Source organism: Serratia marcescens (assembly GCF_001902635.1).
GTDB classification, from domain to species: Bacteria; Pseudomonadota; Gammaproteobacteria; order Enterobacterales; family Enterobacteriaceae; genus Serratia; species Serratia marcescens_F.
The window spans coordinates 110882-167187 of record NZ_MJAO01000004.1; the positions used below are offsets into that span (position 1 = coordinate 110882).

General features: G+C 61.5%; 54 protein-coding genes (1 of these 54 cut by a window edge). 32 read left to right on the forward strand and 22 right to left on the reverse strand.

Features of this window, described 5'->3' with window-relative positions; all coding sequences use genetic code 11:
- Positions 1-2: 2 nt before the first annotated feature.
- Positions 3-797, reverse strand: a complete 795-nt coding sequence (map, locus tag BHU62_RS05040) for a type I methionyl aminopeptidase (protein ID WP_073529500.1) — start codon at positions 795-797, stop codon at positions 3-5.
- Entirely contained in the window at positions 794-997 is a 204-nt protein-coding gene (locus tag BHU62_RS05045) for a ParD-like family protein (RefSeq protein ID WP_006324220.1), read from the reverse strand. The genes map and BHU62_RS05045 overlap by 4 nt, the downstream gene beginning before the upstream one ends.
- A 168-nt stretch (positions 998-1165) precedes the next feature.
- Between BHU62_RS05045 and ddlA the strand changes: the two genes are divergently transcribed.
- Positions 1166-2269 (forward strand): D-alanine--D-alanine ligase, encoded by a 1104-nt coding sequence (gene ddlA / locus BHU62_RS05050; RefSeq protein WP_073529501.1) that lies wholly within the window; start codon positions 1166-1168, stop codon positions 2267-2269.
- 34 nt (positions 2270-2303) lie between these two features.
- Here the strand turns inward: ddlA and BHU62_RS05055 are convergent, their stop codons facing one another.
- Together BHU62_RS05055 and BHU62_RS05060 are read right to left on the reverse strand one after the other, a co-directional pair.
- A complete protein-coding gene (locus BHU62_RS05055) occupies positions 2304-3083 on the reverse strand; it encodes an ABC transporter substrate-binding protein (protein ID WP_073529502.1) in 780 nt (259 codons plus the stop codon).
- Positions 3084-3117: 34 nt separating this feature from the next.
- Entirely contained in the window at positions 3118-4272 is a 1155-nt protein-coding gene (locus tag BHU62_RS05060; RefSeq protein ID WP_073529503.1) for a methionine aminotransferase, read from the reverse strand.
- A 265-nt stretch (positions 4273-4537) separates the two neighbouring features.
- Here BHU62_RS05060 and BHU62_RS05065 point away from each other — a divergent pair, with 265 nt between their 5' ends.
- The 3 genes from BHU62_RS05065 (at position 4538) to BHU62_RS05075 (ending at position 8862) form a co-directional block, all read left to right on the forward strand.
- Positions 4538-5458 (forward strand): LysR substrate-binding domain-containing protein, encoded by a 921-nt coding sequence (locus BHU62_RS05065; protein WP_073529504.1) that lies wholly within the window; start codon positions 4538-4540, stop codon positions 5456-5458.
- A 112-nt stretch (positions 5459-5570) separates the two neighbouring features.
- Positions 5571-7868, forward strand: a complete 2298-nt coding sequence (bglX, locus tag BHU62_RS05070) for a beta-glucosidase BglX (RefSeq protein ID WP_073529505.1) — start codon at positions 5571-5573, stop codon at positions 7866-7868.
- Positions 7869-7938: 70 nt separating this feature from the next.
- A complete protein-coding gene (locus tag BHU62_RS05075) occupies positions 7939-8862 on the forward strand; it encodes a PEP phosphonomutase (RefSeq protein WP_073529506.1) in 924 nt (307 codons plus the stop codon).
- A gap of 17 nt (positions 8863-8879) precedes the next feature.
- On the opposite strand, the gene BHU62_RS05080 is transcribed toward BHU62_RS05075, so the two are convergent.
- A complete protein-coding gene (locus BHU62_RS05080; protein WP_073529507.1) occupies positions 8880-9905 on the reverse strand; it encodes a methyltransferase in 1026 nt (341 codons plus the stop codon).
- 324 nt (positions 9906-10229) lie between these two features.
- On the opposite strand from BHU62_RS05080, the gene BHU62_RS05085 reads away from it, so the two are divergent.
- The 5 genes from BHU62_RS05085 to BHU62_RS05105 all read left to right on the forward strand — a co-directional run bounded on the left by BHU62_RS05085 (position 10230) and on the right by BHU62_RS05105 (position 14336).
- Positions 10230-10622 carry a hypothetical protein gene (locus BHU62_RS05085; RefSeq protein ID WP_073529508.1) on the forward strand — a complete coding sequence of 131 codons (393 nt, stop codon included), beginning with the start codon at positions 10230-10232 and terminating at the stop codon, positions 10620-10622.
- A 176-nt stretch (positions 10623-10798) separates the two neighbouring features.
- Positions 10799-11848 (forward strand): ABC transporter substrate-binding protein, encoded by a 1050-nt coding sequence (locus BHU62_RS05090; protein WP_073529509.1) that lies wholly within the window; start codon positions 10799-10801, stop codon positions 11846-11848.
- A complete protein-coding gene (locus tag BHU62_RS05095; protein ID WP_073529510.1) occupies positions 11845-12846 on the forward strand; it encodes a FecCD family ABC transporter permease in 1002 nt (333 codons plus the stop codon). The genes BHU62_RS05090 and BHU62_RS05095 overlap by 4 nt, the downstream gene beginning before the upstream one ends.
- Positions 12839-13618, forward strand: a complete 780-nt coding sequence (locus BHU62_RS05100; protein ID WP_073529511.1) for an ABC transporter ATP-binding protein — start codon at positions 12839-12841, stop codon at positions 13616-13618. Before BHU62_RS05095 ends, BHU62_RS05100 begins: the two co-directional genes overlap by 8 nt.
- Entirely contained in the window at positions 13611-14336 is a 726-nt protein-coding gene (locus BHU62_RS05105) for a substrate-binding domain-containing protein (protein ID WP_078062019.1), read from the forward strand. Before BHU62_RS05100 ends, BHU62_RS05105 begins: the two co-directional genes overlap by 8 nt.
- A 29-nt stretch (positions 14337-14365) precedes the next feature.
- On the opposite strand, the gene BHU62_RS05110 is transcribed toward BHU62_RS05105, so the two are convergent.
- From BHU62_RS05110 to BHU62_RS05140, 7 genes are all read right to left on the reverse strand, one after another.
- Positions 14366-15166, reverse strand: coding sequence for an alpha/beta fold hydrolase (locus tag BHU62_RS05110; RefSeq protein ID WP_078062020.1), 801 nt, complete (start codon positions 15164-15166; stop codon positions 14366-14368).
- A gap of 351 nt (positions 15167-15517) precedes the next feature.
- On the reverse strand, positions 15518-15820 hold the full coding sequence (locus BHU62_RS05115; RefSeq protein WP_073529514.1) for a hypothetical protein: 303 nt from the start codon (positions 15818-15820) through the stop codon (positions 15518-15520).
- Positions 15817-16452, reverse strand: coding sequence for an AAA family ATPase (locus BHU62_RS05120; protein ID WP_033641002.1), 636 nt, complete (start codon positions 16450-16452; stop codon positions 15817-15819). The genes BHU62_RS05115 and BHU62_RS05120 overlap by 4 nt, the downstream gene beginning before the upstream one ends.
- 270 nt (positions 16453-16722) lie before the next feature.
- Positions 16723-17064, reverse strand: a complete 342-nt coding sequence (gene yajD / locus BHU62_RS05125) for an HNH nuclease YajD (RefSeq protein ID WP_004939576.1) — start codon at positions 17062-17064, stop codon at positions 16723-16725.
- A gap of 39 nt (positions 17065-17103) precedes the next feature.
- Positions 17104-17580: a GNAT family N-acetyltransferase gene (locus BHU62_RS05130; protein WP_073529515.1), complete on the reverse strand. Its 477-nt coding sequence runs from the start codon at positions 17578-17580 to the stop codon at positions 17104-17106.
- Positions 17581-17633: 53 nt separating this feature from the next.
- Positions 17634-18527 (reverse strand): LysR family transcriptional regulator, encoded by an 894-nt coding sequence (locus BHU62_RS05135; protein WP_073529516.1) that lies wholly within the window; start codon positions 18525-18527, stop codon positions 17634-17636.
- 59 nt (positions 18528-18586) lie between these two features.
- Complete coding sequence (locus tag BHU62_RS05140; protein WP_073529517.1) at positions 18587-19771, reverse strand: MFS transporter; 1185 nt, start codon at positions 19769-19771, stop codon at positions 18587-18589.
- 399 nt (positions 19772-20170) lie between these two features.
- Between BHU62_RS05140 and fabG the strand changes: the two genes are divergently transcribed.
- Entirely contained in the window at positions 20171-20923 is a 753-nt protein-coding gene (gene fabG / locus BHU62_RS05145; RefSeq protein WP_201788367.1) for a 3-oxoacyl-ACP reductase FabG, read from the forward strand.
- Positions 20924-20976: 53 nt separating this feature from the next.
- Here the strand turns inward: fabG and lsrK are convergent, their stop codons facing one another.
- Positions 20977-22542: an autoinducer-2 kinase gene (lsrK, locus tag BHU62_RS05150; protein ID WP_073529519.1), complete on the reverse strand. Its 1566-nt coding sequence runs from the start codon at positions 22540-22542 to the stop codon at positions 20977-20979.
- A 193-nt stretch (positions 22543-22735) separates the two neighbouring features.
- On the opposite strand from lsrK, the gene lsrG reads away from it, so the two are divergent.
- The 3 genes from lsrG to BHU62_RS05165 all read left to right on the forward strand — a co-directional run bounded on the left by lsrG (position 22736) and on the right by BHU62_RS05165 (position 24696).
- Entirely contained in the window at positions 22736-23029 is a 294-nt protein-coding gene (lsrG, locus tag BHU62_RS05155) for a (4S)-4-hydroxy-5-phosphonooxypentane-2,3-dione isomerase (RefSeq protein WP_073529520.1), read from the forward strand.
- A gap of 87 nt (positions 23030-23116) precedes the next feature.
- Positions 23117-24022 carry an EamA family transporter gene (locus BHU62_RS05160; RefSeq protein WP_073529521.1) on the forward strand — a complete coding sequence of 302 codons (906 nt, stop codon included), beginning with the start codon at positions 23117-23119 and terminating at the stop codon, positions 24020-24022.
- A gap of 83 nt (positions 24023-24105) precedes the next feature.
- Positions 24106-24696 carry a LysE family translocator gene (locus BHU62_RS05165; protein ID WP_073529522.1) on the forward strand — a complete coding sequence of 197 codons (591 nt, stop codon included), beginning with the start codon at positions 24106-24108 and terminating at the stop codon, positions 24694-24696.
- On the opposite strand, the gene BHU62_RS05170 is transcribed toward BHU62_RS05165, so the two are convergent.
- Complete coding sequence (locus BHU62_RS05170) at positions 24672-25499, reverse strand: AraC family transcriptional regulator (RefSeq protein WP_073529523.1); 828 nt, start codon at positions 25497-25499, stop codon at positions 24672-24674. The genes BHU62_RS05165 and BHU62_RS05170 overlap by 25 nt on opposite strands.
- A 69-nt stretch (positions 25500-25568) precedes the next feature.
- Here BHU62_RS05170 and BHU62_RS05175 point away from each other — a divergent pair, with 69 nt between their 5' ends.
- Positions 25569-25787, forward strand: coding sequence for a hypothetical protein (locus tag BHU62_RS05175; RefSeq protein WP_073529524.1), 219 nt, complete (start codon positions 25569-25571; stop codon positions 25785-25787).
- A 9-nt stretch (positions 25788-25796) separates the two neighbouring features.
- Here BHU62_RS05175 and BHU62_RS05180 read toward each other — a convergent pair whose 3' ends face one another.
- Together BHU62_RS05180 and amyA are read right to left on the reverse strand one after the other, a co-directional pair.
- Entirely contained in the window at positions 25797-26645 is an 849-nt protein-coding gene (locus tag BHU62_RS05180) for a PA4780 family RIO1-like protein kinase (RefSeq protein ID WP_073529525.1), read from the reverse strand.
- Positions 26646-26765: 120 nt separating this feature from the next.
- Complete coding sequence (gene amyA, locus BHU62_RS05185; protein ID WP_073529526.1) at positions 26766-28256, reverse strand: alpha-amylase; 1491 nt, start codon at positions 28254-28256, stop codon at positions 26766-26768.
- Positions 28257-28754: 498 nt separating this feature from the next.
- Here amyA and BHU62_RS05190 point away from each other — a divergent pair, with 498 nt between their 5' ends.
- Together BHU62_RS05190 and BHU62_RS05195 are read left to right on the forward strand one after the other, a co-directional pair.
- Positions 28755-29660 carry a GNAT family N-acetyltransferase gene (locus tag BHU62_RS05190; RefSeq protein WP_078062021.1) on the forward strand — a complete coding sequence of 302 codons (906 nt, stop codon included), beginning with the start codon at positions 28755-28757 and terminating at the stop codon, positions 29658-29660.
- 84 nt (positions 29661-29744) lie between these two features.
- Positions 29745-31043, forward strand: a complete 1299-nt coding sequence (locus BHU62_RS05195) for an SLC13 family permease (RefSeq protein WP_073529528.1) — start codon at positions 29745-29747, stop codon at positions 31041-31043.
- A gap of 77 nt (positions 31044-31120) precedes the next feature.
- Here the strand turns inward: BHU62_RS05195 and bhsA (BHU62_RS05200) are convergent, their stop codons facing one another.
- On the reverse strand, positions 31121-31378 hold the full coding sequence (bhsA, locus tag BHU62_RS05200; RefSeq protein ID WP_073529529.1) for a multiple stress resistance protein BhsA: 258 nt from the start codon (positions 31376-31378) through the stop codon (positions 31121-31123).
- Between the two features lie 192 nt (positions 31379-31570).
- Positions 31571-31828, reverse strand: a complete 258-nt coding sequence (bhsA, locus tag BHU62_RS05205) for a multiple stress resistance protein BhsA (protein ID WP_073529530.1) — start codon at positions 31826-31828, stop codon at positions 31571-31573.
- 175 nt (positions 31829-32003) lie between these two features.
- Here bhsA (BHU62_RS05205) and BHU62_RS05210 point away from each other — a divergent pair, with 175 nt between their 5' ends.
- Positions 32004-32648: a TetR/AcrR family transcriptional regulator gene (locus BHU62_RS05210; protein ID WP_073529531.1), complete on the forward strand. Its 645-nt coding sequence runs from the start codon at positions 32004-32006 to the stop codon at positions 32646-32648.
- Between the two features lie 282 nt (positions 32649-32930).
- On the opposite strand, the gene BHU62_RS05215 is transcribed toward BHU62_RS05210, so the two are convergent.
- From BHU62_RS05215 to BHU62_RS05230, 4 genes are all read right to left on the reverse strand, one after another.
- Positions 32931-33749: a MetQ/NlpA family ABC transporter substrate-binding protein gene (locus tag BHU62_RS05215; RefSeq protein ID WP_073529532.1), complete on the reverse strand. Its 819-nt coding sequence runs from the start codon at positions 33747-33749 to the stop codon at positions 32931-32933.
- 19 nt (positions 33750-33768) lie between these two features.
- Positions 33769-34437 carry a methionine ABC transporter permease gene (locus BHU62_RS05220; RefSeq protein WP_073529533.1) on the reverse strand — a complete coding sequence of 223 codons (669 nt, stop codon included), beginning with the start codon at positions 34435-34437 and terminating at the stop codon, positions 33769-33771.
- On the reverse strand, positions 34430-35455 hold the full coding sequence (locus tag BHU62_RS05225; protein ID WP_073529534.1) for a methionine ABC transporter ATP-binding protein: 1026 nt from the start codon (positions 35453-35455) through the stop codon (positions 34430-34432). Before BHU62_RS05225 ends, BHU62_RS05220 begins: the two co-directional genes overlap by 8 nt.
- 266 nt (positions 35456-35721) lie before the next feature.
- On the reverse strand, positions 35722-36165 hold the full coding sequence (locus BHU62_RS05230; RefSeq protein WP_073529535.1) for an acetyltransferase: 444 nt from the start codon (positions 36163-36165) through the stop codon (positions 35722-35724).
- 243 nt (positions 36166-36408) lie between these two features.
- Between BHU62_RS05230 and BHU62_RS05235 the strand changes: the two genes are divergently transcribed.
- The 15 genes from BHU62_RS05235 to urtB all read left to right on the forward strand — a co-directional run.
- Positions 36409-37281: an oxygenase MpaB family protein gene (locus tag BHU62_RS05235; protein WP_073529536.1), complete on the forward strand. Its 873-nt coding sequence runs from the start codon at positions 36409-36411 to the stop codon at positions 37279-37281.
- A 162-nt stretch (positions 37282-37443) separates the two neighbouring features.
- Positions 37444-38547: a suppressor of fused domain protein gene (locus tag BHU62_RS05240; protein WP_073529537.1), complete on the forward strand. Its 1104-nt coding sequence runs from the start codon at positions 37444-37446 to the stop codon at positions 38545-38547.
- Positions 38548-38576: 29 nt separating this feature from the next.
- Positions 38577-39104 (forward strand): cysteine hydrolase family protein, encoded by a 528-nt coding sequence (locus BHU62_RS05245; RefSeq protein ID WP_073529538.1) that lies wholly within the window; start codon positions 38577-38579, stop codon positions 39102-39104.
- A gap of 223 nt (positions 39105-39327) precedes the next feature.
- Positions 39328-40335, forward strand: coding sequence for a tryptophan--tRNA ligase (trpS, locus tag BHU62_RS05250; RefSeq protein WP_073529539.1), 1008 nt, complete (start codon positions 39328-39330; stop codon positions 40333-40335).
- A 117-nt stretch (positions 40336-40452) separates the two neighbouring features.
- Positions 40453-41286 (forward strand): phosphonate ABC transporter ATP-binding protein, encoded by an 834-nt coding sequence (gene phnC, locus BHU62_RS05255; protein ID WP_041034041.1) that lies wholly within the window; start codon positions 40453-40455, stop codon positions 41284-41286.
- A gap of 41 nt (positions 41287-41327) precedes the next feature.
- Complete coding sequence (gene phnD, locus BHU62_RS05260) at positions 41328-42260, forward strand: phosphonate ABC transporter substrate-binding protein (protein WP_019454696.1); 933 nt, start codon at positions 41328-41330, stop codon at positions 42258-42260.
- Positions 42261-42338: 78 nt separating this feature from the next.
- Positions 42339-43202 (forward strand): phosphonate ABC transporter, permease protein PhnE, encoded by an 864-nt coding sequence (phnE, locus tag BHU62_RS05265; RefSeq protein ID WP_047728296.1) that lies wholly within the window; start codon positions 42339-42341, stop codon positions 43200-43202.
- A complete protein-coding gene (gene phnE / locus BHU62_RS05270; RefSeq protein WP_073529540.1) occupies positions 43199-44098 on the forward strand; it encodes a phosphonate ABC transporter, permease protein PhnE in 900 nt (299 codons plus the stop codon). The genes phnE (BHU62_RS05265) and phnE (BHU62_RS05270) overlap by 4 nt, the downstream gene beginning before the upstream one ends.
- Positions 44099-44329: 231 nt before the next feature.
- On the forward strand, positions 44330-44794 hold the full coding sequence (locus tag BHU62_RS05280) for a DUF1456 family protein (protein ID WP_004939471.1): 465 nt from the start codon (positions 44330-44332) through the stop codon (positions 44792-44794).
- A gap of 176 nt (positions 44795-44970) precedes the next feature.
- Positions 44971-47538: a putative mucin/carbohydrate-binding domain-containing protein gene (locus BHU62_RS05285; RefSeq protein WP_073529542.1), complete on the forward strand. Its 2568-nt coding sequence runs from the start codon at positions 44971-44973 to the stop codon at positions 47536-47538.
- Positions 47539-47762: 224 nt separating this feature from the next.
- A complete protein-coding gene (gene atzF / locus BHU62_RS05290; RefSeq protein WP_073529543.1) occupies positions 47763-49592 on the forward strand; it encodes an allophanate hydrolase in 1830 nt (609 codons plus the stop codon).
- Between the two features lie 2 nt (positions 49593-49594).
- A complete protein-coding gene (gene uca / locus BHU62_RS05295) occupies positions 49595-53215 on the forward strand; it encodes an urea carboxylase (protein ID WP_073529656.1) in 3621 nt (1206 codons plus the stop codon).
- A gap of 14 nt (positions 53216-53229) precedes the next feature.
- Positions 53230-53949: a GntR family transcriptional regulator gene (locus BHU62_RS05300; protein WP_073529657.1), complete on the forward strand. Its 720-nt coding sequence runs from the start codon at positions 53230-53232 to the stop codon at positions 53947-53949.
- Between the two features lie 26 nt (positions 53950-53975).
- On the forward strand, positions 53976-55244 hold the full coding sequence (gene urtA / locus BHU62_RS05305) for an urea ABC transporter substrate-binding protein (protein ID WP_073529544.1): 1269 nt from the start codon (positions 53976-53978) through the stop codon (positions 55242-55244).
- A gap of 56 nt (positions 55245-55300) precedes the next feature.
- On the forward strand, positions 55301-56306 hold the 5' portion of the coding sequence (gene urtB / locus BHU62_RS05310) for an urea ABC transporter permease subunit UrtB (RefSeq protein ID WP_073529545.1). It continues 575 nt past the right edge of the window; the window shows 1006 of its 1581 coding nt (coding positions 1-1006); the start codon lies at positions 55301-55303; the stop codon falls past the right edge of the window.

The following is a 56306-nucleotide window of genomic DNA, read 5'->3' on the forward strand; positions in this document are numbered from 1 at the left end:
GTTTAGTAACGCTCTGCGTAACCGGCCCGGCGCTCTTCGTCGCGCAGCGTCAGGATCTCCACGCCGTCGGCGGTGACCGCCACGGTGTGCTCCCACTGCGCCGACAATTTTTTGTCGCGGGTCACCACCGTCCAGCCGTCTTTCTTCTGCTTGATGCGGCGGTCGCCCTGGTTAATCATCGGCTCGATGGTGAACACCATGCCTTCCTGCAACACCAGGCCGCTGCCAGGTTGGCCGTAGTGCAGCACCGCCGGTTCCTCGTGCATCTCGCGGCCGATGCCGTGGCCGCAATATTCCCGCACGATGCTGTAGCCGGCCTGCTCGGCGTGCCGCTGGACGGCGTAGCCGATATCCCCCAGGGTGGCGCCCGGTTTCACCGCGCGAATGCCTTGCCACATCGATTCATAGACGTTGTTCACCAGCCGTTTGGCCAGCGGCGTGACCTGGCCGACGCAGTACATCTTGCTGGAGTCGGCGATGTAGCCGCCGTTTTCCAGCGTGATGTCCACGTTGACGATCATGCTGGAACGCAGGATCTTGCTGGCCGACGGCACCCCGTGGCACACGACTTCGTCGATCGAGGTGTTGAGCACATAGGGGAAATCATACTGCCCCTTGCTGGCCGGGCGCGACTTCAATTCCTCGACGATAAACGCCTCGGCGCGGTCGTTGATCTCCATGGTGGAGATGCCTTCGACAATCACCTTATCGAGCATAGCAAACACCTTGGCCAGCAGGGCGCCGGAATGGCGCATTTTGGCAATCTCTTCCGGCGTTTTGATCACAATCTGTTTCACCCAACAATCTCCTTCAACGTCAGTGCGTTATCTTTCATCATTTTTTTTACCAGCTGGGGGTAGGTCAGTTCCGGATGGAATTCCGCCAGCATGCCGATCTTGATCCAGTACTCGGCCTGCGCGTTGATGGAACGCGTCATGGTCAGGCTGGCGAGGCGCAGATCGTCATGCAGCGCGTCTGAAATTTTTACGATGCCCATCGGCGTCTCCATAAATGAACAATATACGAAGTGTATACGTTGTGGATGGTGGCGATTTGGCATTCCGTGGCGTAAGAAGATTCTGGCGACAACGATTGCCGCCGCCAGGCAATGCGTTTATTGTGATGAACGACTTTTTTGCCATGATTTTTCAGAAGGATTTAAGGCGTGACTAAACTACGTGTTGGGGTGATTTTTGGCGGTAAATCGGCGGAGCATGAGGTGTCGCTGCAGTCGGCCAAAAACATTGTGGATGCAATCGACAAAGAGAAGTTTGACGTCACGCTGCTGGGGATCGACAAACAGGGGCAGTGGCACATCAACGACGCCTCCAACTACCTGCTCAACGCCGAGAACCCGGCGCTGATCGCGCTGAATCGCTCGAACAAGAACGTGGCGCTGATCCCGGGCCAGGAAAAACAGCAGCTGATCGAAGCGGGCAGCGCCGGCGCGCTGGGCCAGCTCGACGTCATCTTCCCGATCGTGCACGGCACGCTGGGGGAGGACGGCTCGCTGCAGGGGCTGCTGCGCATGGCCAATATGCCGTTCGTCGGCGCCGGCGTGCTCGGTTCGGCGGTCAGCATGGATAAAGACGTGACCAAACGCCTGCTGCGCGACGCCGGGCTGGCGGTGGCGCCGTTCGTCACCCTGACGCGCGCCAACCGCGCCGGATTCAGCTTTGAGCAACTGAGCGAGCGCCTCGGCCTGCCGCTGTTCGTCAAGCCGGCCAACCAGGGTTCCTCGGTCGGCGTCAGCAAGGTGGCAAACCACGCCGAGTTCGACGCGGCGGTGGCGTTGGCCTTCAGCTTCGATCACAAGGTGCTGGTGGAGTCGGCGATCGTCGGCCGCGAGATCGAGTGCGCGGTGTTGGGTAACGACGATCCGCAGGCCAGCGTGTGCGGCGAGATCGTGCTGAGTGACGCCTTCTATTCTTACGACACCAAATACATCAATGAGCAGGGCGCTCAGGTGGTGGTGCCGGCGGCGATCGCGCCGGAGGTGAGCGACCACATCCGCGACGTGGCGCTGAAGGCGTTCCGCGCGCTGGAGTGCTTCGGCCTGGCGCGGGTGGATGTGTTCCTGACGCCGGACAACCAGGTGGTGATCAACGAAATCAACACGCTGCCGGGCTTCACCAACATCAGCATGTATCCCAAGCTGTGGGCCGCCAGCGGCGTCAGCTATCAGGCGCTGATCACCCGCCTGATCGAATTGGCGCTGGAGCGCCATCAGCAGGATCGCGCGCTGAACAGCTCGGTGTTCGATCGCTAAACACGATAGGGGGCGGTAATGCCGCCCCCGTCCATCACTTCACCGTCACGTCGATATCGCCGAAATACTTCTTCGACAGCGCCGCCACTGTGCCTTGCTGTTTCACTTTGGCGATGGCGGCATCCAGTTTTTTCTTCAGCGCTTCATCCCCTTTACGCAGCCCGAAGGCGATGCCTTCACCGAGGATTTTGTCGTCGCGCACCGCCTCGCCGACGAAGGCGAAGCCTTTGCCGTCCGGCTGCGACAGGAAGCCGCTTTGCCCCGACGGCGCCATCACCAGCGTGGCGTCGAGCCGGCCGGCTGCCAGGTCAAGGTAAACCTGATTTTGATCCTGGTAAGACACCACGTCCACGCCTTCCGGCGCCCAATGGGTTTTGGCGTAGATCTCCTGAATCGAGCCTTGCAGCACGCCCACGTGTTTGCCCGCCAGCGATTTGGCGTCCGGCAGCAGGCCGCTGTCGGCTTTGGCGATCAGCCGGTTCGGCACCTGATAGATGGCGTCGGTAAAGGCGATCGCCTGGCGCCGCTGTTCGGTCACGTTCATCGCCGAGTTGATGGCGTCGAACTTGCGCGCCTGCAGCGCCGGGATCAGGCTGTCGAACGAGGTTTCGACCCAGCTGCATGTTAATTGCGCGGCGGCGCACACCGCGTCGCCCAGTTCAATGTCGAACCCTTCCAGTTTGCCACTGGCGGACTTGGACTCGAACGGCGGATACAGCGCTTCCAGGCCGAAGCGCAGGCTGTTTTCCGCCGCCGGCGAAGCGCCGGCGGCCAGCAGACATCCGGCGGCGAACAGCGTTTTCAGTGTTTTCATAGGCAGTGCCCCTTTCCCGTGGTCGGACAAAAAGTTACACCTGGCTCAGGCGGCGCGCGCCTTCCAGCAGGGTCTGGTTATCTTTGGAAAAACTCAGCCGGATAAGGCCGGTATCGCTGCCGTCGCTGTAGAACGCCGACAGCGGGATCGTCGCCACCTTAGCTTCGCGGATCAAGCGTACGGCGAAATCATTGTCGCTTTCGTGACTGAAGCCGCTAAAGCGGGCCAGCATGAAGAAGCTGCCGCGGCTGGGCAGCAGCTCAAAGCGCGAATCCTGCAAGGCGCTGGCCAGCAGATCGCGCTTTTGTTGGTAAAACGCCGCCAGCCCCAAGTAGCTCTGTGGGTTGGCGAGCGCGGCGACGAAGGCGTGCTGCATCGGCGTATCGGCGGAGAACACCATAAACTGGTGTACCTTGCGGATCTCGTCCATCAGCGCCGCCGGCGCCAGGCAATAGCCAACGCGCCAGCCGGTGACGTGGTAGGTTTTACCGAACGACGACACGATCACGCTGCGTTCCGCCAGTTGCGGGTAGCGCGCCATGCTGTGGTGAATATCGCCGTCGAATACCACGTGTTCGTAGACCTCGTCGGACAGGATCACGATGTCGGTGTCGCGGGTCAGGGCGGTCAGGCGTTCGATGTCGTGCTCGTCAAACACCGCGCCGGTCGGGTTGTGCGGCGTGTTGACGATGATCATGCGCGTTTTGCCGTTGATGGCGGCGGCCACTTCGTCCCAGTCGACGCGAAAGTCCTGCAGCGACAGTTTGATCGCCACCGGCGTGGCGCCCTGCAGGCGCACGATCGGCGCATAGCTGTCGAACGCCGGTTCGAAATAGATCACCTCGTCGCCGGGATGCACCAGCGCGCTGATCGCCGAGTACAGCCCTTCGCTGGCGCTGGCGATCACCGTGATTTCTTCGTCGGCGTCATAGCGTGCGCCATACAATCGTTCAGCTTTTTCCGCCAGAGCAGCACGTAACGCCGCCACGCCGCTCATCGGCGCGTATTGGTTATGACCTGCGCGCATGGCTTGCGCCGTTGCCTCGATCAGCTGCGGGTCGCCGGCGAAGTTGGGCGCGCCCTGCGACAGATTGAGGGCTTGATGTTCGGCGCTGAGTTGGCCAATGACGGTGAAAATGGTGGTGCCGACGTCCGGCAGCTTCGAGCGGGATGAGCAGGCGCTCTGCATGATGGGCTCCAGGCAAACAGGGAAGTGTTGAGCGATTAAGCATCAGGCGGCGTAGGCGGACAAGGGAAAGTTTGTCATACTTGCCATGCACTACGATCATACCTAATTCCCCTTCATCCTTGAAACGATCTCGGCGTTGGCTGCGTTCGCTTACCCGAATCACTGACTTATGTCAGCTCATCGGGGCGCGCTCGCTGGCCGCCTTGATATCGTTCCAATGATTTTGAGGAATTATTGCTATTTAAGGTATTTAGAGGAACACGCTATGCCGATATCCCTGCCGTCGCTCGACGTGTTGAAAACCTTTGTGGTGGTGGCGCAACGCCTCAACTTTACCCATGCTGCCCGCCAGCTGCACCTGACGCAGGGGGCGGTCAGCCGGCAAATTCTCGGGCTGGAACAGCGTCTGGGTTATCCGCTGTTCAGCCGCCAGGCGCGCGGCCTGGCGCTGACGCCGCAGGGTGCGCAGCTGCTGGCGCCGGTGCAGCAGGCGTTGGGGCAGTTGGACGAGGCGCTGACGCGGGCCGCCGCCCCGCCGGGGGCGCTGCGCATCAAATGCCCGACCTGCGCGATGCGCTGGGTGCTGCCGCGCGTGATTCGTCTGCAGAACGAACGGCCGGATATGCATATCGAACTGACCGCCTCGGTGTCGCACGGCCTGGATTTCAGTACCGAGCAGTTTGACGCCGCGGTGGTATTCGGCCGGCCGCCGGGAAAAAAACTGACCGCGCACCTGCTGTTTGATGAAATCCTTACGCCGGTCTGCACGCCGGCGTTTCTGCCGTCTGCGCCCCAACTGGCGGATCTGACGGACAAAACCCTGCTGCATCCGACGCGCGATCGGCGCGACTGGCTGCGCTGGCTGAAGGCAGCGGGGGCCGATGCGCTGCCGTCCGGCAAGGCTCAGCATTTCGATACCCTCGATCTGGCGATGAGCGCCGCGCTGCAGGGATTCGGCATCGCCATCGGCGATCTGTGCCTGCTGGAGGAGGATATTCAGGCGCGGCGCGTCGTCACGCCGTTCCCGCTCTGCGTCAGCAGCGGCGCGGCTTACTATTTGGTCTATCCTGAGCGCGGGGTGTTGCCGCCGGCGTTGGCGCAGCTTGTCGACTTCCTGACGGCGGAGGCCGCCGACAGCCGCACCCGACTAAAGAATTATCTGCCGATAACCTGTAATGCTTTGTAAACATTACCGATGCGAATTCCCTTGGCGATGAAACAGAGTGTGGCAAACTGTTTCTTCACTCCGATTCAACCCCGCGGCTTTGGCAGCGGAAACACGCCTGAGATAAAACAAGATGAAATGGCTTTGTGTGGTGAGTATGTTGTCCGGTCTGGCCCTCAGCCCGGCTTTTGCGCAGGAAACGCCGATAACGCAGGGCATTCACGCCCAGCAGCGCGACGCCTTCGTGTCCCATTTGATGAAGCAGATGACGCTGGAAGAGAAGATCGGCCAGCTGCGGCTGATCAGCGTCGGGCCGGATAACCCGAAAGAAGCGATCCGCGAGGGCATCCGCAAAGGGCAGATCGGCGCCATCTTCAATACCGTCACCCGCCCGGACATTCGGGTGATGCAGGATCAGGCGATGCAGCTCAGCCGCCTGAAAATCCCGTTGTTCTTCGCCTATGACGTGGTACACGGCCAGCGCACCGTGTTCCCGATCAGCCTGGGGCTGGCGGCCAGCTTCGATCTGGAAGCGATTGCGCTCAGCGCCCGGGTGGCGGCGCAGGAAGCCAGCGATGACGGCCTCAACATGACCTTCGCGCCGATGGTCGATATTACCCGCGATCCGCGCTGGGGCCGGGTCTCCGAAGGCTTCGGCGAAGACACCTGGCTGGTGTCGAAAATCGCCAAAGTGATGGTCGACGGTTATCAAAACGGCGACCCGGCTAAACCCGGTTCGGTAATGGCCAGCGTTAAGCACTTTGCGTTGTACGGCGCCGTCGAAGGCGGCCGCGATTACAACACCGTCGACATGAGCCCGCTGCGCATGTATCAGGACTATCTGCCGCCTTACAAAGCGGCGGTGGATGCCGGCAGCGGCGGGGTGATGGTGTCGCTCAACTCGGTGAACGGCGTGCCGGCCACCGCCAACCCGTGGCTGCTGAAAGATCTGCTGCGTGAGCAATGGGGCTTCAAGGGCATCACCATCAGCGATCACGGCGCAATTAAAGAACTGATTAAGCACGGCGTGGCGGCTGACGCGCGCGACGCGGTGCGGCTGGCGATCACCTCCGGCGTCGATATGAGCATGAGCGACGAGTTTTACGACAAGTACCTGCCGGGGCTGGTGAAAGACGGGCTGGTGCCGGAAAGCGATATCGACCGCGCCTGCCGCGACGTGTTGAACACCAAGTACGACATGGGCCTGTTCAAGGATCCGTATGTGCATCTGGGCCCGGCGGGTTCCGATCCGCAGGACACCAACGCCGAAAGCCGCCTGCACCGCGCCGAAGCGCGGGTGGTGGCGCGCAAAACGATGGTGCTGCTGAAAAACGATAAGCAGACGCTGCCGCTGAGCAAACAGGCGACCATCGCGCTGGTCGGGCCGATGGCCGACAGCCAGCGCGACGTGATGGGCAGCTGGTCCGCCGCCGGGGTGGTCAAGCAGTCGGTCACTCTGCGCGAAGGGCTGGAGCGGGCGGTAGGCGACAAGGCGCGCATTCTTTACGCCAAGGGCGCCAACGTCACGCAGGATAAAGGCATCATCGACTACCTGAACGAGTATGAGCCGGCGGTGGCGTTCGACACCCGTTCGCCGCAGCAGATGATCGACGAAGCGGTGCAGGCGGCGAACAAGGCCGACGTGGTCGTGGCGGTGGTGGGCGAATCGCAGGGCATGGCGCACGAGGCCTCCAGCCGCGCCGACATCACGATTCCGCAGAGCCAGCGCGATCTGATCGCCGCGCTGAAAGCCACCGGCAAGCCGCTGGTGCTGGTGTTGATGAATGGCCGGCCGCTGGCGCTGAGCTGGGAGAGCGAGCAGGCGGATGCGATGCTGGAAACCTGGTACAGCGGTACCGAGGGCGGCAACGCGGTGGCGGACGTGTTGTTCGGCGATTACAACCCGTCGGGTAAACTGCCGATGACCTTCCCGCGTTCGGTCGGCCAGATCCCGATGTACTACAACCACCTGAACACCGGCCGCCCGTTCGGCAAAGAGAACCCAGGCAAGTACACCTCGCGCTACTTCGACTCGCCGAACGGCCCGCTGTATCCATTTGGTTACGGCCTGAGCTACACCACTTTCAGCCTGTCGGATCTGAAACTGTCCAGCCCGACGATGGCGCGTAACGGCAAGCTAACCGCCAGCGTCACGCTGAAGAATACCGGCAAGTACGATGGCGCCACGGTGGTGCAGCTGTATCTGCAGGACGTGACCGCCTCGGTCAGCCGCCCGGTGAAAGAGCTGCGCAACTTCAAGAAAGTGGCCCTGCGGGCCGGCCAGTCGCAGCAGGTCGAACTGCCGATTAGCGAAGACGATCTGAAGTTCTACAACGCCAGCCTGAAATGGGGGGCGGAGCCGGGCAAATTCAACGTCTTCGTTGGCCTGGACTCCGACAACGTGCAGGCGCAAAGCTTTACGCTGAAGTAACCCTGTTCCCCCTCGTTCACGCGCTGAACGAGGGGGCATCCTTTCACGTTAACGTACCGGAGCTTGCTTTATGAAACGGTATCTGGACTGCAGCGCCAGCGATCTGGCCGATATCGGCAAAGCCGATTTGCTCTACGCCATCCGCGCCAGCGAAGGGCGTATTTTGGTCAGCGAAACCATCGCGGTCACTCAACCGCTGCTCAATAATGTCACCAACGCCGAACTGGCGGCCAGCCAGGGGGCCGACCTGCTGTTGCTGAACCTGTTCGACGTCAACCAACCGCATATCGCGGGCTTGCCCGCCGACGTGCCGCCGCAAGAGGCGCTGCGCACGCTGCAGCGGCTGACCGGGCGGGTAATCGGCGTGAACCTGGAGGCCGTCGATCCGGCTTTCGCCACCGAACATAACGATTTCTGGCAGATGACGGCCGGCCGTGCCGCCACCGCCGAGAATGCGCGCAAGCTGTATCAGCTCGGCGCGCGCATGGTGGTGCTGACCGGCAACCCGAACAACGGCGTCAGCAATCAGGCGATCGCCGCCGCGCTGAAAGCGATTCGCGATGAGGTGGGTGACGAGATGGTGCTGGTGACCGGCAAGATGCACGGTGCCGGTATCGTGCGCGAAAGCGGCAGCCAGCTGATCGGCGAACAGGACATCGCGCTGTTCGTGGAGAACGGCGCGGACATCGTGCTGTTGCCGGCACCGGGCACCATTCCCGGCATGTCGCAGGAGAAAGTGGCGGCGCTGATCGCCTTTGCCCAGCGGCAGGGCGCGCTGGCGATGACGGCGATCGGCACTTCGCAAGAGGGCGCCGACGTGCAGACCGTGCGGCAGATCGCGCTGATGAGCAAAATGGCCGGGGCGGACCTGCACCATATCGGTGATACCGGCTATCTGGGGCTGGCGCTGCCGGAAAACATTTTCGCTTACAGCGTGGCGATTCGCGGCGTGCGCCATACCTACAGCCGCATGGCGCGTTCTGTAAACCGCTAAACCGCCGGCGCTTTAGGTTAAACCTTTTGCGCCGTCACGATGCTGTAATAGCCGAGCGACGGTATCACCTGCGGCGTATCGAAGCCCGCATCGGTCAACATGTCGCTGATGTCCTTGCCGGAATATTGGCGCCCCTGCGTCGTCCAACCCAGCATCAGCAGATTGTAGCCGGCAAGAGCCGATGGGCCGGCTTTTTCGTCGGCGAACAACGCTTCGTGGATCACTATCCTGCCGCCGACGGGGAGTGCGTCATAGCTCTTTTGCGCCAGAAAGCGATTTTTGTCCGCTGTCCAGCCGTGAAAGACATTGGAGTACAGATGCAGATCCGCTGAAGGGTAGGGATCGCACCACATATCGCCGCCGTGCGTGCTGATGCGGTCGCTGAAACCGTAACGTTGCGCGTAGTCGGTGGCCAACGGACAAACTTCCGGCAGATCGAAGACGGTACACGTCAATCTGGGCCAGTGTGCCATCAGGCCGATGGCGTGAATGCCGGAGGCGCCGCCGATATCCAGCGCCACGCGATGCGACGACAAGGAGAGGCGCGTTGGCCACAGGCTGGCTGAACCGATGCTCAGGCTATGCATAGCGCGGGTAAATCGGTCGGCTTTGTCGGCATCGACCCCGTGCGTTTCGTACACTTCCTGTTCGCCATAGACCTGCGGTATATTTTTCCGGATAGCGCCTTCCAGATTTTTCAGCGAAAAGGTTTCGCTGTTGTCATACAGCAAATCCCAATAATAACCAAAATAGTGCGGACTGCTTTTTAACAGGAAAGCGTCTGTCTCCGGAGCGAGATAAAACTTTCCTTTTTCGGAGGTAATTAATTTCAACGCTTCCAATGCCGCCATTATGGCTTCAACCGGCCGCTTATCAATGTTTGTCGCAGCGCCAATGTCGACCATGTTGCAAGGGCGCTCGGCGATAAATTCAAATATCCCCAGGCGATGCGCAATAATCACCGCCGGATAAAGGTATAGGTTCATGGTGATATCGAATATGATCTTGTCATCATAGTGCGGTGGCCGTATGGAATGAATCATAGGGGTCCTCTCCTGTTAAGGTATGGTGCTCCTTGAGAGGCTATGTCACGCCCTTGATTTTGGCAAAGTGCTGCACGATGTATGCCTTTTACCCACCGTTCCCATACGAATAATCTCTTTGTGAGATTATTCTTGGCTTGAATCGAGAGGGGCGTCACGCCAGACGGAAAGTGATGGTTTTCGTTTTATTAAGGGGTGACGTAATTACAGTGATTAACGCGTTATGCTTGTGCTACTCTGTGGCCGCCGTTATAAGTATCGGCATTCATATTAATTATGTAAATAATTCAAAATCAAATAATTCATTATTAAAACGAGTCAACAATGAAAAAATGTATTCTGACCGGCGTCATTGCCGCGACTCTGGGTCTGTTCAACACCGCCAATGCTGAAGGGATGGATCCTGCCGCGTTGAAGAACGTGTATGACATCACGCGCAATACTTCCGGGCTGATGTCTTACTGCGTCGATAAAGGTTTCCTGAAAGCGGACAGCATCGACAACGCTAAGAAAATGGTGGCCTACGTGGAAGGCATTCCCGGCGGCGTAGACACGCGTGACGGCGACAAGCGTGAAGCGCTGGGCCGTGAAGGTAAGGTGTTGAACGACGATGGCAAAGCGGTTGCGTTGGAACAGGAAGCGCCGCAGGGGCTGAAAACCTGGTGCCAGCAAGCTGACGAAGGGATCCGCAAAGGGCTGGCCTCTGTAGGTCAGTAAGCGTTTTTCAGGCCGTATTGGGTCCGCCACCTGACTGGCGGATCCGTTCCCTTGGCCACCATTCAATTCTCCTCCTTCCTTCAGCGCATTCTGCATCCGGTTTGATCTCGACGATTGTTTCGCCATGCGCATCGCTATATCATTAAATATATAACGATAGTCAACCGGTCACTGCTATGTTCAACGCTCTCCCGCGCCTGCTGCTGGCGCTTACTCTGTTTTCCACCGCCGCCTTGGCGGATCGCCAGGTTACCGATCAGCTCAACCGCCAGGTCACGCTGCCCGACCACATCACCCGGGCCGTGGTGCTGCAACACCAGACGCTGAACCTATTGGTGCAGCTTGACGCCATGCCTCAGGTGGTTGGCGTGCTCAGCAGTTGGAAAAAGCAGCTGGGGCCGAACTACCTGCGGCTGGCGCCGGCGTTGGCGACCCTGCCGATGCCGGGCGATCTGACCACGATGAACATCGAGAGCCTGCTCGGCCTGCATCCGCAGGTGGTGTTCGTGGCCAACTATGCACCGCCGGAGATGATTGCGCAGATCGAACGGGCGGGTATTCCGGTGGTGGCGGTCTCGCTGCGCCGCGAAGCGGCCGATCAGGCGGGCAAAATGAATCCCCAGCTGAGTGATGAAGATCGGGCCTATACGCTGGGGCTGCAGGACGGCATTCGCCTGATCGGCGAGGTGATGGCGCGTCAGCCTCAGGCCGAAGCGTTGATTAAGGACGTCATCCAACAGCGCGCGTTGGTCGCCGAACGGCTGCGCGATCTGCCTGAAGATCAACGGGTGCGGGTGTATATGGCCAACCCCGATCTCACCACCTACGGCGCCGGCAAGTATACCGGGTTGATGATGCGGCACGCCGGTGCGCTCAACGTGGCGGCGAAGGAGATTCAGGGGTTTAAACAGGTTTCTATCGAGGATGTTCTGAAGTGGGATCCGGCGGTGATTTTCGTGCAGGAGCGCTACCCGGACGTGGTGAAACAGATCCTGACGTCACCGCAGTGGCAGCCGATCGACGCGGTGAAGAATAAGCGGGTCTACCTGATGCCGGAGTACGCCAAGGCCTGGGGGTATCCGATGCCGGAGGCGATGGCGTTGGGTGAGTTGTGGATGGCGAAAAAACTTTACCCGCAGCGTTTTGCCGATATCAATCTGCAGCAGCGGGTCGATGCTTACTATCAACGTTATTACCGCGCCACCTGCTGCCAGAGCGGGCAATGAGGCTGGGCTGGCTGGCATTGCTGACGCTGTGCTGCGCGCTGTTTTCGCTCGGCGTTGGCCGCTTTCAGGTGCCGATGACGCACAGCCTGATGATTTTGCTGGAGCCGTTCACCGGGCAGCATTATGCCGGCATCGATGCTATCCAACGCCAGGTGATCCTGGGCGTGCGCGTGCCGCGGGTGCTGTTGGCGATGGGTGCCGGCGCGGCGCTGGCCCTGTGCGGCGCAGCCTTGCAGGGCGTCTTTCGCAACCCGCTGGTCGATCCGCATATCATCGGCGTGTCTTCCGGCGCGGCCTTCGGCGGCACGCTGGCTATCCTGCTCAGCCTGCCGTTGGCGGTGCTGCTGCTGTCGGCTTTTGTTTTCGGCATGGCGGCACTGCTGCTGATTTTCACGCTCACCAGCGCCATTGTGCGGCGCAATATTCTCTCTTTGGTACTGGCGGGGGTGATCCTCAGCGGTTTCTTCTCCGCCTGCGTCAGCCTGATGCAATATCTGGCGGATACCGAAGAGAAACTGCCGAGCATCGTGTTTTGGCTGCTTGGCAGCTTTGCCACCGCCGATCGGCAAAAGCTGTTGATGCTGTTTGCACCTCTGCTAGTGGCCGGCGGCTTGCTGCTGGCGCTGCGTTGGCGCATCAATCTGCTGTCGTTAGGCGATGAGGATGCCGCTGCGTTGGGTATCAACGTTGAGCGCACCCGCTGGCTGATTTTGACGCTGTGCGCCGCCATCGTGGCCGCCCAGGTGGCGGTCAGCGGCAGCATAGGTTGGGTCGGTCTGGTGATCCCGCACGTGGCGAGGCGGCTGGTGGGGCCGGATCACCGGCACCTGCTGCCGGCTTCGCTTTGCCTGGGGGCTTTGTACATGCTGGTGATCGACGATTTGGCGCGCACGCTGAGCAGCAGCGAAATCCCGCTGGGCATTCTGACCGCGCTGATTGGCGCGCCGCTGTTCGCGCTGCTGTTGCGCCGCGCGCAAGTGAGAGGCTGGCATGACTGACACCTTATTGGCCGCCAGGGGGGTGAGTTTTGCCTGGCCGGGCGGGGCACCGCTGTTCCAACATCTGGACATTCAGCTGCGGCGCGGCGAAGTGCTGGCAGTATTAGGCCCGAATGGGCGCGGCAAAAGCACGCTGCTGCAGTTGTTGTTAGGCAGCCTGACGCCGCAATCCGGCGAGATTGAACGCCGTGGTGAGATTGGCTTTGTCCCGCAGCACTTTTCACCGCCGTTCGCCTATCGGGTGCTGGATATCGTATTGATGGGGCGGGCGCGCCATGTTGGCCTGTTCCGTTCACCGTCAACCAAGGATCATCGGCTGGCGAGAGAAGCGTTGCAAACGTTGGGTTTACAGGATCTGGCGGAGCGTGAATTCGGCAGCCTATCCGGCGGCCAGCGCCAGTTGGTGATGATCGCGCGCGCGTTGGCAATGCGCTGCAAGGTGTTAATCCTGGATGAACCGACTTCGGCGCTGGATCTGCATTACCAGGATCGGGTGTTGAGCCTGATGGCTCGCCTGGCGCGGGAGCAACAGTTGGCGGTGATCTTCTCCACGCACCAGCCGAACCATGCTCACGCGGTGGCCGATCGGGCTTTGCTGCTGGGCAAAGAAGGGCGCAGCCGGCTCGGGGCCTGCCGCGAGGTGCTAACGGCGCAATCCCTGTCGCCCCTGTTCGAGCTGGCGATCGAACGGGTGCCGCTCACGGTGGCGGGCCGCCGCTACGCGACGCTGGTGCCGCTGTATCGCAGCCAATTGGAGCGACATGATGAGTGATATCCTGCTGTTTGCCGCCGGCAGCCTGCGGCTGGCGTTTGCGCCACTGCTGTCGGCGTTCCAGCGGCACGCCGGGCAAAAAGTCACGGCGGAATTCGGCCCGGCGGGGTTATTGCGCCAACGGATAGAGAACGGCGAACGGCCACAGCTGTTCGCCTCGGCCAACGTGGCGCACCCGCAAAGGTTGGCGGATCTTGGAATGGCGGGCGCGGTGCAGATTTTTGCGCGCAATCGGCTATGCGTGACGGTACGCAACGTGCCGGCATTAACTGAACGTCCGCTGCCAGAGGTGCTGTTCGATCCGCACTGGTGCCTTGCCACCTCGACACCGGGGGCAGATCCTTCCGGTGATTATGCGCAGCGGCTTTTCGAACGCTGCGAGCAATACTGGCCGGGGCAAGGGGAAGCGCTGCGCCGCCGGGCGCTGCCGTTGGTTGGCGGCAGGGATTCCGCCCCAGTGCCGGCGGGCCGATTGGCGGCGGAATATCTGATAGCCGGCGGGCAGGCGGATATTTTTCTCGGCTACGCCAGCTATGCTCCGGCTTTAGCCGCCTACCCGACGTTGGCGGTGCGGCCGTTGGCGCCGCCGCTGGACATCGAGGCGGATTACGGTTTATGCCTGTTGGATGACGACGCGCAGCGGTTGGCCGCATTTATCTTGAGCGAACAGGGGCAGGAAATCCTGAGCCGACACGGGTTTATGCGGCGCGCGGAATGACTCGCCGGGCCTGACGGCCCGGGGAATCTTTACCAAAACAGCGGCGTGGTGTTTTCAGCCAGAAATGCCAACAGCGTTTCGTTGACCGCCGCCGGATTTTCCTTGTTGCTGATATGCCCGGCGTTGGGGATCAGCACATGCCGACAACCGAGCATCTCCGCCATGCGCTGCCCCTCCGCCGGTGGGCGTGGCTTATCTTGCGCACCGGTGATCACGATGCTGGCGGCGGTGATTTTTTCCAGCAGCGCCAGCTTGTCGGGGCGGCCGAAGATCATCCGGCCGAGCGGCACGATACTCTCGCGCAGGCGATCGGCGGGTAGGTCTCGCAGTTGAGACAACAGCGATTGCAACAACGCGTCGGGTACGTCATCGGAATAAAAGAGCGAAGCGACATGCTCCAGCAATGGAGAAGCGATGGCGCCGGCCTGTTCAACGGCGGCCAGCATGCCCATATAGCGTTGCCGCGCTTCCGGTGTTTCGTCGCCCAGGTAGCTGTCCATCAGCGCCAACACTTTTACCCGCTCCGGCGCCAGCGCCGCCAGTTCGGCGCCCCACATGCCGCCGACGGACAAGCCGACGATGCCGAACTCTTCGATATCCAGGCGATCCATTAGCGCCAGATGATCGGCGGCGATATCCGACAGGCTGGTTCGCCCGGCCGGCAGCGCCGGTGAGTCGCCATGGCCCCAAAGCTCCGGCACGATCAGGCGGTAGCGTTTAGCCAGCGCTTCAAACTGCGGCGCCCACATGTTCAGATCGAACAGATAGCTGTGGCCAAGCAGCAACGGAAAACCTGACCCCACGTCGAGGTAATGCAGGGATTTACCCATCGTTGGCATATTATCGGTTCCTTATATTATAAAGAGAGTTCTGGCTGCTTATATCACACTCATATTCAACCCACGGTATGAATTTACCTTAACTTACTCATATGATTGCTTATTTTAAATTCGACGTGATAGCGGGAAGTGAATGAAGGGGAATATTCAGATGTTTTTCTCGCCGTCATAACGTTGGTTTATGCGGATACTCATTTTCAGCATGGAATAGGGCGACAGGCGGCGCGATAAAAACTCCCAGGCTATTAATTATATTGCTGGTTATTTTTCTGCCGTGGCGGATCTTTCGGGCGCGGCAAGCGACGGCCTGTCGATATGTTCAACCGGCAGGCCGTCGCGCGTTCAGAGTTTCTTCAACAGTTCCAGCAGCTGTGCTTCGCTTTTCTCCGCCAGCCCGTCGATCGCCAGCTTGATGATGTCGGAACGGGTGATACGCACGATACCGTTGCGCGCCGCCTGCACGATCACCTCATCGATGGCGTCGATGTGGTTGTCCGTCAGGCTGACGGAAATCGCCTTGTAGGTGCGCTTGCGGCCGGCCGGTTTGGCTTCCGGCGCGGGCACTGCCACCGGCAGGGTGTGCGAGGTGGCGCTGTTGATGAATTCGTCTTCCGACATGCGGTGGGTGGGGGTGCGTTTCTTCACAGGATCACCTCTTTCACCAGGCATTCGATCTCGGCCTGCGCTTTTTCGTTGTTCGCCTCATGCACGGTGATGGCCTCGCCCCAGGCGTCGCGGTAAATCTTGCGGTCGCACAGGCGGTTGCTCACCAGGGTGAATTCCGGGTATTCGCTCAGCACCTGCGCCGCTTCGTTGGCTTCATTGATGAAGATGTTGGTCGGGCACATGTTCAGCACGATGTAGCCTTTGACCTTCTCGTTGTACTCCTGCGCGGTGGAGAACATCTCCGACAGATAGCCGATGGTGTCGAGATCCATCTGCGAAGGGCGCAGCGGCGAGAGGAACAGATCGGCGGCCAGCAGGCCGGAGCGCAGTTCGGCGCTGTCGCGGCCGGCGGTATCGACGATCACGTAGTCGTAATGGCGATCCAGTTCCAGCAGCGTTTCCTTGATTTTGCCCGACGCGGCCACCACCGGAATGTGCGGCAGCCCCTCAACGTTCTGACGGTCGTTATACCAGGTCATGATCGATTTCTGGTCGTCGGCGTCGACGATGATCGCCGTCTTGCCCTGCTTGAGAATCAGATATCCGGCGATATTCACCGCTTTCGTCGACTTGCCGACGCCGCCTTTTTGCGAGCCAATCAGAACAATCATGCTGCCATCTCTCAAGTTATTAAGCTGATAACTTATTAAGTTAATGTGCTTATTAGGTTGATAATTAAACAGGTTAACAAGAACAACTCGTGAACAATATGCACCAACAGCGGCAGCTTGCCAAGCCAGTATGTTGTTAACTGCGCAGCTTATTTTGCGGTGAATAGACCGGATGGGTAAGTAGGAATTCTCTGGGAAGTGGTGGAGTGGGCGAGAGGGTTAGTTATTTAACAGCTTAATAAGTTAGTGGCCTATTAAGCTGTTTCTGTATTACTTCTTCATCATCGCCTTCAGATTGGCGAACGGGTTGTGGGTGGCGACGCCGATATCCTTCTGGGCATCTTCACCGGCCACCACCGTCGATCCGTATTGATCGGCCTCGGTGTACTTCGAGTGCTCATGGTCGTGGCAATACAGGCACAGCATTTCCCAGTTGCTGCCGTCTTCCGGGTTGTTGCTGTGATCGTGATCGATATGGTGCACCGTCAACTCGCGCAGGTTGGAATAGACGAACTCGCGCGAGCAACGCCCGCACACCCAGGGGAACAGTTTCAGCGCTTTTTCGCGGTAGCCGGTTTCCAGCTTCGCATAGTTTTTGGGGATGTAGGCCATGGTGGTTGTCCGTCGGGAGTCAATGTGCGGCGAATAATATCACACTGCGTGTGGCGACAACGTGCGGCTCATCACCGTGACGGCTTCGCCGGCGATCTGGCGTTGCTCCAGCGAGCGCCAGCCGAGTTTCTGATACAGCGCCTGCTGATCGGGCGTGTACAAATAGAGTTCGTCTATGCCCTGGGCCCGGCCGTGTTCGACGCAGCGTGCAATCAAGCGACGGGCAATGCCTTGGCCGCGGTGTTGCGGGTGAGTGAAGACTTCGCTCAGCCAGTATTGGCGCTCCGGTTTATCCGCCAGTTCATACAATGTCAGGCTGGCGGTACCGAGAATCTGTTGTTGCGGCGACAGTGCCAACAGCACGACGCCCCGCTGCCCGGGCGCGCAGCGTTCGGCCAGACGCTGGCTGATGGTGTCGCGGCTGCTCCATTGCGCAAAGGCGCCCCATTCCTGATGCAGTAACTCGGCCAGTTCGTCAATACGCCGGCGATGTGCCGGCAGAGGTTCGATACGCATGGTGCGACCATTTCGTTGCCCGGAAGATAAGCCACTATAGCCGGCGAGAGCGGTTAATGAAACGTCTCAACCGCCCAGTCGATAAACGCCCGCAGCTTGCCGCTGAGGTGGCGGTTGGAGGGGTAGACCACGTACATCTGCTCCGGCGGCGGCTGCCAGTCGTGCAGCAGGCTGACCAGCTCGCCGTTATCGAGGTGCGGTTGCGCCATGAAACGGTAGGTCTGAATGATGCCCAACCCGGCCAGGCTCGCCGCCAGCAGCGCGTTGCCCTCATTGATGCTGACCGGGTAGCGTTGTTGAATGGCGATCTCTTTGCCGCGCTCGACATAGCGTTGCGGATGGATACGGTCGTTGATCGGGTGGCGATAATGCACCATCGGAAAACCCTGTTCCAGATCGCATGGGTGATGCGGGATACCGTGGCGCGCCAGATAGGCCGGGGTGGCGCAGCTCACCCAGTCCAGATCGAACAGACGGCGGGCGATCAGGCTGGAGTCGGCCAGCGGGCCGCTGCGGATCACGCAGTCGGCGCTGTCGCTGATCAGATCGATCACGCGGTCGCCGACGCTAAGATCGATCTGTATTTGCGGGTAGCGCGCCAGAAAATCGGGCAGCGCGGGCAACAGCAGCCGGCGCGCGGTGCCGCCGCCGGTGTCGATACGCAGCACGCCCTGCGGAGAACTTTGTGATTCGGTCAGGCAGCCTTCCATCTGCTCCAGATCCGCCAGCCACTTCACCGTGCGCTGATAATAGCATTCGCCCTCGCGGGTGACCGACACGCTGCGGGTGGTGCGTTGGAACAGCTTGGTTTGCAGGTGATCCTCCAGGCTCTGGATCAGTTTGGTGACCGTGGCTTTCGGCATGCCCAGCGAATCGGCGGCGCGGGTGAAGCCGCCGGTTTCCACCACGCGGTTGAAAACCCGGATGGCGAGTAAATGATGGTCCATAGTCTCTCAGCGCAACGCCCCGGCGGTGTGCGGGGCGTGTTTCTGCGGATAAATAATGATTAACATTGTTTAGCGCCAATCGCGCTGGAGCGCAAGCTGAGGCCGAACACCAGCGCGGCGGAGAGGATCAGCGCGCCGCCGAACAGCATGGCGCTGCTGACGCCCTGCCAGTCCACCACTTCGCCGCCCAGCAACGCGCCGGAGGCCAGCGCGATCTGGACGACGCACACCAGCAGCGCCTGGCCGGCTTCCGGCGCCTGCGGCACCGCAGCGAACATCCAGTTGGTGGCGCACACCGGCACGGCGCCAAAGGCCAGCCCCCAGACCATCACCATCAGCGTAGCGCCGCCGAGGCCGCTGAGCAGCGGCGAGACGATCAGGATGCCCGCCAACATGGCGGCGATCAGGATAAAAGTGGCGCGCAGGCTGTACTCGCCCAGACGTTCCCCGAGGAAGGTGCCCAGCAGGCCGATGGCGCCATAGGCCAACAGCTGCAGCGAGATCGCCGACGGGCTGAGTACGAACACCTGTTGCAGCAAGGGGCGCAGATAGGTGTAGGCGGCGAAGTGGCCGATGAACAGCAGCACGATGGCGATCAGGCCGATACGCGCCATCGGCAGGCGCAGCGGCAGCACCAGATCGCGCGTCGTGACCGGCCGGGAGGGGGGCACGGACGTCAGCAAACGCAACTGCGCCAGCAGCACGCCGACCGCCAGCGCCGCCCCACCGAAGAAGGCGGCGCGCCAGCCGAACAGATCGCCGATCAGCGCCCCGGCCGGTACGCCGCACACCGCGCCGACCGAGATGCCGCTGAGGATCAGCGCGGTGGCGCGGCCCTGGCTGGCTTCCGGTACCAGATGGCGGCCGTAGTTGGCGGCGAACGACCAGAAGCCGCCGACACAAATGCCCAGCAGCACACGGCCCAGCAGCATCATCGGGAAGCTGACGGCCAGCGCCGCCACCAGATTGGACACTATCAGCAGCAGCGACAGGCCCAGCATCAGCAGGCGCCTGTCCAGCCGGCCAGAGACCAGGCTCAGCACCGGTGCCGCCACCGCCGCCACGATGCCGGGCATGGTGACCATCAGCCCGGCGGTGCCGGTACTGACGCCGAGCGAAGGCGCGATGTTGGTCAGCAGGCCGATCGGCAGAAATTCGGTGGTGACCATGACAAAACAGGCGACCGTCAGCGAGAAGATCGCCGGCCACGGGGATGATGCAGGTTTATCTTTATTATTCAGCATAATGCCGCTCGTCTCAGGTGAATGCGCAGGCCACGCGCAGGGCGTGATCGAAATCACAATCTACGGCAGGCCGCAGCGGCGGATAAATCCATCTGCGGTGTTTACACTGTTTCTGAGGGGGAACAATTACGGTTGACGGCGAACCGAGCAAGAGGCACCACGAATTCATCGGCAACGCCGGGAAGAAGATAATGAATAAAGATGCCGCTATAAAAGCGGCATTGATATTTTTTATTCACGTACAATAATATTTATTAAAATAATTTATTTTGAATTTTTCACGAGGTATTTAATTGATATTAAATGCGGTGAATTTGACTTGCCGTCGCTTCAATCATACCGTTAATTGGTTTTATTTTTTTTCAGCTTTAACCGAGGTGGCGATTAATGGAGAACAACATGGAAAATAGAAAAGTACTGGTAACCGGCGGCAGCGGCGGTATTGGATTGGGTATTGCGCTTTATTTCGCCAAAAAAGGCGCGCGGGTGGGGATCGTGGGGCGCAGCGCAGAAAAAATCGCCGCCGCGCAGGAGAAAGCGCAGGGGATGGGATTGGCGCTGCAAGGCTATGCGTGCGACATCCGCGATGCCGAGAAACTTAACGCGACCGCAGAACGCTTTGCCTTGAAAAATAATGGATTGGATGTATTGTGCTGCAATGCGGGCGTTTTCCCTTCAGTGCCGCTGCATCAGATGACGGGGCAGCAGTGGGATGATGTGCATGCCATTAACAGCAAAGGCACCTTCCTCAGCGTGCAGGCGGCGTACCCTTGGTTGAAGCAATCAGCGTGCGGGCGAATTGTATTGACTTCATCGATTACCGGGCCGTTAACGGGCTATCCCGGCTGGGCGCATTATTCATCGAGCAAAGCGGCGCAACTGGGCTTTATGCGTTCGGCGGCGCTCGAATTTGCCGCCGACAATATTACCGTCAACGCCGTTTTGCCGGGCAATATTCTGACCGAGGGGCTTTGTGAAATGGGCACGGACTATATTGCTGAGATAGAAAAAAGCGTTCCTTTGAAACGTTTGGGCTCCGTGGACGATATTGCGGCGGCGGTGTTTTTCCTGGCCTCTCAGGAAGCCGGTTATATTACCGGGCAGACGATCGTCGTCGATGGCGGGTTGGTGTTGCCTGAGGCCCTGCCTTAAACAACCCTGTCGTGCGATAGTCATGCCGGGCGCCCTGCGGCGCCCGGTAATGTTCATAGCCCCGGCGCTTTCCACAGCGAGGTGGTCAGGCCGTTATCCACCAGCGTCAGCTGATCGGCGTAGACCTGCCGCCAGGTGGCTTTCTGTTCCTGATACAGCGCATGGTGGGTCATGTCCGGCTGATGCTCGCGCTCCCAGCGCACCAGGCGCTCGCCGGTTTCGGCCAGCGACTCGTACAGCCCGGCGCCGACGCCGGCGGCGATCGCACAGCCCAGCGCGGTGGCCTCTTTCACCACCGGCACCCGCACCGTCAGGCCGGTGACGTCGCTGAGGATCTGGCTCCATAGCTTGCCCTTGGCACCGCCGCCGGCGAACACCAACGAACGCGCCTGCACGCCGGAGAAAGCGGCGATCTGCTCCAGATTGCAGGCGGAGACGATGGCGGCGTTCTCCTCCAACGCGCGGAACAGCGTCTGTTTATTGCAGCGCTCCGGGTCGATCGACATATTGATGAACGACGGCGCCGCGTGATACCAGGTTTTGAAATGCATGGCGTCGGAAAAGATCGGCATCACGCCGTAGGCGCCCGGCGGCACCCTGGCCGCCATCTCTTCCAGCAGGCTGTAGGTGTCGACCCCTAACCGCTCCGCCAGCAGCTTCTCTTCCGCGCAGAAGGCGTCGCGGAACCAGCGCATGGTCAGGCCGGTAAAGAAGCTGATGGATTCCGCCTGCGCCATGCCGGGAATGACGTGGGGGTTAATGCGGATATTCATCTCCGGATCGATGGCCGGTTCCGGCAGATTGACGATCTGCTGCCAGAAGGTGCCGCCGAGCACCGCCGTCTGCCCGGCACGCACGATGCCGAGCCCCAGGCTGCCGAGCTGCACGTCGCCGCCGCCCATCACTACCGGGGTACCGCGCAACAGTCCGCATTCCTGCGCCGCCTGTTCGGTGACGCGCCCCAACACACTGCCGGTCTCTTTCACCGGCGACAGAATATCGGCGCGCAGCCCGGCCATGTCGAGCAGCGCCGGCCGCCAGTCGCGGCTGGCCAGATCCAGCATGCCGGTGGTGCCGGCGTTGGAAGGATCGACCGCCAGCTCGCCGCTCAGCATGTTGGCCAGCCAGTCGCTGATCATGGTCAGCGTCGCCGCCTGGCGATAGATGTCCGGCCGATGGTGCGCCAGCCACAGCAGGCGCGGCATGGCGCTCAGCGCCAGCGTCTGGCCGGAGTATTGGTATACCTCGCGTTCGAAACCGTGGTTGTGCAGCTCTTTCAGCTCGCTGACTTCGCGGCTGGCGCGCGCATCGACGTTGGCGCAGGCCCAGATCGGCACACCGTTGCGGTCGTACAGCACGATGCCTTCACGCATCGAGCAGCAGGCGACCGCGCGGATGGCCTGGGCGCTCAGCCCGGCGCGTTGCAAGGCCTGGCGGATGCACTGGCAGGCCAGTTGCCAGTTGCGGTTGAGGTCAAACTCCATCGAGCCGGGCACGCCCGGCACCGCCAGGTGTTGCCACTCCGCCTGGCCGTGCGCGATCTGGTTGCCCGCCAAATCGAAGATCACCGCGCGAATGCTGCCCGTTCCTGCGTCCAGCGCCATCAAGTAGTTATCCATAGTCTATGCTCTCAGGGGGAGGAATGTTAACTATAGATGCCGCCGTCTTACCCCGCCGGGGGAGAAGCGGGCGGCGTCGGCGCGATTTGTGAGCCAGGCGGCAAAATTGCCGCTGAGGCAAGGCAATCGACGGGAATAAACCTATGGTTGGAAAGAGTCATTTTACGGTGCGCCGCTCAAACAAGGAGTTGTCATGCATGTCACATTGGTAGAGATCAACGTTAAACAGGACAAGATCGACGAATTTATCGAAGTTTTCCGCGCCAATCATCTGGGGGCGATCGAAGAGCCGGGTAACCTGCGCTTCGATGTGCTGCAGGATGAGCATATTCCGACGCGGTTTTACATCTACGAAGCCTATCGCGACGAGCAGGCGGTGGCGGCGCACAAGCGCACCCCGCATTACCTGCAGTGCGTGGAGAAGCTGGAAGCGTTGATGACCGGCCCGCGTAAAAAGACCACCTTCATCGGCCTGATGCCCGAATAATCGCCGGCGCTTGCCGGTGTCCAGACGCCCGGTTTGGTTGTAACCTGCAAGGTAAAGTGAATTTTCAATGGGATAAGCGGGGCGAGGATGACATTGCGCGATCGGCTGTTGGCGCTGTTGGTGGTGGTGATTTGGGGCGTGAATTTCGTGGTAATCAAGTTCGGTTTGCAGGGCATGCCGCCGTTTTTGCTGGCCGGGATGCGTTTTTTGCTGGTGGCGTTACCGGCGATCTTCTTCATTCCGCGCCCGACGATCCCCTGGAAATGGTTGTTGCTGTATGGCATGACCATGAGCTTCGCGCAATTCGCCTTTCTGTTCGTCGCCATCAAGGTGGGCATGCCGGCAGGATTGGCCTCGTTGGTGTTGCAGGCGCAGGTGTTTTTCACCCTGCTGTTGGGCGTGCTGCTGATGGGCGACAAGCTGCGCGTCAACCATTTCGTCGGTATCGCTATCGCCAGCGGCGGCATGCTGGTGCTGGCGCAGGCCAGCCTGCATAAGCCGGGCAGCGGCGCGGTGCCGCTGGCGGGCCTGTTGCTGACGCTGGCGGCGGCGTTCTCCTGGGCGCTGGGCAATCTGACCAACAAGAAGATCCTGACCGATTTCCCGCAGCGTAATATTTTATCGCTGGTGGTATGGAGCGCACCGATCCCGGTAGTGCCGTTCCTGGCCTGCAGTTGGCTGTTCGATGGCCCGCAGGCGGTGCTGAGCAGCCTGAGCCATGTGCAGGTCGGCACCTGGTTGGCGGTCGCTTATCTGGCGTTCGCCGCCACGCTGTTCGGTTATTCTGTGTGGGGCAGCCTGCTGGGGCGCTACGAAACCTGGCGCGTTGCGCCGCTGACGCTGCTGGTGCCGCTGGTCGGGCTGTTCGCCGCCTGGCTGCTGCTCGACGAAGCGCTGTCGCCCGCGCAATTCGGCGGCGCGTTGCTGGTGCTGGCCGGCATGGCGGTCAACACCTTCGGGCTGCCGCGCCGCCGGGCGGCGATCGCGCGTTAAACCGAACAGGGCAATTCTGTTCAATACGGTGTCGGCGGCGGCCGGCATTCTGGCGCCTGTGAATATTTTTTCAGGTGCCTATCATGAGTATCTACCTTTCCATGGCCGCGTTTGCGCTGGCGGCCTCCATCACCCCCGGCCCGGTCAACATCGTCGCATTGAGCGCCGGGGCGCAATTCGGCTTTGGCGCGGCCCAGCGCCACGTGTTCGGTGCCACGCTGGGATTTACCCTGTTGCTGCTGCTGCTGGGATTAGGCATGCACCAGCTGCTGCTTCTGTGGCCAGGGCTGACCCGACTGATCCAGTGGGCCGGCGTGGCCTTCCTGCTGTTTATGGCCTACCGGCTGGCGTTTGACGACGGCCGCCTGGGCAACGGCGCGGCGCGGGCGCCTTCCTGGCGCTACGGCGCGCTGATGCAATGGCTGAACCCCAAGGCGTGGCTGGCGTCGGTGGCCAGCCTCGGCGCCTTTGTCGGCGATGGCGATATGCTGCTGCTGTGGCAGTTCGCCGGGCTCTACTTCGTGATTTGCTATGCCTCGGTGGCCTGCTGGGCCTATGTCGGCGCGATGTTGCGCGGCCTGCTGCGGCAGGCGCGCAACGTGCGGCGTTTCAACCGGGCGATGGCGCTGTTGTTGGCCACCAGCGCCTGCTATCTGCTGGCGGAAGGTTTTTGATACTGGCCGGGCGTGGCGGCCAGTAGCTGTTTGAAGGTGCGCTGAAAGTGCGCCTGATCGGCAAAGCCGCTTTCGCTGGCGGCCGCGGCGATCGGCAGGCCGCTTTTCAACAGCCGATGGCCGTGCTGCACGCGGCGGTTGACCAGATAGGCGTGCGGCGTCATGCCGTAGCGCTGGCGGAAGGCGCGGATCAGGTAAGAGGGGGACAGCGCGGCGGCGCGGCAAATGTCTTCCAGCGTCAGCGGCTGGGCGCAGTGCGCGTCGATAAACTCTGCCGCCGCAGCCAGCCGGGGATGCGGCGGCGTCTCCGGCTGGCGGATATCGCCCAGTGCGCGTTGCAGGGCACTGAAATACTCCACCATGGCGATCTGTTTTTCCAGCGCGCAGCACTGCGGATCCGTCAGCAGCGCGTAAAGCCGGTTCAGGCCGTGGAACAGCGCCGGATCGCGGCTGAGCGGCCGGCTGAACGGAACAAAACGGCTGCCGTCGCCGCCGAGCAGCTCCTGCTGCAGCGCGCCGATCCAGGCGAGATCGAGATAGAACATGATGTACGACCAGCGACGATCGGCGATGGGATTGCAGGCGTGCGCCTGTTGCGGGTTGATAATCACCAGATCGCCGGCGCCGACCTGCATGCGCCGCTCGCCGTTGACATAGGTGCTGACGCCGCCGGTGATGGCGCCGATGGAAAAGAATTCGTGGCTGTGCAGGCTGTAGCACACCTGGCGGCCATCCGCGATGGCGCGGGCTTCGACAAACGGCAACTGCGGATCGCGCCAGAACTGCGGCGTTTTTTCACTCATACGCTTTCCTTTTCACTGCGGCGGCATCACAGTGTTATAGCCTGAAAGCGACGAGAGGGGGAATGGCGGATGATGATTTTTAACGTGTTCGGCCGTCTGGTGGGCGTGAAGCGCATCGGGGACGAATGGCGGCTGTTCCGCGTGGCGCTGCCGGAGCGCAAGTATTCCCCCAGCTACGATATCGTGCTGCCGGCCGATCTGCGCGAAGAGGAGATCGCCGGCTATCTGGGGGATATCTATCACGAAGCGGCGACGCCGCAGCGGCCGGACGTGTTTCGCGTCGAGTAATGCGGCGCGTTACTCTTCGGCGTTGCGTGCCATCATGCGGCGCTGATGCTCCTCGCTGGCGGCCTGGATCTCGTCCAACACCGAGCCGACGTCGGCGCGCTTCTGGATTTCGCTGAACCGGCCGCTGAGGGCGCTGTCCGGCGTCAGATTGCCTTCCTGATACAATGCCCAGATCTCTTTGGCGTATTGGCTGTCGCGCAGCTCCGGCGCGAACTGGCCATAATACTCCGCCAGGTTGCCGATATCGCGCTCGAACATGTTTTTGGCGTGGTTGTTGGCGGCGGCGTCCACCACCTGCGGCAGATCGATGATCACCGGCCCGTCTTTATCCATCAGCACGTTGAATTCTGACAGGTCGCCGTGCACCAACCCGGCGCACAGCATGCGCACCGCGTAGTTCATCATCAGGGCGTGATCGGCGCGCGCTTGTTCCGGCGTCAGGGTGACATCACTCAGGCGCGGCGCCACCAGGCCTTCTTCGTCGGTGATCAGCTCCATCAGCAGCACGCCGTCCAGACAAATGTCCGGCTGAGGCACCCGCACCCCGGCCTTGGCCAGCAGATACAGCGCGTCCACTTCGGTATTTTGCCAGGCCTCTTCCTGCTGCTGGCGGCCGAATTTGGAGCCTTTGCTCATGGCGCGCGCATCGCGGCTATTGCGCACCTTGCGCCCCTCCTGATAGTGCACGGCCTGTTTGAAGTTGCGCTTCTCGGCTTCTTTGTACACTTTGGCGCAGCGGATCTCATCGCCGCAGCGCACGATAAACACGTCGGCTTCTTTGCCGCTTTTCAAACGGCGGATGACTTCGTCGATTAACCCGTCATCGACCAGCGGCTGGAGTCGTTTTGGAATTTTCATGCAGCCTTGTACCCTATTTAGGCTCCGGTGTGAATGGCTTGCGCAGTTGATAGCGTAAGTTAGACCCGAAAGGCAAACATTAGTTTTGCCGCCGCGTCATCATTACGCGGCGGCGGGCGCTTACAGGCTGGCGGCCGGTACCCAGACGCTGACGCTGCCGGCGTTGACCGGGAAGTGGGCGCAGCCCTGGCCGTCGGTGGTGATTTCCTCCTGACGGTTGCCGAGGAAATCGCGCCAGGCGGTGTGCGCCAAATCGGTGCCCAGTGCGACGGTCTTGCCGCTCTCGCCGCCGTTGGTCAGCACCACCATGCAGCCGGGGGCCTCGGCGGTGCCGGCGCGGCTGAAGGCCACGCAGTGGTTGTCGTCGAAGTAGTCGGTTTGCGGGCCGTTGGCGAAACGCTGGCGGGCGGCAATCAGCTTCTCCAGCTCTGGGATCGCCGGCATGTCAATCTGGTACTCGCCGCCGTCGCGCCCCTTGTCGCGGTAGCTGGCGCCATACAGGTCGGGGTAAAACACGCAGGGCACGCCCTGTTCGCGCAGCAGGATCAGCGCGTAGGCCAGCGGCTTGAACCAGGGTTCCACCGGCGCTTCCAGCGATTGCAACGGCTGGGTGTCGTGGTTGGCGACCAGCGTTACTGCGTGGGCCGGATCGGCGGCGGTCAGGGTATCGGTGAAGATCTGTGCCATGTCGAAGCCGTCGCCCTGTTTCGACGCCTGATGAAACTTCAGGTGCAGCGCCACGTCGAACAGCATCACCTTGCCGCCCACCAACTCGATGTATTGTTGCAGCGCGCTCAGATCGTGCGACCAGTATTCGGCGACGATAAACAGGTCGCGCTGTGCGCTGCCGCGCACATGATCCGCCCACTCTTTGAAGAACCAGGCGGGAATGTGTTTGGCGGCGTCCAGGCGGAAGCCGTCGCACGGCAGGCTTTCCAACAGCCAACGCGCCCAGTATTTGAGCTCCTCAGTCACGGCGGCATTGCGGAACTCCACGTCGGCCCCCATCAGATAGTCGTAGTTGCCTTTTTCGTCGTCGACCTGATCGTTCCAGCCGTCATCGCCATAGTCGTTGGCGATTTTGAACACCCCCTTGTCGTCCGGCTGTTCGACATAATCGACGCCGCTGAAGCAGGTGTAATCCCAGATGAATTCGGAATGCACGCCCTGGCGGCCGGGGAAGGTGAAGCGGGTATAGGCCAGCGCATCGAAGCCCTGGTCGTCGATGTCGTTGCGGTTGTTGGCGTCCACCTTGAACACGTGTACCCGTTCTTTCTCGTCCGCGCCGAGCTTGTGGTTGAACACCACGTCGTAGAGCACGCCCACGCCGTGTTCGCGCAGCGTATTGGCGGCATGTTCGAGTGCTGCCCTGTCGCCGTATTTGGTGGCCACGCTGCCTTTCTGGTCAAACTCGCCCAGATCGAACAGATCGTAGGTGTCGTAACCGACGGAGTAGCCGCCGGAAGCGCCCTTGTAGGCGGGGGGCAGCCACAGAGCGGTGATGCCCAGTTCAGCAAGGTGCGGGGCGCGTTCGGCGGCCTCCCGCCACAGTTTGCCGCCGTCGGGGTAGTACCAGTGGAAGAATTGCAGCAGGGTGGTTTTTTTCGTCATGAGCCAGCGTCCCGGTTAGCCAGAAGAAGAGGAGCCGTTAAAGCATGGGCTACTTTTGGCAAAAAGGTAAAGGGCGCAGGGGAGGCGGGAGCGCGGAAGGAAATGTGTAACCACAATTGACGTCATAGCGTTCAAGTTGTTGATATCAAACTTCACGTTAATTGTTTTTATTTATTATTTTTCAATGCATTGCGATTTGGTTTTTTGCTTTCTATTGTTTTGCGATATTTCTTTCCTGTTTTATCTGGTTTTTTGTTTCTTTATTTATTAATTAATCGATATTTAGTGTCTAACTAAATAAGTTAGTCAGAGTGATTATCTGTTGTTTGAAATGTTTTGACATATTCGTGAGCGCTGGTGGTTATTCATTCATGATTGTTTATGCGTTATCGTTATGTTCCAAATTAGGTAACACTATCAACCAAAAAATCGTTCGACGTAGATTAAACGTGACGGAACGGGGAGCATACCGCAGTGAATATCAGGGATTTCAGAGCATTGGCGCGCAGTTTGGTCAGAGAATTCGGCATGTTGAACAAGCAGAGCAACGGCTCGCGCTTTTCGCCGCTGCAGATCCATTTGATGATCGAAGTCAGCGAGCAGCCATTGGGCGTTACCGAGCTGGCGGCCCGGTTGTGCATCGACAAGGCCAGCGCCAGCCGGGCGCTGCGCAGCCTGGTCGCCGCCGGCGAGATCGAAACGGTGGATCACCCGGATGACAAGCGGCATAACCTGCATCGGCTGAGTAAAAAGGGCGGCAAAACGCTGGCCGGCATCGAGAGCGACGCCGACGGTTTCATGCAGGCGGCGCTGGCGCAGTTGGACGATGATGAACTGGCGAGCACCACCGCGGCGATGAAAAAAATGACTGCGGCGCTGCGCAGCGCCCGCAAACAGCGCGACGCCAGTCTGCGGGTGCGGCCGATCGCCGCGCGCGACGATGCGGCGATGGCAGCGATCATTCGCGACGTGTTTCGCGAGTACGGTATGGACAAGATGGAGGGGGTCAGCCTGCACGATCCGGATCTCGACCGGCTGACCGGTCTGTATCGCGACAACGGCGGCCACTACTGGGTGCTGGAGCGGGACGGGCAGGTGGTGGGGGGCGTCGGCATGGCGCCGCTGGCCGGTGAAGAGCCCGGCTATTGCGAGCTGCAGAAGCTGTTCTTCAAACCCGAGGCGCGCGGGCTGGGCATGGCGCGCTATATGGTGGTGCAGGCGCTGAAGGCGGCGCGGGCGGCAGGGTATCGTTACTGCTATCTGGAAACCACCGAGCAGTTGAAAGAGGCGATCGGACTGTACTACGCGCTGGGTTTCACGCTGCTGACGGCGCGGCGCGGCAATACCGGCCACCACGGTTGCAACGTTTGCATGCTGAAAAATCTGCAAAATGACGATATGTGAGCGGTTTCAAGGTTAGCGACCGCACCTTGTGCCACCCTGTTAACCGTTTGATAACAATCACAACGTTTTATCAGGGAGGGAATTATGTTGGGGGATCCCCAGACGCTGTCTGCGCTGGTCACCTTGGTGGTCATCGCACTCTGGGCCAGCGCCCGCTTACCGGAGTATTTGGTCGCGCTGCTGTTCTTCGCGGCGGTGATGGTGTTGCAGCTGGCGCCGGCCGCTGTGACGTTTTCCGGTTTCGCGTCTTCTGCATTCTGGCTGGTGCTCAGCGGTTTCGTGTTGGGCACCGCCATCCGCAACACCGGGCTGGCGGATCGCCTGGCTAACCGACTCTTGCCGCATTTGGCCGGCTCCTGGCCCCGCCTGGTGGGCGGCGTGGTGGCGATAAGTTATGCGCTGGCGTTTGTCATGCCCTCCAACATGGGGCGCATTACGCTGCTGATGCCGATCGTCATGGCGTTGGCCGATCGCGCCGGGCTGGCGGAAGGTTCGCGCGGCCGTATCGGTTTGGCGCTGGCGGTGGGATTCGGCACTTTCCAGCTCTCCGCCAGCATCCTGCCGGCCAACGTGCCCAATCTGGTGATGAGCGGCGCGGCGGAAAGCGCCTACGGCAGCCACTTCGCTTACCTCTCCTATCTGCTGTTGCATGCACCGGTGCTCGGGTTGGCCAAGGGCGCGCTGCTGACGCTGTGCATCTGCGGTTTGTTCCGCGCCCGGCCGCAGCCGGTGGCGGCCGAGGCAGCACAAACGCCGCTCAGCGCCGCCGAATGGCGGCTGACTGCGCTGCTGGGCGCCACGGTGCTGCTGTGGATGACCGACAGCTGGCACGGTATCGCTCCCGCCTGGGTGGGGCTGGCGGCGGCCTGTTTCTGCCTGCTGCCGCGCTGCGGTTTTCTCAACGGCGATCAGTTCGCCGCCGGGGTTAACGTGCGCACCTGCATCTATGTGGCGGGGATATTGGGATTGACCGCGCTGGTCGGCCATTCGGGGCTTGGCGATCGGCTGGGCGGCGCGCTGCTGGCAATGATGCCGGATCTGCATGGCAAACCGTTCACCGCGTTCGGCTCGCTGGTGGGGATCACCGCGTTGCTGAATTTCGTGGTGACTGCCAACGGCGTGCCGGCATTGTTTACCCCGCTGGCGCAGACGTTGTCTGCGGGCAGCGGTTTGCCGCTGCTGACGGTGCTGATGACCCAGGTGATTGGCTACGCCACGCCGCTGCTGCCGTACCAGGCTTCGCCGATCGTGGTGGCGATGGGCATGGGCAAAGTGCCGGCGCGCGAGGGGCTGAAACTGTGCCTGCTGTTGGCGTTGCTCAGCTTTGCGCTGCTGGTGCCGTTGGACTATCTGTGGTTCAGGCTGCTGGGGTGGATCCCGTAAACCGACCGGCGCGTTGGCGGGCAGATAAAACAAAAGGCGGCCTGAGCCGCCCTTTTGCACGATTGCCGGTCTGGCAATTAATTGTAGATGATCGCGGTGCCGTGCAGTTTGTTGTCGCCGGTGGTTGCGATGATCTGGAAGGATTTGGCGCCGGCTGCGTCGGCTTTGGCCGCCAGTTTGTTTTCCAGGCTGCTCAGGTCGGACGCGCCGCTGACGGTCACTACGCCGGCTTTTTGCAGGTTGGCTGGTTGAGCATTCACCAGTTCAGCGGCGAAGCTGCCGAAAGAGACGGTGGCCAGTGCGATGGCGGCGATGGTCATTTTCAGGTTTTTCATGGTCTTATTTCCTATCTTTGTTCTGTTCGATGTTTATCTTGTTAGGTCGTTAAATTAATTAACGATCGATAATTTAATGTTAGGCATCGCTTCTACGGATTGCAAGTATTTTTTTAATGTTCGTTAATTAATTTTGTTGACGCCCTGGCGCCGAGCGCAATAGGCTGCGCGTTACTCAGACTTAACAGATTGTTATTGATAGATTACTGCGGTGCCGTGCAGCTGATTGTTACCGCCTGCGCCGATGATACGGAAGGATTTGGCGCCCGCCTGATCGGCTTTGGCAGCCAGGCTGCTTTCCAGCGAGGTCAGATCGGAGGCTCCGCTGACGGTGACGACCCCCACTTTCTGTTGATTGGCCGGTTGGCTGTTGACCAAGTCGGCGGCGAAGCTGCCGAAGGAAACGCTGGCCAGAGTGAGCGCTGCTAAGGTTAATTTTAAGTTTTTCATAATGTTATTTCCTTTCCGATAACGGTTTATAACGAGTTTTAATCCAGGCCGTTAATTTTTATTAACGATCGATAAGTAAATGCTAATCGGTTCTCGACGAGGGCGCAATATTTTTTTATAATGATCGTTAAGTTATTTGTGCTAACCCGCTGTGGGGCGGGACAGGAGAGGAACGATGAGCATCAATGAAGAGGTCTGCGGCAAAAAAAGCCGCGGCAGACCGAAACAGTTTGATCGCGACCGGGCGCTGGAAAGCGCGCTCGATTTGTTCTGGCGGCACGGTTATGAAGCCACCTCGCTGGCCGATCTGGTGGAAGTGACCGGCGCCAAAGCGCCGACGCTGTATGCGGAGTTCGGCAACAAGGAAGGGATGTTCCGCGCGGCGGTGGAGCGCTATTTGCAGAAGTACACGGCCTGCGCCAACCAAATGCTGGAGCAGGAGCTGCCGGTCGCCGAGATCGTCGAAGCCTATGTGCGCTCTTCCGTCGACGTGTTTACCGATCCCGATACGCCCTCCGGCTGCTTTATGGTGTGCGCCTCCGCTGCGCTGTCGTCGTCTTCCGACGACGTTGCCCAGATGCTGCGCAGAAAGCATCATGCACAGGAAGCGGCGCTGAAAGCCTGCTTCGATCGCAAGGTGCAGCAGGGTGAGCTGCTGGCGAAAACCGACACCACGCTGTTGGCGAAATACGTGATTTGCACCATTGAAGGCATGTCGGTGCAGGCGCGCGAAGGGGCAAGCCGGGACGACCTGCTGCGGTTGTTGGCGGCGTTGATGCTGGTGTGGCCGCGGCTCAGCCAGATTGGCAATAGGGTGTAATAACCGGCCCGGCTTTTACCGCAATGCTGATCAGTTAGCGTTTTTCTGCAGGCGTTCGTGACATTTTCGGTCGATAAAAGTGAGATGCCCCATGTGGCTCACGCACCTCGACCGAGCCAGGGGCCGAAGGCGCGGCCCCTCCAATTGCCGTTCATATTGGCCACAGAGAAATGCGGACATTTACGGCAATTCCCCTGCACAGAACGCCCAGAGGCTGGATAAAAAAATGCCACTCAGGCTTAAGTGAGCGGCATTGCGGCTTTTACCGGGCCGTGTAACCCATTACTGATTGACCGGGATCACCGCGCCCTGGTATTTCTCGCGGATAAAGTCCTGAATCGGTTTGGAGTGCAGTACCTTGACCAGCGCCACGATCTCCGGTTTGTTCACGTCGGCCTTGTGCACGGTGATGATGTTGGCGTACGGGTTGTTTTCGCCGCTTTCGACCGCGATCGGATCTTTGGTCGGATTCAGCCCGGCGTCGATGGCGTAGTTGGCGTTGATCACCACCGCGTCGCCTTCGTCGTTGTTGTACATCTGCGGCAGCAGCGCGCCCTCAACATTGGCCTGGAACTTCAGGTGTTTCGGGTTTTCCACCACGTCGGCGATGCGCGCGTCCACCTTGCTCACCCCTGGTTTCAGCGTGATCACGCCTTCCCGTTCAAAAATAGACAGGATGCGGCCTTCTTCCGCCACCGCGTCGCGCATGATGATTTTGCCGTTTTCCGGCAGATCTTTCAGGCTCTTGTACTTCTTCGAGTAGATGCCGATCGGTTCAATATGGATCGCGCCGGCGCTGACGAAGTCGTAGCTCTTGTCGTCGGCGTGGTCTTTCAGCACCGAGTTCAGGTAAGGCACGTGCTGGAAGTAGTTGGCGTCGATGTCGCGGCTGGCCAATGCGGTGTTCGGCAGGATGTAGTCCTGAAAGCGTTTGATCTGCAGATCGATGCCTTCCTTCGCCAGTATCGGCTTGGCCTGTTCGAGGATCTCGGCGTGCGGCACGTTGGAGGCGCCAACCACCAATTTGGTCGCCGCGGCGGCGCCATAAGAGGCGAGGGTGGCGACGGAGGCGAAAGCCAACATCAGTAGGTGCTTTTTCATCATCGTTTTCCTTGGTTGATTAACGTTTATCGAGCGTTCGTGTCAGGGTGTCGCCAATGAACTGAATAACGAAAACGATCAGCAGAATCGTCAGCGTCGCCACCAGCGTCACGTCACTGTGGTTGCGTTGGAACCCTTCCAGATAGGCCAGGTTGCCCAGGCCGCCGGCGCCGATCACCCCAGCCATCGCGGTGTAGCTCACCAGCGCGATCAGGGTGACGGTAATGCCGGAAACCAGCGCCGGCGAGCTTTCCGGCAGCAACACGCGGAAGATCAGCGTGCGGTTTTTGGCGCCCATCGAGCGCGCCGCTTCGATCACTCCTTTGTCGACCTCGCGCAGCGCGATCTCCACCAGCCGGGCGTAGAACGGCGCCGCACCGACGATCAGCGCCGGCAGGGCCGCGTCCGCGCCGAGAATGGTGCCGATCAGCGACTTGGTGAACGGGATCAGCAGCACGATCAGAATGATGAACGGAATGGAGCGGAAGACGTTGACCAGCACGGAGATCAGCGAGTAGACCACCCGGTTCTGCAACAGCTGGCCCTTAGAGGTTAAAAACAGCAGCACGCCGAGCACGATGCCCAGCACCAGCGTGGCCAAACCGGCGATGCCGGTCATGTACAGCGTTTCCCAGGTGGCGTCCCACAGTTGATCCAGACGCAGGTGGGGGAACAGGGCTTCAATCATGTTGGATAACCTCGACGGCGATGTCTCTTTCGTTCAGCAGGCTGAGCATGTCGGCGACTTGTTGTTCGTTGCCTTCGGCGTGGATGTACAGTTCGCCGAACGAACCGTTGAGGGTGTGGCTGATCTTGCCGTGCAGAATGTTGACGGTCAGGGCGTAGCGCCGAATCACTTCGGAAATCACCGCCTGGTGGGTTTGCACGCCGACGAAGGTCAGCTTGAAGACCGCTCCCGGCAGGTGGGCGGTGAGCCGCGGGTTGAAGCTTTCCTCGGTGTCCGCATATTGCGAAACCTGTTTGACGAACTGCTGGGTGATCGGCTGCTGCGGCTTGGTGAACACGTCAAGCACCGGCCCCTCTTCGACGATACGGCCGTTTTCCATCACCGCCACGCGATGGCAGATTTTACGCACCACGTGCATCTCGTGGGTGATCAGCACGATGGTTAACTTCAGTTGGCGGTTAATGTTCAGCAGCAGATCGAGAATGGCGTCGGTGGTCTGCGGATCGAGCGCCGAGGTGGCCTCGTCGCACAGGAGCACGCTGGGATTGTTGGCCAGCGCGCGGGCGATGCCGACGCGCTGTTTCTGGCCGCCGCTGAGCTGCGACGGATAGGCGTCTTCGCGCCCCTGCAGGCCGACCAGCGCGATCAGCTCCGCCACGCGCGTGTTAATCTGCGCCTTGGGCACGCCGGCGATCTGCATGGAAAACGCGATGTTTTGGCTGACGGTGCGTGACCACAGCAGGTTGAAGTGCTGGAACACCATGCTGATTTTCAGCCGTGCCTGGCGCAGATGGCCGCCTTTAGCACGGGCGATATCGAAACCGCCCACGTCAATGCGGCCGCTGGTGGGCGTCTCCAGGCCGTTGAGCAGGCGGATCAGCGTGCTTTTACCGGCGCCGCTGTAGCCGATGATGCCGTAAATTTGCCCGGCCTCCACCGCCAGGCTGACGTTATCTACCGCCACGACGCGGCCCTGTGTGCTGTCAAAAGTTTTGCAAACGTTCGAAAGAACGATCATAGCGAAGCGGATCCTTATCGATACATCACGGCATTCCGTCCGGAGCGCGTTGCGCCGGACAGGGATCGTTCGGCTTTTCTGCGGGGCACAACCGGCGGGAAGTGGCGGACGGAACCTCTGTTGCGGGTGAATATCGGGCAATCCTACCGAGGGTTTATAGTGACAGGAAGAATGTAAAATCTATTACTTATTCTGATTTGATATATTAAGCGGCGGGCGAAACGTGGGGGAATAAAACCGGCCGCAGGGCGGCCGGCGGGGGCGGGCTAGCGTTTTTCCAGCTTCATATGCAGCAGCGGGAACGGGTTGCCCTGGCCGTCGAGCGGCGAGCGGCCGGTGATGACAAAACCGTAATGGCGGTAAAAGCCGCTGGCCTGCGGGTTTTGCTCATTCACGTCCAGTTGCAGCTCGTCGTGCAGCGCTTCCGCGTGGGTCAGCAGCGCTTTGCCCACCCCTTTGCCGCGCTGGTCGGCGTCGATAAACAGCATCTCCACCTTATTGCCGTTCAGGCCGATAAAACCGCAGGGATGCCCCGGCCGATCTTCGGCCACCCAGACGTTGACCGCGGGCAGGTAGTCGTTCAGCACCAGCGGGAACAGCTGAGCGATGTTGTCTTCGGTTAAAAAGTGGTGTGTGGCGCGTACCGAACGCAGCCAGATATCTGCCAATTGCGCGTTGTCTTCCGCCGCGCGTGCTCTGATGGTAATCATCGAACTCTCTGCTATCTAAGTTGAAGGGAACGAAACTAGATAGAGGTTTTGTGGGGTTAGTGCCGAATTAACGTGGGTTAACGCCCTGCAAAGCGCCTCTGCAGTGGATCGAATAGGCCCGCCTTTTTGCAAGCGGTATAACAACTGTAATTCAGTAAGTTAATGCTTTCAACCGCCGCAGGGCGTAATGGGCTGCCCGCCGCGTGGTATACTGGCCGCTGGATAAACGGCGGAGGCAGCAGGATGGAAGCGGTACGCGCAGCGATAGAGAAACAGGTGCTCAGCCTGACCGGGCTGGCGCTCGGCGGCGTCGATTTTGAGAATCCGCCGGGCGATCCGGGGCTGTTCGGCCCGCAGTCGGTCATCTGGCGGGTGCACCGCGATTTCACCCCGATGCTGTGCGGCGGCGTCAGCGCCTTGCTGCTGCAGATGCTGCACCCGCTGGCGCTGGCCGGGGTGTGGGATCATTCCAATTTCCGCGAAGATATGATTGGCCGCCTGCGCCGCACCAGCCAGTTCGTGTCGGTCACCACCTTTGGCCCGACCGCCGAGGCGGAGCGGCTGATCGCCAAAGTAAAAGCTATCCATCTGCGGGTGACCGGCGTCGGCAGCGACGGCACGCCCTATGCCGCCAGCGACCCGGCGTTGCTCACCTGGGTGCATGTGGCGGAAAGCAGCCGTTTCCTGGCCAGCCACCTGCGCTACCGCAATCCTCATCTCTCCCGCGAGCTGCAGGACCAATACTATCGCGAATCGGCGCGCGTGGCCGCCGCGCTGGGGGCGAACGCGATCCCTCAGTCCTGCGTGGAAGTCGAAGAGTATCTGCAGGCGATGCGGCCGCAGCTGGTCTGCGACGAGCGCACTCAGGAGGTGGCGCGTATTCTGCTGAATGCGCCGGCACCGAGCGCATTGGCGCGCCCGCTCGGCGGGTTGGTGATGCAGGCGGGTATCGATCTGCTGCCCGACTGGGCGCAGCGGCAGTTTGGTTTTCATCCGGGCGCGCTGCGGCGGCGGCTGGTGCGAACGGGCGCCGCCGGTTTGGGCAAGGTGCTGAGTGCGTCGATGCGCAACGGTTCCTATCAGCGCGCGGTGCGGCGCATCACGCTGCCGTCATAAGCCGCAACCACGATAATTACGCTTTGGTTATCTTCGCTTACGGCCGCTTTTGAGACTTTTACGGGTGATCCGGCCAGTAATGCGTTTTACACTTGGGGGCAAAGCCACATTCCATTTTAGCGCGCAGCCTATTCTGCCGCGCCCTGACCCTATTGAGGTGATATGAACGAGTCATACGTACTTGCTGAAGTTAGCAATGAGAACCAGACGCTGGTCGCGGTGGTTCAGCAAGGGAGCAGGGCAGCCTATTTTTACATCTATCCCGCCGAAGCCTACAGCGATCGCTATCAGGTGCGCGCCTGTTGGCTGCGCAATCTGGCCGCCGCGCCGCTGCAGGAGGATCGCGCCGCGCTGGATCAAGGGCAACCGCCGATGCTGGCGGCGGAGTTTTGTCGTAACCTGGAAGGGGAAGCGCCGCTGAATCCGGAAGGGCTAATGGTGGTGTGGAACGAAAGCGATGACGGCGCGGCCCTGTGGTATTACGGCCAGTTGCTGGCGGTGATCCCCGGTTGGAGCCTGTATATCGACCATTCGGTGTGCTATTCCGCCAGCTGCATCAAAGAGAACCCGCTGGCTTATCCGCTCGGTTCGGCCTCGACCAACACCCAGTATGCACAGGCGGAAAGCACCCGCCAATTCTGGCGCAGCTGGCAGCGTGAAGAAGGCAACCCGTGGCCGAAGATGCAGCACGATTTTCAGGCACGCTATGAGCCGCATTTCGGCCCTTCGGTGAAGTACTACGCCATCGATCAGGGCAAATGGCCGCCGATGGCCATCACCCAGCACGAGCGCGACGGCATCTATTACTTCCTCACCATGGGGGTCAGCATCCGGCCGATGCCGTGGGTGGAGATCCTGTTCAACGACGAGGCTTCGCGCTATCGCCGCATGGAGATGGCGATCGCTATCGACAGCCAATATATGACCGAAGACAACGCGGTGCAGATGGCCAGCGCGCTGGCCGGCTTCGCGCACGCGCCGTGGGCGCGGCTGACCTGGATTGGCGAAGGGCATACGCTGGAATCGGACGTGGCGCCGCTGGGCTACGAAGGCTATATTTTATCGTCGTCCTTCTACCCGCATAACGCGCATCTGGTTCTGCCGCAGCAATACGGTGACCCGGTGAATCTGTTCTGGGCCAGCCCGGTGTTTACCGCCGAGCGGCAGCTGGCGCACGCTACGCCGAACGGCGGGCACGATCTGGTGAATAGGCTGCGCGAGCAGGGCGTCGACCATATTTTCCGTCCGCGCCAGCCGGTGTGCTGACGCCACTTATCTTCTCTTCGGGAGCCGCCATGACTACCGCGTTGTTGATTATCGATGTGCAGGAAGGATTGTTTACGCCGCCGCCGGCGGATGCCGCAGGCACCGTCGCGCGCATTAATCAGCTGAGCGAGCGCGCCCGCCAGGCGGGCGTGCCGGTGATCGTGATTCAGCACCACACGCCGGACGACGAGCTGCGGCACGGCAGCGCCGCCTGGCAAGTGCTCGCGGCGCTGGAGGTGGCGCCGGGCGACCACCGGGTGGATAAAACCACCCCGGACTCGTTCCTGCGCACCTCGCTCGGTGCGCTACTGATCGCCAACGGCGTATCGCAGCTGATTATCTGCGGCTATTCCACGCCATTTTGCATCGATACCACGGTGCGCAGCGCGGCGGCGCACGGCTATCCGGTGACGCTGGCGGCGGATGCTCACACCTGCCACGACCAGCCCTATGCCGACGGTCTGCTGATCCGCACCCACCATAACGAGACGTTGTCGAATATCGAAAGCTTCGGCGTGCCGATCCGCGCCGTGCCGGCGGCGGACATCGTGTTCTGAATTGTCTCTCCAGAAACCGGCGGCGGCGGGCTATTGACGTGCTGCCGCTGCGGGTATACTTTGATGGCATGAATATATCGATGCACTCCACCCATAATCAGTCATGGTGGCGCCTCTTCTGAGGCGGCACGAGTATTCACATCTCTTTTTAATGCCGCCGGTTTGGCGGCATTATTTTTTGTGGCGTTGATCCGGCGGTCTACAGACCTTCAGGAGCACTGTCATGAGCTACACCATTCTTACCGGCGATCGCGCCACCGGCCCACTGCATTTAGGCCACTTCGTCGGCTCGCTGCGCCAGCGCGTCGAACTGCAGCACCAGCATAACCAAACGGTGATGGTGGCGGATCTGCAGGGCTTGACCGACAACGGCAACAACCCGCAAAAAATCAGCGCCAACGTGCTCAACGTGGTAGCCGACTATCTGGCGGTGGGTATCGATCCGCACAAGACCACGATCTGCCTGCAGTCGGCGCTGCCGGCGTTGGCCGAGCTGACGATGTACTACCTCAACCTGGTCAGCGTGGCGCGGCTGGAACGCAACCCGACGGTGAAAAACGAAATCGCCGAGAAGGATTTCGCCCGCAGCCTGCCGGCCGGTTTTTTGATCTACCCGGTCAGCCAGGCGGCGGACATCACCGCCTTTGGCGCTACCCACGTGCCGGTCGGCGAGGATCAGCTGCCGATGCTGGAGCAAACCAACGAGATCGTGCGGCGTCTCAACCACATCGTCGGCCAACCGATATTAACGGAGTGCCAGCCGCTGTTGAGCAACGTCGGGCGTTTGCCGGGGCTGGACGGGCAGGGCAAGATGTCGAAATCGCGCGGCAACGCCATCCAGCTTGGCGCCGGCGCCGACGAGGTGCATAAGGCGGTGATGAGCATGTTCACCGATCCCGGCCATCTCAACGTCAGCGATCCCGGCCGGGTGGAGGGCAACATGGTGTTCACCTATCTGGACGCCTTCTGCGAAGACGCCGCGCTGGTGGCGGATCTGAAGGCGCACTACCGGCGCGGCGGGTTGGGGGACGTGAAAATCAAACGGCTGCTGGAGGATTGCCTGCAGAGCCTGCTCGAGCCGATCCGCACCCGCCGCGCCGAGTTCATCGCCGATAAAGGCGAGCTGACGCGCATCCTGCAGCACGGCACCCGCCGCGCGCATCAGGTCAGTCAGCAGACGCTGCAGCAGGTCAAGGCGGCGCTGGGGCTGGATTTCTTTACTCTGGAATGACGTGATCGCCGGGGCGGCACGCGTCACGTCCCGGCCATAAAACCATCATCCCAGTGTCATAAACTTATCCGTTAATAGGTGCCCATAATGATTAGCCACTGAAACCAGAGAAATCATATGGCTCAGGCACTGTTAAAATTGGCGCAGCACGACTTTCCAGGGCAGCACGCCGCCGCATCCCGCAAAGTGTTATCGGTGAAGGGATTAGGCAAAGCTTATAAAGCGCAGCAGCGCGTGCTGGACGACATCAATTTCGATCTGCACGCCGGCGAATTCGTGGCGGTGATCGGCCGTTCCGGCGCCGGCAAGTCCACGCTGCTGCACACCCTGAACGGCACCATTCCTTCCAGCTGCGGCGAGATGCTGCACTTCGAAGACGATGGCGTGGCGCAGGATATCGCCCAGCTTGCCGGCCGCCAGATGCGCCAGTGGCGCGCGCGCTGCGGCATGATCTTCCAGGACTTCTGCCTGGTGCCGCGGCTGGACGTGATGACCAACGTGCTGTTGGGCCGCCTGAGCCACACCTCCACCCTGAAATCCTTCTTCAAACTGTTCGATGATGCCGACCGCGCTCGCGCCATCGAGCTGTTGCAGTGGCTCAACATGCTGCCGCATGCGCTGCAGCGTGCCGAGAACCTCTCCGGCGGCCAGATGCAGCGCGTCGCTATCTGCCGCGCGCTGATGCAAAACCCGCAAATCCTGCTGGCCGATGAGCCGGTCGCGTCGCTCGACCCGAAAAACACCCGCCGCATCATGGACGCGCTGCAGAAAATCAGCGAAGACGGCATTGCGGTGATGGTGAACCTGCACTCGGTCGAACTGGTGAAAGAGTATTGCTCGCGGGTGATCGGCATCGCCCACGGAAAGATCGTGTTTGACGGGCATCCTTCGCAACTGAACGAACGGATCCTGCACCAGCTGTATGGCGAGGAAGCCAATCAGATCCATTGAAGCACTTTTGACCTTTACCCTTTACACACAAGGCATACCTAATGAAAAAAGTATTGAGTCTGACCACCTTGATGGCCGGCGCGATGATGGTATTTAATGCTGCCGCAGCGGATGCGCCGAAAGAGCTGAACCTGGGCATTCTCGGCGGCCAGAACGCCACCCAGCAGATCGGTGACAACCAGTGCGTGAAGCAATTTCTGGACAAAGAGCTGAATGTCGACACCAAACTGCGCAATTCGTCCGACTATTCCGGCGTGATCCAGGGCCTGCTGGGCGGCAAGATCGACCTGGTGCTGAGCATGTCGCCGTCGTCGTTCGCCTCGGTCTATATCAAGGATCCGAAAGCGGTGGATATCGTCGGCATCGCGGTTGATGACGTCGACCAGTCACGCGGCTACCACTCGGTGGTGGTGGTGAAGGCCGGCAGCCCATACCAGAAGCTGGAAGATCTGAAGGGCAAGGCCATCGGCTTCGCCGATCCGGATTCCACCTCCGGCTTCCTGATCCCGAACCAGGCGTTTAAAAAGCTGTTCGGCGGCACGGTCGACAACAAATACAACAACACCTTCTCCAGCGTCACCTTCTCCGGCGGCCACGAGCAGGACATTCTCGGCGTGCTGAACGGCCAGTTTGAAGGCGCGGTGACCTGGGCGTCGATGATCGGCGACTACAACACCGGCTACACCAGCGGCGCGTTCACCCGCATGATCCGTATGGATCACCCGGACCTGATGAAACAGATCCGCATCATCTGGCAGTCGCCGCTGATCCCGAACGGCCCGATCCTGGTAAGCAACTCGCTGCCGGCTGACTTCAAGGCCAAAGTGGTCACCGCCATCAAGAAGCTGGATAAAGACGATCACCAGTGCTTTATCAAAGCGATGGGCGGCAAGCAGCACATCGGCGACACCACCCTGGCGGAATACCAGAACATCATCGATATGAAGCGCGAGCTGACTAAAGGCGACCGTTAATTCCCGGCTGCCTCGGCCGTCCGAATGAAGGGGTTCAGCGTGCTGAACCCCTTGTTCCATAAAGATGGAAGACCTCTTTTGAATACCGATTTCGCACACTATTACCAACGGATCCGCAGCAAGCAAAAGCGCGAAGCGCTGCTGTGGTCGCTCGGGCTGGTGGTGCTGTACCTGGGCGCCGGCAACCTCGCCGAGTTCAATCTGCACACCGTCTGGGTGTCTATTCCGCACTTCTTCGACTACCTGGCCGAAACCATTCCGACGCTGCACTGGCCTCTGCTGTTCGCCGACGGGCGCACCGAAGGCTCGCTGGCCTATTGGGGCTACCGCCTGAATATCCAGCTGCCGCTGATCTGGGAAACCCTGCAGCTGGCGCTGGCGGCGACCATTTTCTCGGTGCTGGTGGCGACCGTGCTGGCGTTTCTGGCGGCCGGCAACACCTATACCCCGGCCTCGGTGCGGCTGGCGATCCGCACGCTGGTGGCATTCTTGCGCACCATGCCGGAGCTGGCGTGGGCGGTGATGTTCGTGATGGCGTTCGGCATCGGCGCCATTCCCGGCTTCCTGGCGCTGGCGCTGCACACCATCGGCAGCCTGACCAAGCTGTTCTACGAATCGATCGAAACCGCTTCCAACAAACCGGTGCGCGGGCTGGCGGCCTGCGGCGCCACGCCGCTGCAGCGCATGCGTTTCGGCCTGTGGCCGCAGGTGAAGCCGGTGTTTCTTTCCTACAGCTTCATGCGACTGGAGATCAACTTCCGCCAGTCGACCATCTTGGGGCTGGTGGGGGCGGGCGGCATCGGCCAGGAGCTGATGACCAACATTAAACTCGACCGCTACGATCAGGTCAGCATGACGCTACTGCTGATCATCGTGGTGGTTTCCGTGCTCGACTATGTGTCGGGCGAGCTGCGCAAGCGCGTGGTGGAGGGGGCAAAATGATAGCGGGCACTCCGGCTTCGGCGGAAACGCTGCGCCAATTGAAACAGCAGCATCCGGCGATCTTCGCGCAGCAGGGGCGCTACCTGCGTACCGTCGGCCTGATCGCGCTGGCAATCGTGCTGTACTACGTGTTCTTCTTCCTGGTCTTCGGCATTACCTGGCCGCAGTTTATCAACGGCTGCCAGCAGCTGGGGCGCTATTTCCTGCGCATGTTCGTCTGGCATGACTTCGTCAACTGGCCGTTCATGTACTACTTCCAGCAGATCGGCATCACCATCGCCATCGTGTTCGCCGGCACTATTACCGCGTCGCTGATCGCGCTGCCACTGTCGTTCTTCGCCGCGCGCAACGTGATGTCGACGCCGTTGCTGCGGCCGATCTCGGTGGTGGTGCGCCGTTTGCTGGACGTGCTGCGCGGCATCGACATGGCGATCTGGGGGCTGATCTTCGTGCGCGCCGTCGGCATGGGGCCGCTGGCCGGGGTGCTGGCGATCGTGATGCAGGACGTCGGGCTGCTGGGCAAACTGTACGCCGAAGGGCATGAGGCGGTGGACAAGTCCCCCAGCCGCGGCCTGACGGCGGTGGGCGCCAACGGGTTGCAGAAGCACCGCTACGGCATCTTCACCCAGTCGTTCCCCACCTTCCTGGCGCTCAGCCTGTACCAGATCGAATCCAACACCCGCTCTGCGGCGGTGCTGGGCTTCGTCGGCGCCGGCGGCATCGGCCTGGTGTACGCGGAGAACATGCGGCTGTGGAACTGGGACGTGGTGATGTTCATCACCCTGATCCTGGTGGTGGTGGTGATGATCATGGATAAGATCTCGTCGTTGCTGCGCAACAAGTACATCATCGGCGAAGACATCCCGCTGTATCAGCAAAAAAGCCAAATCGATTGAGAAACCCCTTGCCGATCCCTATACTGCCGCACATTCAAGGTGTGCGGCCATACCCGTCATACTTGGCGCTGCCTCTTTGTTGGCTGCATTTGCGCGCCCCGGTCACATAGTTATCTATGCTCCGGGGGGCTTACAAATTTGCCGCCGCGATGCAACTCCAATTATTTTGGGTATGGGGCATTTTTTACAATGCGCACGTCCCCGTTAGAACAGATAAGGCAATGCAATCCCATGATGAACAACGACGTGCTGCGCAGCGTGCGCTATATGCTGAGCATTAACAACGCCAAAATGGTCGAGATTATCAAACTGGACGATTTCGAGGTGGCGGTGTCGGCGATGGACGCTTACGTGATCAAAGAAGGCGAGCCGGGCTACGAGAAGTGCCCGGACGAAGTGATGGCGCACTTCCTCAACGGCCTGGTGTTCTTCAAGCGCGGCAAGGACGACAAATTCCCGGCGCCGGCGGTTGAACTGCCGATCACCAACAACCTGGTGCTGAAAAAGCTGCGCGTGGCGTTCGAGCTGAAAGACACCGACATGCACCAGATCTTCACCGCGGTGGACTTCCGCATCTCCAAGCCGGAGCTGAGCGCGCTGTTCCGCAAAGAAGGCACCAAGAACTACCGCCCGTGCGGCGATCAGATGCTGCGCTACTTCCTCAAAGGGCTGGCGCAGCGCGTTCGCGGCGAGTAATTCCCCTCCTTGCGAGGCTAAAGGCGCAATCGCAAGGTTGCGCCTTTTTTATTGCCGCTCTTCCGCCCACCGTTGTTGTGCAGGCCCTCAGCCATCCGCCTTCGGTGGCGGGCGGGCCGGCCGTCCGGTTACTTTTTCATGGTCAATTCAATCCCCCCAACCATGAGGAAAGCAGGATGCCAACCATCACGAAAACCCAATCACTCTACACGTTGACCCGGCCGGTCTGGCTGGATGCCGCAGGCATGAGCAAGGGCATCGATCACGATCGCCAGCACCTGGGCATCATTCTCGCCGCCGGGCAGGTGTTGCGCGTGCGCCAGACCAATGCGGCATTTACCGGCAAGCTCACGCTGCGCTTGCTGAATGACGACAGCAAAACGGAGGCTGAATTCAGCGTCGGCGCGAGCTGGGTCGAGGCCCAGGCCAATGCCGTCTCGGTGCCGTTCATCGATACGCCGTACGGGCAGGGCGAACCGGCGCTGGAGTTCGAGTATCCGGACACGGCGAAAGCGCTGCCGGTTTATCGCCGTGGCGAAAACGAAGCCGCATTCTTCGCCCGCTGGGACGATCGCGACGCCGAGTTTGCGCTGGTCGATGCGGAATACGCGGTGTTGCTGGTGCCGAAAATCAGTAAACCGGCGCTGAAGTCGCTGGGCGAAGCGAAAAACATCGACGGGTTGATCGCCTACTATGACCGCATTTTCACCTTCTACAATGCGCTGACCGGCGTCTCGTTCGAGGCTGAACACGAATCCGATCGCAATGTTCGCAACCGCTACTTTATGAAGGCCGATAAGCACGGTGCCGGCGCCGCGTATTACGGCGGCCGCTGGACGGCGGAAACCAGCAGCTCGGTCAGCAGCTTCTGGCTGACGCCGAAAGACAGCAACTGGGGCAGCCTGCATGAGATCGCGCACGGCTATCAGGGGCACTTTATGGGCGACAAATATTTCTCCACCGGTGAGATGTGGAACAATATTTACGCCGCTTGCTATCAGGACGTGATGCTGGGAGAGCGCAAATACCAGGAAGGGTGGCTGTATAACTACGGCAACGCGGCCGGCGTCGAGAAGAAAATCGTCGATCTGATCGCTCAGGGCACGCCGCTCAACCAGTGGGATCTGCGCTCCAAGCTGTTCTTCGCGATGCTGATGGTCGACAAGGCAGGCAAGAACGCCTTCACGCACTTTAACCAGCAGTATCGCCAAAGCTGCAATACGCCGGGCTTCGTGCCGTCCGAACATGCCTTGTTGGACCTGCTGTCGGCAAGCTTCGCCGCGGCCGGCGAGCAAATCGACGTGACGCCGTTCGTCGAGCTGACCGGCGGCGTGATCACCCAAACGCAGCGCGATCGCAACGCGTTCAGCCACGCCAAGGCGGTGTACCCGCTGTATCAACTGGTGGATGCGCAGAGTTTGCCGGCGGTGCAGGCACAGCTGAAGCTGGATTCCTCCCTGCGCCTGGTCGATTCCTCTCAGCTCAAGGCGAGCGGCCTGAAAGGCGATGTCGCCCTGAGTCTGGATATCGATGACTTTGCGCAGATCTACGGTGAGGATCTTGTCCTGATGGAAGGGGCGCGCTATGCCCACAAGGTCCGTATCGATGCGCCGACCCTGGCCCTGAACGCGTTGCCGATCGGCGTGTACACCCTGCGGTTGCCGACCGGCAAAGACCGCAAATACCGGCCGACGGCGGGTTACCTGACGGTGAAACAGGGGAAAAACGCGGTGACGCTTCGCTTCGAGCGCAAAGCCGCTTCGCCGATCGTTTCGCAGGAGATCGCTCTGCTGGGTTTGGGCGATGCGGTCTTCGCCACCGTGGCCGCCGATCGCGCCAAAGGGGCGGTGGTGATCGACGTGACCAGTACCACGCCGCACGCCTACTTCCCCGGTGAGACCTATGCCCGGCTGACGCTGCGCGATCGGCAGGGTGCGGTGCGCTTCACTAAGGAGATTCAGGGCACTCAGGCTACGTTAAGTCACGACGAGCTGCCGTTTGCCGAGGGCGATGAAATCGAGATTTACCATGTGGAGCCGAGCCGGGTGCGTTTGAATCCGGCGGCGGCCGGTGTCATCGATAGCAAAAACAAAACCAACGTGCTGCGTATCGAAACCAGCGGGTTGAAAAACCCGGCGCTGTCTGGCGATCCCGAACAAGCGCTGCTGGCGCGCCTGGAACAGGCGGCGCAGCGTTTGCGCCGCTTGTTGCCGGCTTACTACGCGCCGTCGTCGTCGTTCAAGGACGATATTTATCTGGCGATCGGCGCCTTTGCCGAGCCGCAGCGCGAGCCATTGTTGGCAACCTATCGGGATTGCCTGCCGGCCGACAATACGCCGCCGGGCGCTAACGTCGGCAATGCGTTTACCGTGGCTGGCAAAGGGATCGGCGATCGCCAGTTTCTGACCTGCGCCGTCGATCTGGTGAAGAAAACCGTGACCGTGACGCTGGCGGCGGGGATTGCTCACCACTACTTTGCCGACAGCTACACCTTCCTCAGCGTGACGGATGCGGACGGCAACACCTTGCTCAGCTACGACGTCATCGGCAGCCAAAATCAACAGGCTAAAACCTGGGTGTTGCCGCTGTCGGGTTACGGCGGTGAGGTGATCCATCTGCGGCATGAGGAGCCGGATAACCGTCTGGCGATCGTCAACGAAATGCAGCACGTGCGGCTGGCGGAGAAGGGCAAGCAACAGACCTACTGCATTACGTCGATCGGTTTGAAACGCATCAACGATTGATCCGCATCGGCTTCCTGGGGCGGCGAGTGTCGTCGCCCCGATTTTTCCTCCTTGTCATCCCGCCATTGCACTCTTTTTGTTCTCCCGTTGCGCGCCGCTGGTGCAGCCCGTTCGCTGTCTCTGTCATAAGTTTTAATTATAATTCATTGAAATCATTAAATTAAAAATTGGCACGCCGGTTGCTCTGTTGAATCCCATCTTGTGTACCAGATGGAATTCAGCCGATGAGCGACCCTGTTGAAGCGTGCGGTTTTACCCTCAGTGAATGGCAGCACCATTATCAAACCCGTCCGGCGGGCGAGCGCCTCGCCTGCGTCAGCGCGACGATCGAAACGCTGATCGCCGGACTGAACCCGGACGATAACGCCTGGCTGTATCTCGCCACGCCGGCGCAGCGCGAGCAGCAGTATCGGCAGCTCGCGCAGTTGCTGGCGGCGGTCGCCGGCGATCTCAGCCGTCTGCCGCTGTTCGGCGTCCCCTTTGCTATCAAAGACAATATCGACGTCGGCGGCTGGCCGACCAGCGCCGCCTGCCCGGCGTTCACCTATCAGGCCGCGGCGGATGCCACCGTGGTCACCAACCTGCGCGCCGCCGGGGCAATCGCCCTCGGTAAAACCAACCTCGACCAGTTCGCTACCGGGTTGGTGGGTACCCGCTCACCTTATGGCGAGGTGGTCAACAGCTTCGACAGCCGCTACGTCAGCGGCGGTTCCAGTTCCGGCTCCGCTTCGGTGGTGGCGCGCGGCCTGGTGCCGTTCGCGCTGGGCACCGACACCGCCGGTTCGGGGCGCGTGCCCGCCGGGTTTAACAACATCGTGGGGCTGAAGCCGACCAAGGGGCGGTTGTCCAACCGCGGCGTGGTGCCGGCCTGCCGGTTGAACGATACGGTGTCGATCTTCGCGCTGACGGTGGCCGACGCCGCACAGGTGGCGGAACTGGCGAGCGGCTTTGACGAAGCAGATCCGTATTCCCGCCCCGATCCGCATACCGCGCCGGCGGATATTCCCGCCGCGCCGCGTTTCGCCATCCCCGCCCAGCTGGAGTTTTTCGGTGACGTTCAGGCCGAGCGGGCGTTTCACCGCGCGCTGGCGCAGCTGCAGGCGGGCGGCGCCACGCTGGAACCCCTCGATTTCGCGCCGTTTCGCACCCTGGCGGAGCAGCTGTATTACGGCCCTTGGGTGGCGGAGCGCACCGTGGCGATTGAGCCGATGCTGGAAGACAGTCCGCAGGCCATCGATCCGGTGGTGCGCGGCATCGTCGGCAACGGCCTGGGCTACAGCGCCTGCGACGCCTACAAGGCGGAATACCTGCGCGCCGAATTGGCGCGGCAAATCGCCCAGCGGCTGGCACCGTTCGACGCGCTGGTGGTGCCGACCGCACCCACTATCCGCACCCTGGCGGAGATGGCGCAGGAGCCGGTGCTGTTCAATTCGCAGTTCGGCACTTACACCAATTTCACCAACCTGGCCGATCTGAGCGCGCTGGCGCTGCCGGGGCCGCTGCGCGAAGACGGTCTGCCGGCGGGCATCACCCTGCTTGCCCCCGCCTGGCATGACCGGGCGCTGGCGGCGTTTGGTCTGCGCTGGCAACGGCAATGCGCCTTACCGCTCGGCGCCGTTGGCCGGGCCTTGCCGCCGCAGCCTGCGCCGGCACCGTCGGCGGGGCACGTGCGCCTGGCAGTAGTGGGCGCTCACCTCAGCGGCATGCCGCTCAACTCCCAGCTGACGCAGCGCGACGCGGTGCGGGTGGAGCAAACCGCTACCGCCCCCTGTTACCGCCTCTACGCGTTGGCCGATACCGAGCCGCCGAAGCCGGGGCTGGCGCGCGTGGCGCAGGGAGCGGCGATCCGTCTTGAGCTGTGGGACATCCCGCTGGCCCGTTTCGGCGAGTTTGTGGCGGAAATCCCGGCGCCCTTGGGTATTGGCACGCTGCTGCTGGCGGACGGCCGGCGGGTGAAGGGGTTTATCTGCGAAGCCTGGGCGCTGGAAGGCGCCACGGATATTACCGAGTTTGGCGGCTGGCGTGACTATCTCGCCAGCGTTAAGGGGGCATGAACATGTTTACTACCGTACTGATCGCTAACCGCGGCGAAATCGCCTGCCGCGCCATTCGCACCCTGAAACGCTTGGGCGTCACCAGCGTGGCGGTCTACTCCGACGCCGACCGCAATGCGCCGCACGTCACCGACGCCGACAGGGCGGTGGCGCTCGGCGGCGACAAGGCCGCCGACAGCTACCTGCGCATCGACAAGATCCTTGCGGCCGCCGCCGCCACCGGCGCGCAGGCGATCTACCCCGGCTACGGTTTTTTGTCCGAGAGCGCCGAGTTTGCCGAAGCCTGCGAGGCGGCGGGCATCGCCTTTATCGGCCCGACGGCGGCGCAGATCCGCGAGTTCGGCCTCAAGCACCGGGCGCGCGAGCTGGCGGCGTTGGCCGGGGTGCCGATGACGCCGGGCACCGGCTTGCTGGAGAGCGTTGAGCAGGCGGTTGCCGCCGCCGCGCGCATCGGCTACCCGGTGATGCTGAAAAGCACCGCCGGCGGTGGCGGCATCGGCCTGACGCGCTGTGACGACGAGGCGGCGCTGCGCGACGCCTACGACAGCGTCAAACGACTGGGAGAGCAGTTCTTCCGCGACGCCGGCGCCTTTATCGAACGCTTCGTCGATCGGGCGCGCCACGTCGAGGTGCAGATTTTCGGCGACGGCCAGGGGCGGGTGGTGGCGCTCGGTGAACGCGACTGCTCGCTGCAGCGCCGCAACCAAAAGGTGGTGGAAGAAACTCCGGCACCGCACCTGCCGGCGGCGACCCGCCAGGCGCTGCATCGGGCGGCGGTGGTGCTGGGCGAATCGGTGAATTACCGCAGCGCCGGCACCGTGGAATTCATTTACGACGCCGCGCGCGACGAGTTTTACTTCCTGGAAGTGAACACCCGCTTACAGGTCGAGCACCCGATCACCGAGATGGTCACCGGCCTGGATCTGATCGAAGGCATGTTGCAGGTGGCGGCGGGCGACGCGCTGGATTGGGCGGCGCTGCACCGCGCGCCGCAGGGCGTGGCGATCGAGGTGCGTCTCTACGCCGAAGATCCGCTGAAAAACTTCCAGCCCAGCCCCGGCGTGCTGACCGAGGTGCATTTCCCCGCCGACGTGCGCCTCGACGGTTGGGTGGCGACCGGTAGCGAAGTCTCGGCGTTTTACGACCCGATGATCGCCAAGCTGATCGTGCACGGCGCTGACCGGGCGCAGGCGTTGGAAAAGCTGCGCGTGGCGCTGGCGGCGACCCGTTTGCACGGCATCGCCACCAACCTCGATTATCTGCGGCAGGTGATCGCCACGCCGCAATTTCAGCACGGCGACGTCTGGACGCGCTTGCTGGACGAGTTGCGTTTCCAGCCGCACTGCCTCGAAGTGCTGCAACCCGGCACCTACAGCAGCGTGCAGGATTATCCCGGCCGCCTCGGCTATTGGGACATCGGCGTGCCGCCGTCCGGTCCGATGGACGACTTCGCGTTCCGGCTGGCCAACCGTATCGTCGGCAACCACCCGGCGGCCGCCGGGCTGGAGTTTACCCTGCAGGGGCCGACGCTGCGCTTTCACTGCGACGCCACCCTCGCACTGACTGGGGCGAACTGCCCGGCCGATCTGGACGGTGAAGCGGTCGCTTACTGGCAACCGATCGCGGTGCGGGCCGGGCAGGTGCTGACGCTGGGGCGCGCCACGCACGGCTGCCGCATCTATCTGGCGGTACGCAACGGCTTCGACGTGCCGGTGTATCTCGGCAGCCGTTCCACCTTCGCACTCGGGCAGTTCGGCGGCCACGCCGGGCGCACCTTGCGCGTGGCGGACATGCTGGCGATCGCTCAACCGGCGCTGGCCGCCAGCACCACGCCGTCGCCGATCGCCGCGCCGCAGGCGATGGACGACAGCCTGATCCCGCACTACGGCGATCAGTGGCACATCGGCGTGCTGTACGGGCCGCACGGCGCGCCGGACTTTTTCACCGCCGAGTCGATAGACGCCTTCTTCGCCACCGACTGGCAGGTGCATTACAACTCTAACCGCCTCGGCGTGCGCCTGTCGGGGCCGAAACCGGAGTGGGCGCGGGAGGACGGCGGCGAGGCCGGTTTGCATCCTTCCAACGTGCACGACTGCGAGTATGCCATCGGCGCGATCAACTTTACCGGCGACTTCCCGGTGATCCTGACCCGCGACGGGCCCAGCCTCGGCGGCTTTGTCTGCCCGGTGACCATCGCCAAGGCCGAGCTGTGGAAGGTCGGGCAGGTGAAACCGGGCGACCGCATCCGTTTCCATCCGATCGGCTTTCGCCAGGCGCAGTCGCTGGAACAGGCGCAGCTTGGCAGCATCGAAGCGCTGGCGGCGGTAAAGGCCATCACCCTGCCGCCGCCGGATCTGGCCCCGGCGGAGACCGTCTCTGCGGCGGTGCTGGCGGCGCTGCCGGCGGCGGAAGGGCGCCCGGCGGTGGCCTATCGCCAGGCGGGGGACGGTTACATTCTGATGGAGTACGGCGACAACGTGCTCGATCTGGCGCTGCGGCTGCGCATCCATCTGCTGATGCAGTCGCTGCGAGAGGAGGCGATAGCGGGCGTAGCGGAGCTGGCGCCGGGCGTGCGTTCGCTGCAAATCCGCTACGACAGCCGGGTGATAAGCCAGGCCGATCTGCTGCAGCGCCTGCTGGCGTGCGAACGGGCGCTGGGGGACGTCAGCCGCCTGAAGGTGCCGACGCGAACCGTCTGGCTGCCGATGGCGTTCGAAGATTCGGCCACCCTGGGCGCGGTGGATCGCTATCAGCAGACGGTGCGCGCCTCGGCGCCCTGGCTGCCGAACAATGTCGATTTCATCCAGCGCATCAACGGCCTGAGCCGACGCGAGCAGGTGCGCGACATTCTGTTCGACGCCAGCTATCTGATCCTCGGGCTGGGAGACGTCTACCTCGGCGCACCCTGCGCGGTGCCGCTCGATCCGCGCCATCGCCTGCTGAGTTCCAAATATAACCCGGCGCGCACCCACACCGCCGAAGGGACGGTCGGCATCGGCGGCATGTACATGTGCATCTACGGCATGGACTCGCCGGGCGGTTACCAGCTGGTGGGGCGCACGCTGCCGATCTGGAACAAATTCCTCAAAAACCCGCAGTTCACCGCCGATGAACCCTGGCTGCTGCGCTTCTTCGATCAGGTGCGCTTCTACCCGGTCAGCGAGCAAGAACTGGACGAGCAGCGCGAAGCGTTCCGTGAAGGGCGCATGCAGGTGCGCATCGAAGAGAGCGAATTCGACTTCGCTGCCTACACCGATTTCCTGGCCGACAACGCCGAGGCGATCGCCGACTTCCAGCATCGCCAGCAGCAGGCGTTCAGCGCCGAAGTGGCGCGCTGGCGCAGCGAGGACGACGAGGCCGAGGCGCAGCTGTTGCCGCCGGTTGAAGAAGACGCGATCGACGGCGATCTGGTCAGCGCCGATCTGAACGGCAGCGTGTGGAAGATCCTGGTGGAGCCGGGGCAGGCGGTGGCGGCCGGGCAGCCGCTGATCGTGGTCGAGGCGATGAAGATGGAATTGGCGGTCACTGCGCCGCGCGCCGGGATCGTCAAACGCATCAGCTGCCGGCAGGGGCGGCCGGTCGGGCCGGGCGACGCCTTGCTGTGGCTGGAAAAAGCGGTTTGAACGGAGGGGCGATGATGCAAATCACCAACGGGGAGCACAAAGCGCGGCCAGAGGGGCTAGCGGAGCGCATTTATCTGCAGCTCAAGGCCGACATCTTCGAGTTTCGCCTGCTGCCGGGCGATCGCTTCAGCGAAAGCGACGTGGCGCAGCGCATGGCGGCCAGCCGCACGCCGGTGCGCCAGGCGCTGTTTCGGCTCGAGCGCGAAGGCTATGTCGAGGTGCTGTTTCGCAGCGGCTGGCAGGTGCGGCCGTTCGATTTTGCCTACTTCGAAGAGCTGTACGACCTGCGCATCGTGCTGGAACAAGAGGCGGTGAAACGGCTGTGCGAATGGCCGGCCGGGGAAACGCCGGCCGCACTGGCGGCGCTGAACCGTTTTTGGACCGAAGCGCCGCGCCTGGCGGACGGCCAGGCAGTGTCGCAGCACGATGAGCAGTTTCATCAGGCGTTGGTGGCCGCGGCAGGCAACGGCGAAATGGCGCGCATTCACCGCGAACTGACCGAAAAGATCCGCATCATTCGCCGGCTGGATTTCACCCAGCAGGCGCGAGTGGACGCCACCTACCGCGAACACGCCGCCATTTTGCAGGCGATCCTGCAGCGGCAAAGCGGGGCGGCGCAAGCGCTGCTCGGCGAGCATATCGTCGTCAGCAAGGCAGAGGTACGAAAAATAACGCTGCACATGTTGCATCAGGCGCGGGCCCAGCAGCCCGCGCGGTCGGCGCAACGATTTTGATTTCACACACATCAGGAGTTTGAACTATGCAACGTCGTCGTTTTATCAAAGCTTTTGCGCTGTCCGCCGCCGCGATCGGCCTGGGCCTGGCCTGGAGCGCGCAGGCTGCCGACACCATCAAGGTCGGCATCCTGAGTTCGCTCTCCGGCACCATGGCGATTTCCGAGACGCCGCTGAAGGATGTGGCGCTGATGACCATCGACGAGATCAACGCCAAAGGCGGGGTGCTTGGCAAAAAGCTGGAGCCGGTGGTGGTGGATCCGGCCTCCAACTGGCCGCTGTTCGCCGAAAAGGCGCGCCAGCTGTTGAGCCAGGATAAGGTGGCGGCGGTGTTCGGCTGCTGGACCTCGGTGTCGCGCAAGTCGGTGCTGCCGGTGTTTGAGGAGCTGAACGGGCTGCTGTTCTACCCGGTGCAATACGAAGGGGAAGAGATGTCGCCGAACGTGTTCTATACCGGCGCGGCGCCGAACCAGCAGGCGATCCCGGCGGTGGAATACCTGCTGAGCGAGGACGGCGGCGGCGCCAAGCGCTTCTTCCTGCTGGGCACCGATTACGTCTATCCGCGCACCACCAACAAGATCCTGCGCGCCTTCCTGCACAGCAAAGGCGTGCAGGACAAGGATATCGAAGAAGTCTACACGCCGTTCGGCTACAGCGATTACCAGACCATCGTCGCCAACATCAAGAAGTTTGCCGCCGGCGGCAACACGGCGGTGATCTCCACCATCAACGGCGACTCCAACGTGCCGTTCTACAAAGAGCTGGCCAACCAGGGCGTCAAGGCCACCGACGTGCCGGTGATCGCCTTCTCGGTCGGCGAGGAAGAGCTGCGCGGCATCGACACCCAACCGCTGGTGGGCAACCTGGCGGCCTGGAACTACTTCGAATCGCTGGATAACCCGACCAACAAGCAGTTTGTCAGCCAGTGGAAAGCCTACGCCAAGGCGCACAACCTGCCGAATTACGCCACCGCGGTGACCAACGATCCGATGGAGGCCACTTACGTCGGTATCCACATGTGGGCGCAGGCGGTGGAAAAGGCCGGCACCACCGACGTCGATAAGGTGCGCGCGGCGATGGCCGGGCAAACCTTCGCCGCGCCGTCGGGCTTCACGCTGACCATGGATCCGACCAACCACCACCTGCACAAGCCGGTGATGATCGGCGAGATCGAGGGCAACGGCCAGTTCAACGTGGTGTGGCAGACCGAAGCGCCGGTGCGCGCACAGCCGTGGAGCCCGTATATCGCCGGCAACGACAAGAAGCCGGATTACCCGGTGAAGGGCGGCAAGTAACGTCACTCAGCGCCGGCGCGGCTCAACGCCCGCCGGCCCAACAGAAGAGGCAGCTGATGCAATCTCCGTTTTTATCCTCTCTGCGCGTCGGGCTGTGGCTGCTGTGCGCCTGGCCCCTGCTGGCGCAGGCCGGGCCGGCCGCTGAGTTTGCGGCGGCCAACCGTGCGCAGCAGGCCAAACTGCTGCAGGCATGGGCGGCCGAGCCGGACGCCGCGCGCCTGCCGCTGCTGCAGGGGCTGCAGCAAGAAACCGTGGCGATCGACGGGGCGAGGCGCGCCTTTATCCGCCAGGGCGATCGCTATCTGCCGCTTGAAGGTGAGGCGGCCCCGGTCGGCGAACCGAAGAAGGTGTGGCTGAACAACCGGCTGCGGATTCTGATCGCCAACGCCTTGTCGGCGCAGCGGCTGGTCAGCGCGGACGCGGCGGTGCGGCTGCAGGCGGCGAGCGCGCTGCAGCGCGAAGCGAACGGCGAGCAGCTACCGCTGTTGGCCCGGCAGCTGGCGCGGGAAACAGACCCGCAGGTCCATCAGGCGCTGAACCTGGCGCTGGCTAACCTGCAGCTGGCCGACGGCAATCCGCAGGTGCGTTTCAATGCGGTGCGGCTGTTGGGCGAATCGGGCGAACCGGAAACCCGCGCGCGGCTGCAAGCGTTGACCGACGCCGCCCATGAGCCGGACGCCGCGGTGCGCGCCGAGGCGCAACGCAGCCTGCAGCGGGTGCAGCATCGCCTGATGATCGGCGATCTGCTCGGCCAGGCGTTCAGCGGCCTGTCGCTCGGTTCGATCCTGCTGCTGGCGGCGCTCGGGCTGGCGATCACCTACGGCCTGCTCGGCGTCATCAATATGGCGCACGGCGAAATGCTGATGCTCGGTGCCTATTCCGCCTACCTGGTGCAGGGGCTGTTTCAGCAGTTTGCGCCGCAGTGGCTGGCACTCTACCCGCTGGCGGCGCTGCCGGTGGCGTTCGCCATCACCGCCGGGATCGGCATGCTGCTTGAGCGCACGGTGATCCGCCATCTGTACGGCCGGCCGCTGGAAACCCTGCTGGCCACCTGGGGCATCA

What these genes read in the sequence shown, in the direction of transcription:
- BHU62_RS05045 (WP_006324220.1), bottom strand. Translation starts at nt 997, where the DNA reads ATGGGCATCGTAAAAATTTCAGACGCGCTGCATGACGATCTGCGCCTC.
- BHU62_RS05055 (WP_073529502.1), bottom strand. Translation starts at nt 3,083, where the DNA reads ATGAAAACACTGAAAACGCTGTTCGCCGCCGGATGTCTGCTGGCCGCC.
- BHU62_RS05060 (WP_073529503.1), bottom strand. Translation starts at nt 4,272, where the DNA reads ATGCAGAGCGCCTGCTCATCCCGCTCGAAGCTGCCGGACGTCGGCACC.
- BHU62_RS05065 (WP_073529504.1), top strand. Translation starts at nt 4,538, where the DNA reads ATGCCGATATCCCTGCCGTCGCTCGACGTGTTGAAAACCTTTGTGGTG.
- bglX (WP_073529505.1), top strand. Translation starts at nt 5,571, where the DNA reads ATGAAATGGCTTTGTGTGGTGAGTATGTTGTCCGGTCTGGCCCTCAGC.
- BHU62_RS05075 (WP_073529506.1), top strand. Translation starts at nt 7,939, where the DNA reads ATGAAACGGTATCTGGACTGCAGCGCCAGCGATCTGGCCGATATCGGC.
- BHU62_RS05080 (WP_073529507.1), bottom strand. Translation starts at nt 9,905, where the DNA reads ATGATTCATTCCATACGGCCACCGCACTATGATGACAAGATCATATTC.
- BHU62_RS05085 (WP_073529508.1), top strand. Translation starts at nt 10,230, where the DNA reads ATGAAAAAATGTATTCTGACCGGCGTCATTGCCGCGACTCTGGGTCTG.
- BHU62_RS05090 (WP_073529509.1), top strand. Translation starts at nt 10,799, where the DNA reads ATGTTCAACGCTCTCCCGCGCCTGCTGCTGGCGCTTACTCTGTTTTCC.
- BHU62_RS05095 (WP_073529510.1), top strand. Translation starts at nt 11,845, where the DNA reads ATGAGGCTGGGCTGGCTGGCATTGCTGACGCTGTGCTGCGCGCTGTTT.
- BHU62_RS05100 (WP_073529511.1), top strand. Translation starts at nt 12,839, where the DNA reads ATGACTGACACCTTATTGGCCGCCAGGGGGGTGAGTTTTGCCTGGCCG.
- BHU62_RS05105 (WP_078062019.1), top strand. Translation starts at nt 13,611, where the DNA reads ATGAGTGATATCCTGCTGTTTGCCGCCGGCAGCCTGCGGCTGGCGTTT.
- BHU62_RS05110 (WP_078062020.1), bottom strand. Translation starts at nt 15,166, where the DNA reads ATGGGTAAATCCCTGCATTACCTCGACGTGGGGTCAGGTTTTCCGTTG.
- BHU62_RS05120 (WP_033641002.1), bottom strand. Translation starts at nt 16,452, where the DNA reads ATGATTGTTCTGATTGGCTCGCAAAAAGGCGGCGTCGGCAAGTCGACG.
- yajD (WP_004939576.1), bottom strand. Translation starts at nt 17,064, where the DNA reads ATGGCCTACATCCCCAAAAACTATGCGAAGCTGGAAACCGGCTACCGC.
- BHU62_RS05130 (WP_073529515.1), bottom strand. Translation starts at nt 17,580, where the DNA reads ATGCGTATCGAACCTCTGCCGGCACATCGCCGGCGTATTGACGAACTG.
- BHU62_RS05135 (WP_073529516.1), bottom strand. Translation starts at nt 18,527, where the DNA reads ATGGACCATCATTTACTCGCCATCCGGGTTTTCAACCGCGTGGTGGAA.
- BHU62_RS05140 (WP_073529517.1), bottom strand. Translation starts at nt 19,771, where the DNA reads ATGCTGAATAATAAAGATAAACCTGCATCATCCCCGTGGCCGGCGATC.
- fabG (WP_201788367.1), top strand. Translation starts at nt 20,171, where the DNA reads ATGGAAAATAGAAAAGTACTGGTAACCGGCGGCAGCGGCGGTATTGGA.
- lsrK (WP_073529519.1), bottom strand. Translation starts at nt 22,542, where the DNA reads ATGGATAACTACTTGATGGCGCTGGACGCAGGAACGGGCAGCATTCGC.
- lsrG (WP_073529520.1), top strand. Translation starts at nt 22,736, where the DNA reads ATGCATGTCACATTGGTAGAGATCAACGTTAAACAGGACAAGATCGAC.
- BHU62_RS05160 (WP_073529521.1), top strand. Translation starts at nt 23,117, where the DNA reads ATGACATTGCGCGATCGGCTGTTGGCGCTGTTGGTGGTGGTGATTTGG.
- BHU62_RS05165 (WP_073529522.1), top strand. Translation starts at nt 24,106, where the DNA reads ATGAGTATCTACCTTTCCATGGCCGCGTTTGCGCTGGCGGCCTCCATC.
- BHU62_RS05170 (WP_073529523.1), bottom strand. Translation starts at nt 25,499, where the DNA reads ATGAGTGAAAAAACGCCGCAGTTCTGGCGCGATCCGCAGTTGCCGTTT.
- BHU62_RS05175 (WP_073529524.1), top strand. Translation starts at nt 25,569, where the DNA reads ATGATGATTTTTAACGTGTTCGGCCGTCTGGTGGGCGTGAAGCGCATC.
- BHU62_RS05180 (WP_073529525.1), bottom strand. Translation starts at nt 26,645, where the DNA reads ATGAAAATTCCAAAACGACTCCAGCCGCTGGTCGATGACGGGTTAATC.
- amyA (WP_073529526.1), bottom strand. Translation starts at nt 28,256, where the DNA reads ATGACGAAAAAAACCACCCTGCTGCAATTCTTCCACTGGTACTACCCC.
- BHU62_RS05195 (WP_073529528.1), top strand. Translation starts at nt 29,745, where the DNA reads ATGTTGGGGGATCCCCAGACGCTGTCTGCGCTGGTCACCTTGGTGGTC.
- bhsA (WP_073529529.1), bottom strand. Translation starts at nt 31,378, where the DNA reads ATGAAAAACCTGAAAATGACCATCGCCGCCATCGCACTGGCCACCGTC.
- bhsA (WP_073529530.1), bottom strand. Translation starts at nt 31,828, where the DNA reads ATGAAAAACTTAAAATTAACCTTAGCAGCGCTCACTCTGGCCAGCGTT.
- BHU62_RS05210 (WP_073529531.1), top strand. Translation starts at nt 32,004, where the DNA reads ATGAGCATCAATGAAGAGGTCTGCGGCAAAAAAAGCCGCGGCAGACCG.
- BHU62_RS05215 (WP_073529532.1), bottom strand. Translation starts at nt 33,749, where the DNA reads ATGAAAAAGCACCTACTGATGTTGGCTTTCGCCTCCGTCGCCACCCTC.
- BHU62_RS05220 (WP_073529533.1), bottom strand. Translation starts at nt 34,437, where the DNA reads ATGATTGAAGCCCTGTTCCCCCACCTGCGTCTGGATCAACTGTGGGAC.
- BHU62_RS05225 (WP_073529534.1), bottom strand. Translation starts at nt 35,455, where the DNA reads ATGATCGTTCTTTCGAACGTTTGCAAAACTTTTGACAGCACACAGGGC.
- BHU62_RS05230 (WP_073529535.1), bottom strand. Translation starts at nt 36,165, where the DNA reads ATGATTACCATCAGAGCACGCGCGGCGGAAGACAACGCGCAATTGGCA.
- BHU62_RS05235 (WP_073529536.1), top strand. Translation starts at nt 36,409, where the DNA reads ATGGAAGCGGTACGCGCAGCGATAGAGAAACAGGTGCTCAGCCTGACC.
- BHU62_RS05240 (WP_073529537.1), top strand. Translation starts at nt 37,444, where the DNA reads ATGAACGAGTCATACGTACTTGCTGAAGTTAGCAATGAGAACCAGACG.
- BHU62_RS05245 (WP_073529538.1), top strand. Translation starts at nt 38,577, where the DNA reads ATGACTACCGCGTTGTTGATTATCGATGTGCAGGAAGGATTGTTTACG.
- trpS (WP_073529539.1), top strand. Translation starts at nt 39,328, where the DNA reads ATGAGCTACACCATTCTTACCGGCGATCGCGCCACCGGCCCACTGCAT.
- phnC (WP_041034041.1), top strand. Translation starts at nt 40,453, where the DNA reads ATGGCTCAGGCACTGTTAAAATTGGCGCAGCACGACTTTCCAGGGCAG.
- phnD (WP_019454696.1), top strand. Translation starts at nt 41,328, where the DNA reads ATGAAAAAAGTATTGAGTCTGACCACCTTGATGGCCGGCGCGATGATG.
- phnE (WP_073529540.1), top strand. Translation starts at nt 43,199, where the DNA reads ATGATAGCGGGCACTCCGGCTTCGGCGGAAACGCTGCGCCAATTGAAA.
- BHU62_RS05280 (WP_004939471.1), top strand. Translation starts at nt 44,330, where the DNA reads ATGATGAACAACGACGTGCTGCGCAGCGTGCGCTATATGCTGAGCATT.
- BHU62_RS05285 (WP_073529542.1), top strand. Translation starts at nt 44,971, where the DNA reads ATGCCAACCATCACGAAAACCCAATCACTCTACACGTTGACCCGGCCG.
- atzF (WP_073529543.1), top strand. Translation starts at nt 47,763, where the DNA reads ATGAGCGACCCTGTTGAAGCGTGCGGTTTTACCCTCAGTGAATGGCAG.
- uca (WP_073529656.1), top strand. Translation starts at nt 49,595, where the DNA reads ATGTTTACTACCGTACTGATCGCTAACCGCGGCGAAATCGCCTGCCGC.
- BHU62_RS05300 (WP_073529657.1), top strand. Translation starts at nt 53,230, where the DNA reads ATGCAAATCACCAACGGGGAGCACAAAGCGCGGCCAGAGGGGCTAGCG.
- urtA (WP_073529544.1), top strand. Translation starts at nt 53,976, where the DNA reads ATGCAACGTCGTCGTTTTATCAAAGCTTTTGCGCTGTCCGCCGCCGCG.